Origin of the sequence: Shewanella algicola, from assembly GCF_014648035.1 — a bacterium.
In the GTDB taxonomy this organism is placed as follows: Bacteria; Pseudomonadota; Gammaproteobacteria; order Enterobacterales; family Shewanellaceae; genus Shewanella; species Shewanella algicola.
Genome location: NZ_BMQI01000004.1, coordinates 1 through 57,671, shown reverse-complemented (window position 1 = coordinate 57,671; position 57,671 = coordinate 1). Strand labels below are relative to the sequence as shown.

Here is a 57,671-nt window from a genome sequence, read left to right as displayed (position 1 = left end):
ATAAGTTAAACTGTACACCAATTAACACAATAATAAAGGCGGCAATTGCGGCCCTATGTTGTTCAAGAAGGGCATTTTCTTTGTTCAACAGCACCGAGATATAACCTAAGACCTGTTCTTGTTGGTTGTTATAAATGGGCTTAATGAGGTGCTGATTAGTGGGCTGTGCGCCTGTATCTTTTGTGCGTTCGAGGCTACTCAGTAACGATGCTTCATAACCGGTATGTGAAATAATAGGCACTCTAATGACCATGGTATCACCAATGGTTTCGTGCTCAGCGCCAATCAATTGAGTCAGAGGCTGTTTATAACGCATGGTTTCAAAATCTTTATGATAATGCGAGGTGACAAACAGTTGGTTTTCGGCATCAAATACGGCAATAGAGTGGATGAGTGATGCGTTGTTTATTTGCGAGGCGGCCAACAAACGTTTGGTTGATTCTCGGTCTTGATTAATGATGCCGAATTCGCTAGCGATGGCCAAAGGCTCAACAATATTGCTGCCTTTGACGATTAAGGTATCTTCCAATTCATAAAAGCGGTTTATCGTGAAATAACTTCCAAGTAGAATACCCACTACAATTGTGGGCGCTAACGCCAATACCAGAACCCAAGAACGTAGGCTGTATTTGGTCATATTGTTGGCACTTTTCATGGCAGTTAGGTGTGTTCCTGATGCTAAATCGCTACTATGTGCGTCTAGACTGCCAGAAATAGCGCACTCTTGACTAGTTTTTTATTCGACATCTGAGGCCGAAATGGCACAATTTTTCAAAGAAAAACCGAACAAATCTAAACAATTATCTGCCAAGCTTTCATTAGACATTACCCAATTAGATCATTTAGGTGCCGGAATTGCCCAGCATCAAGGTAAAGTTGTGTTTGTCGCCGGGGCGTTGCCAGGCGAGCGTGCGACGGTACAGCTCGTTGAGCAAAAGAAAAGTTATGCCAAAGCTAAACTCATCAAGATTGATAGTCCAGCCTCTAGCCGTATTAAAGCCCATTGCCCGCATTATGTGCAATGTGGAGGGTGCGATTTACAACATATGGACACACAGGCGCAACGCGAACATAAACAAACTGCATTAGTTGACCTTATTACGAAGTTATCCAGTGCTGAGCCTGTCGCTGAAAACCTTGTAGCCACTCCCATTGTTGATGATGCCTGGCATTATCGGCGTAGAGCTAGGTTGGCAACCGTTTTTGACAAAAATACCCAACGTTTACAATTGGGTTTTCGCGCCGCAAACAGCAATAAAATTGTTGAAATTAACCAATGTCCAGTGCTTGCTGCGCCGTTGTCAGAGCTTATTACGCCGCTGGCGGTTAATTTAAATCAACTAAAAGCAAAAGCCAGTTTAGGGCATGTTGAATTAACCCAAGCTGACAATGGCCACTTTGCCGTATTAAGGGTCACTAAAACCTTACCTAATTCTGATTTACGTTGGTTAAGTGGTTTTGCCGAAAAGCATCAACTTAATTTATTGTTGCAAGATGAAGCCGGCCAACTAACTCAGATTTATCCCGCTCTGTCATCTGATGAAGATAAAGTGACATTACCGTTCTACCTTTTAGCGGATAATAGCGTTCGTTGCTCATTCACGCCGGGTAATTTTGTTCAGGTGAATGGCGTGATAAATCAAGCTATGGTTGAACAAGCGATTGACTGGCTCGAGCCTCAAGCCGGCGAGCGGATCCTTGATTTGTTTTGCGGCGTCGGTAATTTTAGTTTGCCGTTAGCCAAAAAAGCGGCGCAAGTGATTGCCGTTGAAGGTGTAGCAGAAATGGTTGAGCAGGCCAAACAGAATGCACTCGATAATCAATTAACTAATGTGAGCTTTTACCATGCTGACTTAAGTGCCGATTTATCTGAGCAAACCTGGCTGGGTAAAATTGATAAATTGTTACTTGACCCTGCTAGAGCCGGCGCCTATGAAAGTCTGCAATGGTTACAAAAAATGCAACCTAAAAAGGTGGTTTATGTGTCGTGTAATCCGGCAAGTTTAGCCCGCGACAGTAGTGTATTATTAGCCAATGGTTATCGAATTGCTAAAGTAGGTTTAGTTGATATGTTTCCTCAAACGCATCATATTGAGGCGATGGTCTTATTTGAACTAGGTAAATAAGTGTCAACTTTTTCAGTATTATCAACTGGTATGCTATAAAATTGTTCAACTAACCATGTTTGAATTGACAAACGGGCTTAGGGCTTCAAGATAACGTATTCAGTTGTAGTTTTTACCTCATTTCACCTTGAATCAGTGAAGTGGAGGTGGGTATCAGTCGGTCATGCGGCTAAGGAAGGGTTCATGGTATCTGTTCGCGAAGCACATTTTAATACGCAAGCATTCCAATTAGATGAGTGGGTCGCCCGTTATATTGACGACAAAGACGACGCTCAAATATTATTATCGTTGATCCAGCAAGTTGAGGCCTTACCGGTCAAAAACAAACTGGCGCACACCGAGTTGCTTGCGCGTGCTCGTGAAATGATCGAAATTTTAGCGCCACTGAACATGGACATTGAAACCCTGCAAGCGGCTGTGCTGTTTTTAATGCATGAAGCTGGCGTGTTAAGTGATGAGCAATTAGCTGAAAAGTACGGCGACAATTTAGCAAAGTTGGTGGCCAGCGTGGTCACCATGAATGCCATTGGCGCACTTAAAGTCAGCGATAACTCACGTGATGCCGAACCACAAATCGACAATATTCGTAAAATGTTATTGGCGATGGTTGAAGACGTGCGTGCGGTAGTGATTAAACTTGCCGAGCGCGTGTGTTTACTTCGTGCGGTGAAAAATGCCGACGAAGAAACGCGGGTATTATTGGCCCGTGAAATTGCCGACATATACGCCCCCTTAGCTAACCGTTTAGGTATTGGTCAGCTCAAATGGGAGCTTGAAGATATTTCGTTCCGTTACTTACACCCAACGGTATATAAAGACATCGCGAAACAGCTTGATGGCAAACGTGTTGATCGTGAAGTGTTTATCGACAAGTTTGTTACCCAGTTGCAGCAACGGTTAGACAACGATGATATCCGCGCCAAAGTCTATGGCCGCCCCAAACATATTTACAGCATTTGGCGTAAAATGAAGGGAAAAGATCTTAAGTTTGATGAATTATTTGACGTAAGAGCTGTGCGCATCGTGACTGAACGCTTACAAGATTGTTATGGCGCGTTAGGCGTTGTGCATGATTTATGGCACCACATTCCGCGCGAGTTTGACGATTACGTCGCCAACCCTAAACCGAACGGTTATCAATCCATTCATACCGTCGTAGTGGGCCCTGAAGGCAAAACCGTCGAAATTCAAATTCGTACTGAAGCCATGCATCAAGACTCTGAACTTGGTGTGGCTGCGCATTGGAAGTACAAAGAAGGTGCGGGTAACGCCAAACAAACCGGCTACGAAGAAAAAATTAACTGGCTACGTAAAATTTTACAGTGGCAAGAAGATGTGGCCGAAAGTGGTAATTTGGTGGATGAAGTACGTAGCCAGGTATTTGAAGACCGAGTCTATGTATTTACTCCGAATGGTGAAGTGGTTGACTTACCTTTAGGCTCGACTGTGCTCGATTTCGCTTATTACATTCACTCTCATGTGGGACATAAGTGTATCGGCGCCAAAGTGGATGGTCGTATTGTGCCGTTTACTTACCAGGTTGAAACCGGTGAACGCATTGAAATCATTACGTCAAAAACGCCTAACCCAAAACGTGACTGGTTAAATCCTAACTTGGGATACATTAAGTCGTCTCGTTCTCGCTCTAAAATTCAACATTGGTTTAAACAACAAGATCGCGACAAAAATATTGCCGCCGGTAAAGAAATGCTCGAGTCTGAGTTGTCGCGTGTTGGCTTAAAAATTAAAGATGCAGCTGTGGCGGTTGAACGTTTTAACCTTAATACCATGGACGATATGTTAGCGGCCATTGGTGGTGGAGATTTACGCCTAAACCAAGTGGTCAACTTTACCGAAACCAAAGTCCGAAAAATTGAAGATTCAGACGAAGACTTGGTTGAAGATATTATTAAAAAAGCGTCTAACAAACCGAAAAAATCAAGTAAAGGCCAAGTTGAAGTCAACGGTGTGGGCAACCTAATGAGCCACATTGCGCGTTGTTGTCAGCCAGTACCTGGTGATGAAATCTTTGGGTACATCACCATGGGCCGTGGTATTTCTGTGCATCGCAGTGATTGCGAACAAGTTAAAGAGTTAATGCGCGCACACCCTGAGCGCAGTGTCGATGTGATTTGGGGCGAAAACTACTCTGGCGGCTACCGTATTAGAGTGCGAGTATTATCCCATGACCGCAGTGGCTTATTACGCGACTTAACCACAGTGCTTGCCGCTGAAAAGTCGAACGTAATGGCCATGAGCTCATCATCGGATGTGAAAACCCAAACCGCGACCGTAGAGCTTGAACTTGAGCTCTATAACCTCGATGGTTTATCACGCATCATTGCTAAATTATCGCAAGTTGATGGTGTGATTGAGTCTCGTAGGCTGTAAAACATTAAACAACATACTCTGCGTAAAGGCACCTTAATCTAGGTGCCTTTTCAATTAAAGTACCGTTCAATTTAGAGGACAAACAAGGTGGCAAACATTCAATCGCTATTGGATATTATGACGCAATTACGCGATCCGCAAACGGGCTGCCCGTGGGATCTTGCCCAAGACTTTGCCACCATAGTGCCTTTTACTCTAGAAGAAGCCTATGAGGTGGTCGATACCATAGAGCGTCAAGCATGGCGTGAATTACCCGATGAATTAGGCGATCTGTTGTTTCAAGTGGTGTTTTATTGTCAACTTGGCCAAGAGCAAGGGATGTTTGATTTTGCGACGGTTGTAGAGCGCATTAGCGATAAATTAACTCGGCGTCATCCACATGTGTTTGCTCAGGCTGATGGTCAAATCAGTGGTCCTATTACCAACACCCAAGAGTTAAGCCAAGCCTGGGACACATTAAAAGCCAATGAGCGCCAGCAAAAGCAACTTCATTCCGCATTAGACGATATTCCGCAAGCGTTACCAGCATTATCTCGCGCACGTAAAATTCAACATCGGGTAGCCAAAGTCGGCTTTGACTGGGCGGAACTTGAACCTGTAGTCGCCAAAATACATGAAGAAATTGATGAAGTACTCATTGAGGTAAACAAAAGCCATGACGACCCAGCTTACTCGCAAGAGCATATTCAAGATGAAATGGGGGATTTATTTTTTGCCGTGGTCAATTTAGCCAGGCATTTAAAGGTTGACCCAGAACAAGCATTACGCCACGCCAATAACAAATTTGAGCGCAGATTTAGAGGCGTTGAGCATTATGTAGCCGACAGCGGAAAAGTCATCGAACAGCATACATTAACTGAGTTAGATGGTTACTGGGACAAGGTAAAGCAAGACGAAAAGGCAAATTAAGCTAAAATTAGCGTGTTTAAGTTTGTCGAATCGAAGTGGCTTTGATATACTATCGCCCCGTCCTAGTGCTTTCTTACAAGCACGTTTTTTCCAACACATTTTCTCAGGTTCAGCATGACTACAAGGTATATCTTCGTTACTGGTGGCGTTGTTTCATCACTAGGTAAAGGCATTGCAGCAGCTTCGCTAGCAGCAATTTTAGAGGCGCGTGGCCTCAATGTAACCATTATGAAACTGGACCCATACATTAACGTCGATCCAGGTACGATGAGCCCAACTCAACACGGTGAAGTATTCGTGACTGAAGATGGCGCAGAAACCGACCTCGACTTAGGTCACTATGAACGTTTCATTCGCACTAAAATGAACCGCCGTAATAACTTTACTACAGGCCGTATTTATGAAGAAGTACTTCGTAAAGAGCGTCGTGGTGATTATTTAGGTGCAACCATTCAGGTTATTCCGCATATTACCAATGCGATTAAAGAAAAAGTGCTTGAAGGTGGCGAAGGTCATGACGTAGCAATCGTAGAGATTGGCGGCACGGTAGGTGATATTGAATCATTGCCTTTCCTTGAGTCTATTCGTCAACTCGGTGCTGAGCTAGGACGCGATCGCACATTATTTATGCATTTAACCTTAGTGCCATTTTTGGGTGCCGCAGGTGAAATCAAAACCAAGCCTACGCAGCATTCTGTAAAAGAGTTGCGTTCAATTGGTATCGCGCCAGACGTATTGGTTTGTCGTGGCGACCGTGCAATTCCTGCCAACGAAAAATCTAAAATCTCGTTATTTTGTAACGTGGAAGAGCGCGCAGTTATTTCACTTAAAGACGTCGACAGCATCTACAAAATCCCTGCGTTATTACGCTCACAAGGATTAGATGAATTAGTGATCAAGCGTTTCCATTTAGATTGTAACGAAGCCGACTTATCTGAGTGGGAAAATGTTATTTACCAAGAAGCAAATCCAAACGGTGAGGTCACCATTGGTATGGTCGGTAAATACATTGAACTACCCGATGCTTATAAGTCTGTTAACGAAGCATTAAAACATGCGGGCTTAAAAAACCGTGTGACAGTGAATATCAAGTATATTGATTCACAAACAGTTGAAGCTAAAGGCGAAGAAGTGTTGCAAGGCCTAGACGGTATTTTAGTACCTGGCGGCTTTGGTGAGCGTGGCGTTGAAGGCAAAATTTTTGCCGCACAATTTGCCCGTGAAAACAACTTACCTTACTTTGGTATTTGTTTAGGTATGCAAGTGGCATTGATTGAGTTTGCTCGACATGTGGCCGGCTTAGAAGGTGCACATTCAACCGAGTTTAACCCTGACTCTCCATATCCTGTGGTTGGTTTAATCACAGAGTGGATTAACGAAGAAGGTGATGTTGAAAAACGTCATGAGTCTTCTGATTTAGGTGGCACAATGCGTTTAGGTGCACAATTATGTCACTTAAAAGAAGGCACTAAAGCAGCAACCGCTTATAACTCAACAAGCTGTGTTGAGCGCCATCGTCATCGCTATGAAGTGAACAACAACTTCATTGAACGTCTTGAAAAAGCCGGATTAGTGTTCAGTGGTTTATCTTCAGACCGTAAATTAATTGAAATGATCGAATTGCCAAATCACCCTTGGTTTGTTGCGGGTCAATTCCATCCAGAATTTACCTCAACCCCACGTGATGGTCATCCATTATTTGAAGGGTTTATTGCTGCTTCTTCAGCGTACCAAAAACGCGATATCAGCTAAATTTAAAATAGCCGTTAATGTTGATGCATTAACGGCTTTTTTGTCTATGATGTATGCGTAAGATCAAATAATCATCAATCTGATGCCTTACAGTGGTTAAAACTAAGTTGAAGCTAAATCCAATTCGATTTATCCTAAGCGCAGATAGAATAAAATTACTAAACTGAAAGTTACATACCAATAAATCGACGTTTTAAACAAATCTCGCGGTTATATTGGTATTGGCTTTTAACTTTTATATAAATTTTTTAATTTACTGACACAGTACGAGGAAATTATGGCTAACATTCTTAAAGTGATTGGTCGCGAGATTATGGATTCGCGTGGCAACCCAACCGTTGAAGCAGAAGTGCATTTAGAAGGCGGTTTTGTGGGTATGGCTGCTGCACCATCTGGCGCATCAACCGGTAGTCGTGAAGCATTAGAACTACGTGACGGCGACAAAGCACGTTACTTAGGTAAAGGCGTATTAAATGCCGTTGCTGCTGTTAACGGTCCTATTGCTGACGCGATTAAAGGTAAAGATGCATTGGCTCAAGCAGCACTTGACCAAATTATGATTGACTTAGACGGCACAGAAAATAAAGCTAAATTTGGCGCTAACGCCATTCTAGCTGTTTCACTGGCTATTGCTAAGGCGGCTGCAGCTGCGAAGCACGTGCCTTTATATGCACACATTGCTGATCTAAACGGAACTCCTGGCGTGTATTCAATGCCACTTCCGATGATGAATATCATCAATGGTGGTGAGCATGCAGACAACAGTGTTGATATCCAAGAATTTATGATCCAACCCGTTGGCGCTAAGACATTCCGCGAAGGTTTACGTATGGGCGCAGAAGTATTCCACAGCCTTGCAAAAGTGCTTAAAGCTGACGGTCACTCAACTGCGGTAGGTGATGAAGGCGGTTTTGCTCCAAACCTAGCGTCTAATGAAGCCGCTCTAGCCGCAATTAAAGTTGCCGTTGCAAACGCAGGTTATGAGTTAGGTAAAGACATCACTTTAGCGATGGATTGTGCAGCCTCTGAGTTTTACGACAAAGAAGCAAACATTTATGATCTTAAAGGTGAAGGCAAGAAGTTCACCTCTGAAGAGTTTAACTTCTTCTTACAAGGTCTTACTGAACGTTATCCAATTGTTTCTATCGAAGATGGTCTTGACGAGTCTGACTGGGATGGTTTTGCTCATCAGACTAAATTAATGGGTGATAAAATCCAATTAGTAGGTGACGATTTATTCGTTACCAACACTAAAATCCTTAAGCGTGGGATCGACAACGGCATTGCTAACTCTATCTTAATTAAATTCAACCAAATCGGTTCTTTAACTGAAACGTTGGCTGCAATTAAAATGGCGAAAGATGCTGGTTTTACCGTGGTTATTTCTCACCGTAGTGGTGAGACGGAAGATTCAACCATTGCTGATTTAGCTGTCGGTACCGCTGCTGGTCAAATCAAAACCGGTTCATTAAGTCGCAGTGATCGTGTTGCTAAATACAACCAACTACTTCGTATTGAAGAAGCGTTAGGTTCAAAAGCACCGTACAATGGTCTTAAAGAAGTGAAAGGCCAAGCATAAATTTTTGCTTTAGTTTAAAAAGGCCACCACTCGGTGGCCTTTTTTGTTGTACTATATCCAACAAACATTTTAGGGGTTAACACAGCGTAACTTGATATTATGAAACGACTAATATTATTAATGATAGGTTTGTTGGCAATTTTGCAATACCGGCTATGGCTGGGCGATAACAATTTATCAGAGTATGTCGTGCTGCAAGCCCAGATTGAAGCCCAACAACAAAGCAACGAAAAGCTGGTGGCCCGCAATCAAATCCTTAAAGAAGAAATCATCGATCTTCAAAGTGGCACCGAAGCCATTGAAGAGCGTGCGCGTAACGAACTAGGTATGGTCAAAGAAGGTGAAACTTTTTACCGAGTTGTGGGCAGTGAACTGCGCGAACAACAGCCGTTTAACCCATAAATATCATTCGCTTTAACTACGCCATAATAACGATAACAATGGTCTACTATGCAAAACAACTCTGATTCTATTATTGCAATTGTGCCTGCTGCAGGTATCGGTAGTCGTATGGCGGCTGATAAACCTAAGCAATATTTACAACTCGGCCAACAAACCATTTTAGCGCACACTCTCGATGTTTTAATATCGCACCCACTTATCTCCCAAGTGGTTATCGCACTTCATCCCCAAGACCAGTACTTTCAACATTTAGCTCAGGCTCAGCACCCTAAATTGGTCCAAGTTATCGGCGGGGGAGAACGAGCTGATTCAGTCTTAGCAGCCCTAAACATGGCCAAGACCATTAACCCATCTGCCTGGGCTTTGGTTCACGATGCTGCCAGACCCTGTTTGTGCCATAGTGATATTGATAAGCTGCTTAAATCTCAGTCACGCTTTCCTCAAGGGGCGATTTTAGCCGCACCGGTACGTGATACCATGAAGCGAAGTGACGCCAATGGCTTAATCACTGATACAGTTGAAAGAGCATTGTTATGGCATGCGTTAACGCCACAATATTTTCCTATCGACACGTTACAAGCTAACCTTACTAATGCCCTTAAGGCCAAAGTTAATATTACCGATGAAGCCAGTGCAATGGAGTGGGCAGGTGTTATGCCGGGCTTGGTAACAGGCCGTGTTGATAATATTAAAGTCACTCACCCTGATGATTTACAACTTGCTCAACTGTTTATGTCGCAAGCACAATAACCACATTGTAAAGATAACTTCGCCGCAAGGATTAACATGAATATACGTATAGGCCATGGTTTTGATGTACATAAATTTGGTGGCGATAAACCACTTATTTTAGGTGGTGTTATTGTCCCTTATGATACTGGATTAATTGCTCATTCTGATGGCGATGTGGTTTTACATGCTGTGAGCGACGCTATTCTAGGGGCGATGGCATTAGGCGATATTGGCAAACATTTTCCTGACACAGATGCTAATTTTGCAGGGGCTGATAGCCGGGCGCTTTTAAAGCATTGTTATCAATTGGCCGTAGAGAAACAGTTTGTCATTGGTAATCTTGATGTCACTGTGATTGCCCAGGCTCCTAAGATGGCGCCACATATTGAGGCAATACGTCAATGTTTAAGTGACGATTTACAAACCGAACTCGACAATATAAATGTTAAAGCGACCACCACTGAAAAGCTGGGTTTTACCGGACGTAAAGAAGGTATAGCTGTAGAAGCTGTCGTACTGATGGTAAGTCAATCGCGTTAATCACATAGAGAATGCTAGTTAGATGAATGAATTACATTACCTGTTAGGTAAACCTTCAAGCCAAGCCGATTTACGAACTCACAATAGTGATTTTATTGTCAAAGAAATTTTGCCTTTTACCCCTACGGGTGAAGGTGAACATCATATGCTGCATATCCAAAAAAATGGCTCGAACACCGTCTATGTCGCTGAAGTGATTGCCAAGTTTGCTAAAGTGCACCCCAAAGAAGTGACCTATGCAGGGCAAAAAGATAAAAATGCCGTTACTGAACAGTGGTTTGGTGTGCGTATTCCTGGCAAAGAAACGCCCGAGTGGACTCAATTAAATAACGATAAACTCACGGTGCTATCAAGTAGTCGTCACAGCAAAAAACTGCGAATTGGTGCACTGCTTGGTAATCGTTTTGTCCTTACCTTGCGCAATATTACTGATGTTGCTGACGTTGAATCTCGATTGCAGCAGATTGCCGCCGCCGGAGTGCCAAACTATTTTGGCGAACAACGCTTTGGTCATGATGGTAAAAACTTAGTGATGGGACGCCAGATGTTAAATGGTGGCCGTAATGTTAAAGATCGTAACAAGCGCAGCATGTATTTATCTGCTGTGCGCTCAAACATATTTAACCTCGTGGCATCACACCGTTTAGCCACACATCAAACACAAACGGTAGTGGGTGATTGTGTAATGCTTGCGGGCAGTAAAAGCTATTTTACCGTCGATGCCTGGGACGATGTGCTTAATAAACGCTTAGCTGAAAAAGACATCCAATTATCTGCACCACTTTGGGGCCGCGGCAACCCACTGGCAAAAGAGGCTGCTTTTGAGTTAGAAATGGCGCCATTAACAGATTATTCAGAAGATTTATCTGGGCTTGAAAATGCCGGTTTATCACAAGAAAGACGGCCTTTGTTGCTTGAGCCTCAAGGAATGAAATGGCACTTTGACGCAGATGTACTTACGCTTGAGTTTATGTTGCCCGCTGGCAGTTATGCTACCTCGGTACTGCGCGAACTTGCTGACTATCAAGATGTCCAAGAACAACAAAGAAAAATCATGGTCGCAGAGCAGCAAGCACATCGTTTAGCGCAATCTGAATCACCCTCTCAAAAAGAGTCATAAAAAATGATTAATATTTTGGTCAGTAATGACGATGGCGTACATGCTCCAGGCATTATTGCGTTAACTCAAGCATTGAGTGAGTTTGCTCAAGTGCTAACAGTAGCGCCTGACCGAAATTGTTCTGGTGCGAGCAACTCTTTAACCTTGACGAATCCATTAAGAATTAATAACTTAGATAATGGCTATATTTCAGTCAATGGTACACCTACCGATTGTGTCCATTTAGCCATTAGGCAATTATGCCAGCATGAGCCTGATATTGTGGTTTCTGGTATTAATGCGGGGGCAAATATGGGGGATGATACTTTATATTCTGGCACTGTGGCAGCGGCAATGGAAGGGCGCTTTTTAGGCTTACCTGCTATTGCGATTTCGCTAGTTGGTAAATCGTTAACTCATTATGACAGTGCAGCGATTTATGCTGCAAAAATAGTTAAGGGCTTGCTGGCTCACCCCGTTGATAGCGATCAAATTTTAAATGTAAATGTACCTGATTTGCCAGTTGAACAAATTAAAGGTATTAAAGTGACACGTTTAGGGGCAAGACATAAAGCCGAGGGAATGATTAAAACCCAAGACCCTGCTGGCAAAGATATCTACTGGCTTGGGCCGGTGGGTAGTGAGCAAGATGCTGGCGAAGGCACCGATTTTGGTGCTATAACAGCAGGTTATGTCTCAATCACGCCTTTAACCGTAGACTTAACTGCTTATAATCAATTAAACGGATTAGCTGAGTGGATAACAAAAATATGACCCACGTTGCGTCAACATCGGCAATGAATTTGGCAAAAAAGTTATCTGATGCAGGTATCCGCCACCCAGCAGTATTGCATGCGGTGGCCACCACACCGCGTGAGTTATTTCTCGACGGTGCCTTAGCGCATAAAGCCTATGAAAATACTGCATTACCGATAGGGCAAGGGCAAACGATTTCACAACCCTATATCGTAGCGCGTATGACCGAACTTCTATTGCAACACAATCCGCAAAAAGTACTCGAAATTGGTACTGGCTCGGGATACCAAGCAGCAGTACTGGCTTCATTAATTCCTGAGTTGTGTACTATAGAGCGAATTAAAGCGCTGCAAATTCAAGCCCGGCAACGCTTAAAACGCTTAGATTTGCACAATGTTTCGTTTAAATATGGCGACGGCTGGCAGGGCTGGCCTAATCGTGGCCCTTTTGATGGCATAATGGTGACCGCCGCGGCAGCATCCGTGCCTCAAGCTTTGCTTGAACAGTTGGCTGATCATGGCGTATTAATAATCCCAGTAGGTGAGGACACTCAGCAGCTACTAAAGATCACTCGTACGGGGAATGAGTATCACTCAGAAATTGTTGAAGGCGTTAAATTTGTGCCTTTAATCAATGGTGATTTAGCTTAAAATATCTTCATATGTTTTGTTAGGGCTAATTGCTCACGATTAATAAATGAGTTTTTATTATTTTATGCAAAGTAGAATGTGTACCTAGTATTCTAAATGAGCAGGTCATATCCTGATAAAAACAAACGACAAACCGTGCTTGTCGGGTTAGGCTAGAGCATTGCTTATGCCAGTATGAAACGTTTTATTGGATATTGCTTAGTGAGAGGCGTAGCCGCTCACATTTCACCTTATTATTATGTATTTCCTAAAGGACTTTGTTTGATGAAAACCGGTTGGCCAAATTGTTTGGTCTTAGCAATTATGCTGACAGGATGTAGTTTTCAAGCTGATCGTCCTGCGCCGGTTGATAGTTTATCGTCGAGTCATTATGGTCCTCGATACCACAAAGGTTCGTTAAAAAGCCATCAATACCAGGTAAAGAAGGGTGACACCTTGTATTCGATAGCGTGGGGGGCTGGTCGTAATTTTGTTGAGCTCGCACGTGAGAATAATTTGCACACCCCTTACACCATTTATCCAGGGCAAACGCTTAATTTGGTCGCGGTGAATAAAACAGTATCTTCGAACCAAAAATCTTCACAACCTTATGTGCCTTCAGTGCAAACAAATGCTGCAACCGTACCTTATTCTACAGCCCCTATTCGTTCTGAAAATAAAACAATCGTTTCAAACTCTTCGGCAAACTCAAGTGCCGCGCCTGTTTTAAACAGAACGAAAAAAGATCTTGATCACAATTTAAAGCCTGCGTATTCTGTAACAACTACCCAACAAAGTGTTAACCAGAGCGCAAGCGGAGCCACCGCCAACTTGCCAAAACAAGTTCAGCAATGGCACTGGCCAGTTAGAGGTCGAATTATTGGATATTTTTCGGCATCGGAACAAGGCAATCAAGGTATTAAGATTGCTGGTAATCGCGGTGATATTATTAAAGCCGCTGCAGATGGAAGGGTCGTGTACGCGGGTAATGCGTTACGGGGGTATGGCAACTTAGTGATTATTAAACATAATGATGATTATTTAAGTGCTTACGCTCATACAGACACGATAATGGTTAAAGAAAAGCAATATGTTAGCGCTGGGCAAACAGTTGCAAAAATGGGCAGTACCGGGACAAACCAAGTGATGCTTCACTTTGAAGTACGTTATCACGGTAAGTCAGTTAACCCATTACGATATCTACCTAAACAGTAATAGTTTAGCAACATAAATAACGGAGGATAGGCTAGTGCAGTAGATTACATACCACAATATTAGGTTTGGGAGAGCAATTATGAGCCGCAAAAAAAGTACTGCTTCAGCAGAACAACTTGTTGATCTAGCTAAACAACCACAAGAGGTTGCAACCAATAATGGCGATTTGGTGCAGCAACTCGATATCGAAGAAAAGGTCCAAGATGATCTTCAAAAAAACCTCGACGCCACTCAACTATATTTAGGTGAAATTGGTTTTTCTCCACTACTAACAGCTGAAGAAGAAGTCTATTTTTCACGTAAATCCCTCAAAGGCTGCGAAAAATCTCGCAACCGCATGATCGAAAGTAATTTGCGTCTCGTTGTTAAAATTTCTCGAAGATACAACAATCGTGGTTTGGCATTGCTCGATCTTATCGAAGAAGGCAATTTAGGCCTGATCAGAGCGGTAGAAAAATTTGATCCTGAACGCGGCTTTCGTTTTTCGACTTATGCAACCTGGTGGATCAGACAAACCATTGAACGTGCAATCATGAATCAAACTCGCACAATTCGACTTCCAATCCACGTGGTAAAAGAATTAAATGTGTACTTGCGTACAGCAAGACAACTGGCACAAAAACTGGATCACGAACCTACAGCAGAAGAAATCGCTGAAAAACTTGATGTATCAACCGGTGATGTTAGCCGTATGCTTAAACTGAATGAGAAAATCACTTCAGTTGACTCACCGCTTGGCGGCGACAACGAAAAAGCATTATTAGATGTTATTGCCGATGATGACTCTGTAGGGCCAGATCATCGAGTACAAAATGAAGATTTATCAAATTCTATTGTCGGTTGGTTAAACGAGCTCAACACCAAACAGCGTGAAGTATTGGCAAGACGCTTTGGTCTATTAGGTTATGAGCCATCAACACTTGAAAATGTCGGTGCTGAAATTGGTTTAACCCGTGAGCGAGTTCGTCAAATTCAGGTAGAAGCACTTAAACGATTAAAAGATCTACTTGGATCGCAAGGGTTATCAGTGGAAGCATTATTTAGAGATTAGAGATTAGAGACTAGCTAGCAAAAAGTGTGCGGCTAAGCTAAGCCGCACTATGATATGAACACTATAAGGACACATTGGCGTGTCCTTTTTTATTGCTTACAATTTTACGCTTAATTGGCTAGTTTTTTTAGCTCATACAATAAGTCCAATGCCTGCTTAGGTGTAAAATCATCAGGGTTAATTTGTGCCAGCTTATCCATCGCTGGAGAAGGTTCCGGCATCGGCGCAAGTAAATTCATGCTCACCTGACTTGGTGCTTGTTCTGATACCGCAATATCGCGACTTTCGAGTTGATGCAGTTTATGTTTGGCCGCTTTAATGACTTGATTTGGTACACCGGCTAACGCGGCTACTTGTAAACCATAACTCTTACTGGCAGCCCCCTCTTGAACCGCATGCATAAAGGCAATGGTATCGTCATGCTCAATTGCATCTAAGTGAACATTCACTACCGCAGGTAATATTTCAGGTAATTGGGTGAGCTCAAAATAATGGGTCGCAAATAAGGTCAAAGCACTGACTTGTTTGGCAAGATATTCTGCAGCAGACCATGCTAACGATAAACCATCGTAGGTTGAGGTTCCTCGGCCAATTTCATCCATTAACACTAAGCTATTGGCGGTAGCATTATGCAAAATATTGGCGGTTTCGGTCATCTCGACCATAAAGGTTGAGCGACCCGATGCCAAATCGTCAGATGCGCCAATACGAGTAAATATTCGATCGATTTCGCCAATTTGTGCAGCATCAGCAGGCACAAAACAACCAATGTGTGCCATTAAGGTGATAAGTGCTACTTGACGCATGTAAGTCGACTTACCACCCATATTGGGACCGGTCACAATTAACATTTTACGTTGTGGGGTTAGGCTTACAGGGTTGGCAATAAAGGCGGATTGACTGACCTGTTCAACGACAGGGTGACGACCTGCATCGATATGAATTCCGATATCGTTTGTCATCTCTGGGCATTGATAATTGAGCGTTTCTGCACGTTCAGCAAAATTGCTCAAAACATCTAACTGCGCGGCAGCGGTTGCAAAACTTTGTAACTCTTGCAGTTTAGGTAACAGTAAATCAAATAATTGTTCCCATAACTGTTTTTCTAACGCGAGCGCTTTACCTTGGCTCGAAAGCACTTTTTCTTCATACTCTTTAAGCTCTGGAGTGATGTAGCGCTCTGTGCCTTTTAATGTTTGGCGACGTTGGTAGCTTAAAGGCACTTTATCAGCTTGTAAGCGGCTGACTTCAATGTAATAACCATGCACGCGGTTATAGCCCACTTTTAGGGTACTGATACCAGTTTGCTGTTTTTCGCGGGCTTCTAGTTCAACCAAATAATCACTCGCGCCTTCGCTCAACTTACGCCACTCATCTAACTCGGCATGGTAACCGCTTTTAATTACACCGCCATCGCGAATTAACATCGGCGGGTTATCGACAATCGCGCGTTCGAGCAGGTCGTGCTGCTCAGGAAACTCGCCCAACTGAGTCGCTAATGTCATCATTTGTGGCTGTTGGCATTGAGACAATGTTTGCTGGACAGAGGGCAATAATGCTAACGCTTGCTTTAAGCGTGAAAAATCGCGTGGTCTGGCGCTGCGTAGGGCAAGACGAGCCATAATTCGTTCAATATCGCCCAAGCTTTTTAGTTGCTCATGCAGAGTATGGTAAAGGTCGTTTTCAATTAACTCATTGACCGCGCCGTGGCGTAATTGAACAGCTCGGCGGTCGCGAAGTGGTTCGTGGATCCAGCGCTGCAACATGCGGCTGCCCATAGGCGTTGCCGTATTATCGAGTACCCAAGCAAGGGTGTTGTCGCGTCCACCTGATAAATTTTGAGTTAACTCTAAATTACGACGCGTCGCAGCATCTAAAATAATTGATTCAGATTGATTAAAACACACAATTGAATTGATGTGCGGCAAGGCCATTTTTTGGGTGTCTTTAACATACTGCATTAAACAGCCTGCAGCTTGTAATGCTAATCGCGCATCGCTTATGCCAAAGCCATGTAAATCTTTAGTGCCAAATTGGTTGAGCAATAAATTGACGCAGGTGTCGTAATCAAACTCCCATTCAGGGCGGCGGCGAATACCTTTCATGTTATTGATTAGCAACATGTCAGTAAAATCTTCGCTGTAGAGTAACTCAGCCGGGTGGGTGCGTTGCAACTCGGCTTCTAATGCTTCGCGTGTCGGCAGCTCGGCAATGACAAAACGTCCAGATGAGATATCCAGTGTGGCATAGCCAAAACCACTTTTACCTTGATAAAGCGCGGCAAGTAGGTTGTCTTGTTTTTCTTGTAATAGTGCTTCATCAGTTAATGTGCCAGGGGTAACAATGCGCACAACTTGACGCTCAACCGGGCCTTTTGAAGTCGCTGGATCGCCAATTTGTTCACAAATAGCCACAGACTGACCGATTTGAACCAATTTAGCTAAATAGCCTTCAACGGCATGGTAAGGAATACCGGCCATTGGGATTGGGTCGCCACCACTTTTGCCTCGAGCGGTTAATGAAATGCCCAGCAGTTCAGAGGCTTTTTTGGCATCATCATAAAATAACTCGTAAAAATCACCCATTCGATAGAACAGCAACATCTCAGCATGAGCGGCTTTTAAGCTCAAATATTGTCGCATCATCGGGGTATGTTTTTCTAAATCGCTGGTATCAATTACAGTCATTATGGACTCTTCACTCTATCAATCTTGGGGCACGAAACTTTATGGCGCTAATCTTAACAATTTTTATCTTCAGGGTATAAATCAATTCATAATAAAAATTGCCGGTTGGGTAAAATGTTGATGTCAAAAGGCAAATTAACTTGAAATAAAAAAAATTACCATCAGCACTTGATACTGTATGACTATACAGTATACTGATGAACATATTGAGATGAGTTACAACATTTCACCTAAATACAAAACGCATTTTACTAAACGTATTGAATGCCTTAAGAGGGTTTTACAATGAAGGTTGATCCAAACAAAGAGAAAGCACTAGCCGCCGTTTTAGGCCAGATTGAAAAGCAATTTGGTAAAGGCTCAATTATGAAATTGGGCGAAGACCGCACAATGGATGTTGAAACTATCTCTACCGGTTCACTTTCATTAGACGTCGCGTTGGGTGCAGGTGGTTTACCAATGGGCCGTATCGTTGAAATTTACGGACCAGAATCGTCAGGTAAAACCACATTAACGCTTGAGGTTATTGCTGCGGCACAAAGAGCATGCACTAGACCCTATCTACGCTAAAAAACTTGGCGTTGATATTGATAACTTACTTTGTTCTCAGCCAGATACGGGTGAGCAAGCGCTTGAAATTTGTGATGCACTAACACGCTCAGGCGCGGTTGACGTCATCATTGTTGACTCGGTAGCAGCATTAACACCTAAAGCTGAAATCGAAGGTGAAATTGGTGATTCTCATATGGGCTTAATCAGTTCGTTTAGATATTCGCCGTACCGGTGCTGTGAAAGACGGTGATGAAGTGGTGGGTAACGAAACTCGCGTTAAAGTGGTTAAAAACAAAATTGCAGCACCATTTAAGCAAGCTGAATTCCAAATTCTTTATGGTCAAGGGATTAACCGCACCGGTGAATTAGTTGATTTAGGTGTACAGCACAAAATAGTGGATAAAGCTGGCGCATGGTACAGCTATAAAGGTGACAAAATTGGTCAAGGCCGTGCTAACGCCGGTAAATATCTAATTGAAAATCCAGCAATCGCTAATGAAATTGACACCACACTGCGCTCGCTATTATTAGCAAGTGGCAACAGTTTAGCAAATGCTGATGATGGTGATGAAAATATTGATTTAGAAACAGGCGAGGTTTTTTAATCTAGGCTTGCCTAGTATATAAACCCATCAGTTGAAAAGTCGTGGTTGCGTTTGTTACGCGCCGCGACTTTTTTGTTTTGAAACCAGGCAAAAGTTACATCATTTTGATGAGCAAGAGATAGAGCAAGCCCAGTTCTGGCAAAGCACACTGCTATTAAAACGACTAACATTATGCCGTTAGATTGACTAATAATCACATCAATAAAGGCCATGGGATTGCGCGAACCTAGCAAGCTTTGGCTCAAAGAGGTTTGGCCAAAGAGACAATTGAAACCGCCATTAATAACGCGATTGTGATTGGTTTGAGCTGTGTATATCAAAAGCCACGAAAAATACGGCCTATTAACTGTAGATAATAACAAAGAAAAATCCCTTGGTATTCGTCTTCTCATTGGGCAAAGTGTTAGTTTGAACATCTTGCTTATGTCTTTAGCTATGATCCCTACACGTTAGATTTAAAGCGCTAACGCCTTAAGATGACTCAAGTCATGTCCAATAATCCTTCTTAACACCATGGTCGATGCTAATAACCGCGTTATTGCGGCATTTATGCGATAAAACTATTGAGTAATTATCGTTTTTTGCTCAGATGATAATCGGTTTACTCGTCTCGCTTATTCCCTTAAATTCAGTATATAATGCCTTCATTTACTGGCTTGCGTGTCAAGCTGGGTATTTTTGTATTCTTCTATTTCAGGGCGATTTCATGTTTCAGACTACAGCAGAGTTAAGAAGTGCTTTTTTAAAGTATTTTGAAGATAACGGACATCAGGTTGTTGATAGCAGCTCACTCGTTCCCACTAACGACCCAACACTGTTATTTACCAATGCGGGTATGAACCAGTTTAAAGATGTGTTCCTAGGAATGGACAAGCGTAATTACACACGCGCAACCACATCTCAGCGTTGTGTACGTGCAGGTGGTAAGCACAATGACTTAGATAACGTGGGCTATACTGCACGTCACCACACTTTTTTTGAAATGCTAGGTAATTTCAGTTTTGGTGATTACTTTAAAGAAGACGCCATTCGTTTTGCATGGACCTTTTTAACTGAAACTCTAAAACTGCCAAAAGAGCGTCTATGCGTCACTATCTATGAAACAGACGATGAAGCGTATGATATCTGGACTCAAAAAATTGGTATTGCTCCTGAGAACATGATCCGAATTGGTGACAATAAAGGTGCTGCTTACGCATCAGATAACTTCTGGCAGATGGGTGATACCGGTCCTTGTGGTCCATGTAGTGAAATTTTCTATGATCATGGCGATCACATTTGGGGAGGCCGCCCTGGTACTCCTGAAGAAGATGGCGATCGTTTTATTGAAATTTGGAACATCGTATTTATGCAATATAACCGTCAAGCTGACGGAGAAATGTTGCCTTTACCTAAGCCTTCTGTGGATACCGGTATGGGGATTGAGCGTATTGCTGCCATTATGCAAGGTGTACATTCAAACTACGAGATCGATATCTTTAAGCAATTAATTGCTAAAGCTGCAGAGATTATTGGCGTATCTGATTTAGAAAATAAATCACTACGCGTTATTGCTGACCATATTCGTTCATGTGCTTTTTTGGTTGCAGATGGTGTTATGCCATCAAATGAAGGTCGCGGATATGTACTACGTCGTATTATTCGCCGCGCAGTACGTCATGGTAATAAGTTAGGTGCTAACGATGCATTTTTCTATAAGTTAGTGCCGACGCTCATTAGTGTGATGGGCGATGCTGCTAACGGCTTAAAAGCCATGCAAGCTATCGTTGAAAAAGCATTAAAAGCCGAAGAGGAGCAATTTGCCCGCACCCTTGAGCGTGGTTTGGTTATTCTAGATGGCGCGTTAAACGGTCTTAAAGGCGACACCTTAGACGGTGAAACCGTCTTTAAACTGTATGACACTTATGGTTTCCCTGTTGATTTAACCGCTGATGTTTGTCGTGAACGTGACATTAATGTTGATGAAGCAGGTTTTGAAGCCGCAATGGCCGAACAAAGAAGCCGTGCACAAGCTGCTGGTAACTTTGGTGCAGATTACAACAGCAATTTAATCATTGATGCTGAAACCCAATTTTGTGGATATAGCGAGTTAACAGGTGAGTCGACTGTGACTGGGTTATATGTTGATGGCAACGCGGTAGAAAGCGTCGACGCGGGTCAAAAAGCCATTGTTGTGTTAGCCAATACCCCATTTTATGCTGAGTCAGGCGGGCAGGTTGGTGACAAAGGTGTGTTAAGCACACAAGGTATTGAATTTACTGTTAACGACACTCAAAAATTTGGTCAAGCTACCGGTCATCAAGGCGAATTAGCTCAAGGAAAATTAGTTGTCGGCCAAAGCTTATCTGCGCAAGTGGATAAAAAATTACGTCACCGCACTCAATTAAACCATTCTGTGACTCACTTATTGCACGCTGCACTGCGTCAGGTATTAGGCTCTCACGTGACGCAAAAGGGCTCATTAGTGAATCCAGAGCGTTTACGATTTGACTTTTCACACTTTGAAGCCGTTAAGCCATCTGAGCTAAAAACGATTGAAGATCTTGTTAATACTCAAATTCGTCGTAACCATCAGTTGAAAACGGCTGAAATGGCCATTGATGAAGCCAAAGAAAAGGGTGCAATGGCGCTATTTGGTGAAAAGTACGATGATCAAGTCCGCGTAGTCACAATGGGCGATTTCTCTATCGAGCTGTGTGGTGGTACTCATGTTGGCCGCACAGGTGATATTGGATTATTTAAAATCACATCAGAAGGCGGTATTGCTGCCGGCGTTCGCCGTATTGAAGCGGTTACCGGTGCTGCGGCAATGAGTTATGTTGCCGAGCAACAAGCTATGCTAGATGAAGCTGCGCAGTTACTCAAATCTGACAACGCATCAGTGGTGGTTAAGTTAAAGGCTCAGCTTGATAAAGTGAAACAGCTTGAGAAAGACTTATCGCAACTTAAAGATAAGTTAGCCGCTGCAGCAAGTGCAGATATGGCCGGTGATGCTATTGATGTGAATGGCGTGAAAGTGCTAGTTAAAATGATGGAAGGTGTAGACCCTGGTTCACTTCGCGGTTTACAAGATGAGTTAAAGCAAAAGCTTAAATCAGCCATTATTGTGCTTGGCACCGCGAGAGACGGTAAAGTAAACCTGATTGCAGGTGTGAGCAATGACTTAACTAAGCAAGTTAAAGCGGGTGAGTTAGTTGCAATGGTTGCTCAGCAGGTGGGTGGTAAAGGTGGTGGACGTCCTGATATGGCGCAAGCTGGCGGTACTCAACCTGAAAATCTAGCCGCTGCATTAGCATCTGTTGAACCATGGGTTTCTGAGCGCTTGAGCTAATTTATTCATGATTTCATGATTTAGTCGACACTTAAGTTATAAAGTCTATGATATTCAACTTTATAACTTGAGTGCGAACAGTAGATTTGGCATAGTGAAGTGACTAGCTAGCGGTAGAAGAGTTTGTTGAGCTTTGCATTAGTGTTAATTTAGCGTCTTTAGACTCCAGTGTTATATCGGATGTTTTGCGTTTGATTTTACTGTTTAGATTGATTTAACGACGTGATGATAAATGCGGCCTATTTTAAGTCGTCATGTATGAATAAATGGTTTATCGCCAAGATTTTAAGTTTTCCGAATAGATAATGCCTTATAAACCGACGTATTTTGAAATAGATACTATGATTTTATTAAGTGCAGACATTATAATGAACGCATATTACGGACAAAGCGTGTTATGCAGATTGAACTAAAGGAGCAACCGAATGCTAATTTTGACTCGTCGTGTAGGCGAAACATTAATGATTGGTGATGAAGTCACCGTTACGGTTTTAGGTGTTAAAGGTAACCAGGTACGTATTGGTGTTAATGCACCAAAAGAAGTGTCTGTTCACCGTGAAGAGATCTACCAACGTATTCAGTCTGAGAAGTCAGGTTCACCTTCTGAAGGTGGAAACTACTAATTTCGGCATATTTGTCCGATATAAACTAAGTCAGCATTTGCTGGCTTTTTTGTTTTTGGGTAAAAGGCCGTTTTTAAAAAGTCTTTCAAAATCATTTTTTAAAATAATATTCGCGAAAAAGAATACAGTTTTCATGAGTATTTGAAGCTATTATCTCCAATGTGATTAAAAACAGTCCAAATGAAGTTAGGTTTCCTAAAAAGGGTTTGACTTATTTTCGTCAAACAGTAATATGTGCGCCAAGAAAACGGAGAGGTGGCCGAGTGGCCGAAGGCGCTCCCCTGCTAAGGGAGTATGGGCTTTAAATCCCATCGAGGGTTCGAATCCCTCCTTCTCCGCCATTTCTTACAATAGTTAAACGATGCGGATGTAGCTCAGCTGGATAGAGTACCTGGCTACGAACCAGGCGGTCGGAGGTTCGAATCCTCCCATCCGCACCATTTACTATTGATGTGATAAATATGAACGCGCGTGTAGCTCAGCTGGATAGAGTACCTGGCTACGAACCAGGCGGTCGGAGGTTCGAATCCTCCCACGCGCACCATTCATATTGCACCAAAACCCAAATTTCGCGCGTGTAGCTCAGCTGGATAGAGTACCTGGCTACGAACCAGGCGGTCGGAGGTTCGAATCCTCCCACGCGCACCAATTTTGCGGAGAGGTGGCCGAGTGGCCGAAGGCGCTCCCCTGCTAAGGGAGTATGGGCTTTAAATCCCATCGAGGGTTCGAATCCCTCCTTCTCCGCCATTCATTATTTTATTTATTAGCTATAATGGTTAACAATAAATATTGAATGGCATGTTGTACCGATTTTGCGCGTGTAGCTCAGCTGGATAGAGTACCTGGCTACGAACCAGGCGGTCGGAGGTTCGAATCCTCCCACGCGCACCATAATAAAAACGCCCTGTATGATAACAGGGCGTTTTTTTATGGACAAAATGTAGAACCGCATTAATTAATCTACAGCTGTTAACCCACTGTCGTAGCCTCACAGTCTTTGATTTACTTCCATTAATTCGCAAACGTTAATCCACAGACGCTAACTCACAGACTTTAATCCACAGACTTTAACCCACTGTCGTAGCCTCACAGCCTTTGATTTACTTTCATTAACCCTCTGTCGTTAACTCAGAACCGCAGCGCGGATATTAATATTCGCTATATTCCTCGCTATCAGTAGACCTAGCACCGTCAACGTGGTTAATTCTGCGTTAGCCATTAGCTGCATCTACTTAGCCACTTTAAACGTCTACAAGTTCAGCTGCTATTTGTCATGGCTTTTAGCCTGGCTGGTAAGCTTAATGGTCGATCATGGTAATTTTTATCACTAGAAAGTTAAAGAGTGAGATTGGTTATCGATATCTATGTCTAAAAAGGGGCAATATATGATTGGGGGTGTATTTATATTCATATAAAGTGAGTAAATAAACGTATTTTGTTTAGGGCGATGATTTATTTGCACTATTTTATCATGTTGCTTAATCGTTAATTTTAACGATTTTATTATATATCGTTAAAAAACGGCTTAAATATTATTGAATCTTCATTTTTTAGATGCTTATTTTGAACTTTACTAACTCGTGCTGAGGTTGAGCATTTTATTTGGTAAGACCAATTTACAAAGGGATAGTATTGTAACCATTTTTTGTTTATATTTTGTGACAAGATTTTGAGTTTAACGTGTTTAAATAAGCCGTTTTACACAGATAAACCACGATGTTGAATGACGTTTGATATGAATATTTATGCTTGCTTAATTAGCTTGCCGTTAATGTTTGAGTCAATGTGAGATTGCTTTTTGAGATTGAACTGTGGGGTAAGTCTCTATAGGGTATTGATTTTAAATATATTAATCAAATCAGCTGATTTTAATTGTTTGATAAAAAGTGAGGAAACATGACATCGATATCTGAGCAATTATCGGATGCGCTGGGCATCATGGTAATGGGCATGGGCTTAGTGTTTACTTTTTTAAGTATCTTAATCGTAGGTATTGGCATTGTCGCAAAGCTTTTTCCTGCACCGGTGGCGGATATTCCCGCACCGCAAGCACCTTCTAATACAGCGGAAGCTACTCGCTTAGATCCTAAGTTAGTTGCTGCAATCACCTCTGCGATACATCAATACCGCGCAAAATAATTTTGGAGTCATTATGAGCAAGCCATTAGCATTAACCGATGTCGTACTGCGTGACGCCCATCAATCATTACTCGCAACACGTTTACGTATTGACGATATGTTGCCGATTGCCCCTTTGTTAGACAAAGTGGGTTTCTGGTCTCTAGAGTCTTGGGGCGGAGCGACCTTTGACTCTTGTATTCGTTATCTTGGTGAAGATCCTTGGGATCGCATTCGTGAATTAAAGAAAGCCATGCCTAATACCCCACAGCAAATGTTATTGCGTGGGCAAAATCTTTTAGGTTACCGTCATTACGCTGATGATGTCGTGACTCGCTTTGTTGAGCGCGCTCATACCAATGGTGTGGACGTCTTCCGTATTTTTGATGCAATGAACGATGTGCGTAACCTTGAAACCGCTGTAAAAGCCGTTAAGGACGTTGGCGGCCATGCCCAAGGCACCATTTCATTTACCACAAGCCCCGTGCACACCATTGATACCTGGGTGGATATGGCTAAACGTTTAGAAGACATGGGCGCAGATTCTTTATGCATTAAAGACATGGCTGGCTTACTCAAGCCGATGCAAGCTTTTGAACTGATTAGCCGCCTTAAATCACAAACAGACTTAATGGTCTCAATGCATTGCCATGCTACAACAGGCTTAAGCACTGCAACCTATCAAAAAGCCATTGAGGCAGGAGTCGATGTTTTAGATACCGCGATATCATCAATGAGCCAAACCTATGGTCACAGCGCCACTGAAACGCTTGTTGCTATGGTTGAAGATACCGACAGAGCGACTGGCTATGACATGGTGTTGCTTGAAGAGATAGCCGCTTATTTCCGTGATGTTCGTAAAAAGTACGTGCGTTTTGAAGGGGCGTTAAAAGGGATTGATTCACGTATTTTACGTGCTCAAGTGCCTGGCGGCATGTTAACTAACATGGAAAACCAATTAAAAGAGCAGGGCGCTGCAGACAAAATGGATGCCGTGCTAGAAGAAATTCCACGGGTGCGTGAAGATCTCGGGTTCTTACCTTTAGTCACCCCAACATCACAAATTGTTGGCTCTCAGTCAGTGATTAACGTGTTAATGGGCGAGCGCTACAAGTCGATGACCAAAGAGACCGAAGGGGTATTAAAAGGTGAGTATGGCGCTACGCCAGCGCCTGTTAATGCCGAACTACAAGCCCGAGTATTAAAAGGCGAAGCGCCTATTACCTGTCGCCCAGCTGATTTAATTGCTCCTGAGCTTGATAAATTACGCACAGAATTAGCTGGAAAAGCCAATGAACAAGGTTTTACGTTAGCAAGCGAATCTGATGACGACGTCATGACCTACGCACTGTTTAACCAAATTGGTTTACAGTTCTTGAAAAATCGCGGTAATCCAGATGCATTTGAACCTGTGCCAAGTGCCGATGATCTCCAAGTAAAAGTGAGCGCCGACAAAGGGCCACAAACTTATACGGTCAATGTTGAAGGCCAAAGCTTTGTTGTTGAAGTCAGCGAAGGCGGCAATATCAGCCAAATTACTCCAGCCGCAGCACCTGTATCGGCAAGCCCAGCCCCGGTTTCAGCGGCTCCCTCTGCACCTACGGGTGAAGTTAAATGCACTATGGCTGCGCCTCTGTCGGGTAACATCTTTAAGGTGCTGGTTAACAATGGTCAAGCGGTTAAAGCCGGTGAAGTGTTGATGATTCTTGAAGCAATGAAAATGGAAACCGAAATTCGTGCTCAGCAAGACGGTGTTGTCGCAAACCTTGCCGTTAAGCAAGGTGACAGTGTCACTGTGGGTTCAGCATTACTTGCATTAGCATAAGAGGTCGAAATGGAAGGATTAATGGCCTTTTGGTCTGAAACTGGGGTTGCCAACTTTACTGGCGGCCAATTATTAATGATGGGCGTGGGCTGTTTATTGCTGTTTTTAGCCATTGCTAAAGGCTTTGAACCACTATTATTACTGCCAATCGGCTTTGGTGCTATTTTAGCTAACATTCCGAACGCGGGTTTTACTGACGAGGGCGGCTTACTCTATTACGCCTATCATGTGGGGATTGAAACCGGTATTTTCCCACTGCTTATCTTTATGGGCGTGGGTGCCTTAACCGATTTTGGAGCCCTGATCGCTAACCCTAAAACATTATTGTTAGGTGCAGCGGCGCAGTTTGGTATTTTTGCAACCTTACTGGGTGCCATTGGGCTTAACTTAGTGCCTGGGTTTGAGTTTAGTATGCAAGATGCTGCTGCAATTGCCATCATTGGTGGTGCAGATGGGCCAACCGCGATTTTCTTAGCCTCTAAGCTGGCGCCTGAGTTGCTGGGTGCCATTGCGGTTGCTGCTTATTCATACATGGCATTGGTGCCGTTAATTCAGCCGCCAATAATGAAACTACTGACTACCAAAGCTGAACGTGAAATTAAAATGGAGCAGCTGCGTGAAGTTAGCAAAACAGAGAAAATCATTTTCCCATTGATGGTATTGGGTATGACCATTCTGTTTTTACCTGCAGCCACACCGTTAGTGGGCATGTTTTGTCTCGGTAACTTAATGCGTGAGTCTGGTGTAGTTGATCGTTTGTCTAAAACGGCACAAAACGAATTAATCAACATTGTGACGATTTTCCTCGGGCTAGCTGTTGGCTCTAAATTATCTGCAGAGCAGTTTTTGCGTATCGAAACCCTCGGTATTCTAGTTTTGGGTGCTGTGGCATTTAGTATTGGTACTGCTACAGGTGTATTAATGGCTAAGCTAATGTGTAAGCTATCGGGTGGCAAGGTGAATCCATTGATTGGTGCTGCTGGTGTATCTGCAGTGCCAATGGCTGCAAGGGTGGTGAATAAAGTGGGTTTAGAGTCTAACGACCAAAACTTTTTACTGATGCATGCCATGGGGCCAAACGTTGCTGGTGTGCTCGGAAGTGCGGTTGCTGCTGGGGTATTGTTGGCTGTTTTAGGCTAATGTTTATCTTGTCGATACAGCCATAAATTGGTTGTATCAACATTATCAACGGAGTTAAAAGCCAACGTAATAGCGTTGGCTTTTTGTTTTTATCTTACCAGTGAAGTCGATATAGCTATCTGATTCATATTGCTGTTTTTGATTCTATAATCAAGAGTGTTTGTGACATTATCGCGGTGGCTATATTGTTTTATATTATTAGAATGAGTTTTATTGAATAGTATTAAAGGTACTAACAAAACTTGTATGCTTTATTCGTTATATTGATGTTCAATCGCATGAAAATTGATTTTTGAATTTGCTTGTTGGTTTAAAATTAAAAATTAACTTCGTTATTAAAATGTTAACCATGATGTGGTCTAATAAAATATTGAACCAGTGTAAAATATGCCAATAATTTGCTTGAATTATTGGTTTTATAGCTTATTTTTATGTCTATTATATGTAATGTTGTTAACCGAAAGATGACGTCTTCCGAAATCAGTTTTTTATAAATTACTCGCCAATATACCTCTTTGTAGGTATGTAAGTTGCCGTTTTTGTTGATAGTTTTATGGCGGTGTAATATCCCCCTAGATTTTGAGCCGTTCGAAAAGGCACTCATTTAAACGGTCAAAGTCGCATATTTTTAATTGTCTCCTCTATTTGGACGAACAAGTATATAAAATGCAAGATATGTCACGGAAACTGGACGATTAAGCCATTAAGGTGACGGTTAGTTAACGCGCTAAACATATATTTTACGTATTTTTAGCAGATTGATAACTTACCTTAAAATAATATTAGGAACGTGAGATGAATAATAAATTGCTTGCTAGTCAAGTTACGGATAAGGCTTGTCTAAATTCTGCTGTGACCAAAAAATGGGCTCTATCAGCATTAACTTGTTCGTTATTATTAACCATGGGCAGTGCTAATGCCGCAGACACAAATGTTAATTCAGTTGCAGATGCTATTACTCAGGGTACTGCACAAGTAAACTTAAATTTACGTTATGAATCTGTCGATCAAGATAATGCGTTAAAAGATGCTGATGCGTTGACTTTACGCACTCGCTTAACGTTTGCTACGGCAGAGTATTATGGATTAAGCGCGCTGGTTGAGTTTGAAGATTCTCGCAGTGTAGCAGGTGTAAATGATTACAATGATGCTATTGGTAATAATGCTGCTTACTCTGTGATTGCCGATCCGGAAACCACTGAGTTAGACCAAGCTTTCTTACAATATAAGCGCGATGGTTTTAAAGCTAAAGTCGGTCGTCAAGTTTTGGCTCTTGATAATATGCGCTTCATTGGGCATGTGGGCTGGCGTCAAGACCGTCAAACTTTTGATGCTGTAACCATGCAGTATGCTATTAACGATTTCACTGTTGATTATGGTTACATTTACAAACGTAACCGTATTTTTGCAGAAGTAAAAGACATTGATTCAAAAGATCACGTATTTAATGCATCTTACAATTTAGGATTAGGTAAACTTAGCGCATATGGCTATTTACTTGAAGAAGATACCAACGTAGAAAATGGTATTGACACTTATGGTATTCGCTTTGCAGGTGCTAAAGATTTTGATAACGTAAAACTACTTTATACAGTAGATTACGCCACACAAGATACTGATACTGCAACCACATCTTATTCTACAGATTATATGCTTGGCGAAGTGGGCGTAGGCTTTAGTGGTTTAACGGTTAAGCTTGGTTATGAACTATTGGGTTCTGACGATGGCGAATATGGATTTTCAACGCCATTAGCGACTTTGCATGCGTTTAATGGTTGGGCAGACCAATTCTTGGCAACACCAGCACAAGGCTTGGCAGATACTTATGTATCAATTGGCGGTAAAGTTGCTGGCGGTAAATGGGCGCTGGTTTACCATGATTTTGAAGCGGATGATTCAAGTGCTACTGTTAGCGATTTAGGTGACGAAATAGACGCGGTATTTAGTTTACCAATCGATAAGCATTACACCGTTGGCGTTAAATATGCTTCTTATTCTGCAGGCGATGCCGGTGCCGGTAAAGTTGATGCAGATAAAGTATGGTTATGGGCAAACGCTAAGTTCTAATTATTAGTGTGCTATAACAAAAAAAGCGAGCATCAATTGATGCTCGCTTTTCGTTTAAATTAGCAGATGATAAATGCTTTGAATAATAACCTTAATAAGTATTTATACTATTTTTCAATGAAATAGACTGTAATAACTAAGGTAATACTGGCTGTTTCGGCGTATCATTGGCGTAAAACTTGTCTACATCTAACTGACCTTCGCTTTTGCCAATCACTACGGCGGTCATCATGTCACCTGTGACGTTAGTGGCTGTGCGGATCATATCGATAATACGGTCAATAGCTGCAATAAAAGCAATACCTTCAAGCGGTAAACCAATCACACCTAATGTGACAGTTAACATGACCATTGCGCTACCAGGCACACCTGCAGTACCCACCGAAGCCACCGTTGCGGTGACCGCAATTAGCATGTAATCGGTCATATCTAATGGAATACCGTAAATTTGCGCAATAAATATTGCGGCAATAGCAGGGTAAATACCACCACAACCATCCATGTTCATGGTTGCGCCTAAAGGCAGTACAAACGCGCTGTAGCGTTTAGACACCCCCATCGCTTCAGTGCAGCGTGTGCTGGCTGGTAAAGTACCAAAACTGGATGCAGTACTAAATGCCACGACTTGCGCTGGCATGGCTTTGCGGAAAAACTGTAATGGGCTTAACCCCGCAGCAAATTTCACTAAGCCACCGTAAACAACAATAATATGAATAAGCGCAGCGATATAAATCGCCATAATAAACTTACCTAACGGTAAAAGTGTGCTTAAGCCATACTCGCCGACGACCCAAGCCATTAACCCAAATACACCGATAGGGGTTAATTTAAGCACCATACGCGTTAACTGGAACATGACTTCCGCGCCCGCTTCAATGGTATTTTTTAATGGCACGGCTTTTTCGCCTACAGCATTAATCGCAATGCCCACCAACGCAGCAAATACAATAATTTGCAGTACATTACCCTCAGCCAGTGAGGCAAATGGATTCACCGGGATCATGTTTAATAACACCTGTGCAAAGCCTGGGATATCGCGTTCGCGCACCTCAGATGTGGCCAGCGCAAGGTTACCGCCCATGTCGATAAGGCTGCCAATAGTTAAGCCAATAAATGATGCAACAGTCCCGGTAAACATAAACATGGCGAGGGTTTTAAAGCTCAGTCTTTTTAAATTTGATTGCGAACCTAAAGACGTAATACTGACCACAATGGCACAAAATACTAAAGGCGCGACCAGCATTTTTATGGCACTAATAAACAAATCGCCAAGCGGTTTTAATATTATGGCTGATTCACCCAGACCTATGCCAGTTAAGGTGCCTAAAACAAAACCCGCAATGACTTTTTGCCAAAACGGAATACGATTGAGCGTTTGCAGTATCATGTCAATTCCAAGTGTAAACCCACGGTGCAATGCCAAGTGGATGGCATGTTAATGGGCTAAATAGCGGGGCGTGGCGTTGTAAAACGTCCTGTACCCTACCTATAGGTTAATAAATATTAATCGCATTGTATGAACTGAACTCATAGCAGACAACGTTATTTTGTTATAACTTATAAGAATAAGTGGGTTTGTTATTATAACTTTAATTTTTTTACTGTTTTTTAACCTATTTCAATAACAAAACCGACTTTTGTTGGTCGAAGCTATAGCTCGTTAACTCAACCTTTATTACGAGACAATAAGATAAGTCATGACAAGTTTGTGGATGATGTTCTCCGGCGCCTTTTTAGCGGCAACTTTATTACCGGGCGGCTCAGAAGTGTTGCTGGTGGCGTTACTCAATGATGCTCCTTCTATGTGGTGGCAGCTGTTATTAATGGCCACGTTAGGTAATACCTTAGGCGCTATGACCAGTTATGGTTTAGGCCGTGCTGGTCGGCTGGCTAAAAATCCACAAGACATTCAAAGCAAATCTCATCAAACGGCCTTAGTGTGGGTTGAACGTTATGGTATTTGGGCGTTGTTATTATCCTGGTTGCCACTTATCGGTGATGTACTATGCCTACTTGCTGGCTGGTTAAAGTGGCCATTGATGGCATCAACATTACTGATATTTATCGGAAAAATATTACGTTACAGTGTGATTGTTTTCATCTTTATGTCGGTATGACAAGATAAAATGAATCTAGAATTAATCGGTTAGTGCATAACAAGTCTGTAGTGCGCTAGCCGCCTTGTTAACAGGAAGGACTCGATTTTGAAATTACATTTAAAAAAATGGTTGTTGGCCAGTGCCATCAGTGCTGCACTGATAGGCTGTGCCCACGAAGTACAGCCAGTTTCTACATTGCCTCAAGGTGTTAGCCTAATTGAAGCCGTCGCCCAAGCAGAAAATCAAGTCAGTATCCCCTATAAAAAGTATCAACTTGCTAATGGCCTGACGGTGATTTTACATCAAGATAAATCAGATCCATTAGTACATGTTGATGTGACCTACCATGTTGGCTCTGCCCGTGAACTTGCCGGACGCAGTGGTTTTGCGCATTTATTTGAACACATGATGTTCCAAGGCTCACAACATGTCGCAGACGAACAACACTTTAAAGTGATTACAGAGGCTGGTGGCACCTTAAACGGCACCACAAATACTGACCGCACCAATTACTTTGAAACCGTACCGAGCAATCAGCTAGAAAAAATGCTCTGGTTAGAGTCCGATCGCATGGGCTTTTTACTGCCTGCATTAACCGACAAAAAGTTTGAAGTGCAACGTGAAACCGTAAAAAACGAACGTGCACAGCGCATTGATAATCGCCCATATGGCCGTTTAAATGAACGTTTCAACCAAGCACTGTACCCAGCAGGACACCCTTATTCATGGCCGGTTATTGGCTGGCCAGAAGATTTAGACCGTGCAACCTCAAGCGATGTTAAACATTTTTTCCAACGCTGGTACGGACCAAACAATGCCACCTTGACCATTGGTGGTGACTTTGACGAAGTGCAAACGCTAGCATGGGTGAATAAGTACTTTGGCGAAATTCCGCGCGGCCCTGAAGTGAAGCCCGATGCTAAAACGGCAGTCACGTTAGACAAAACTCGTTATATTTCGATGGAAGACAAAGTCCATTTACCACTGCTTTATATCGGTTTTCCGACCGTATACGCACAACATAAAGATGAAGCCGCGCTCGACTTATTGGCTAATATCTTAGGCGGCGGTAAAACATCGCTTATTTATAAAAATCTAGTCAAAGAAGGTTTTGCAGTGCAAGCAGGTGTGAGTCATCCATGTCAGGAGCTTGCATGCCAAATGTCTTTGTATGCTGTTGCTAATCCGGCAAAAGGCGGCAACCTTGCTGACATTGAAACCAAAGTGAATCAAACCATTGCCGAGTTTGAGCAGCGCGGCGTGACTAATGATGATTTACAAAAAGTGAAAGTACAGTTTGAGGCAGATACCATTTTTGGCATGCAAAGTGTGCAAGGCAAAGTGTCGACTTTAGCTGCCAACCAAACCTTTTTTGGCCAACCAGATATGGTGGGCTCAGATCTTGCGCGTTATGCCAATGTTACCAAAGCTGACGTTATGCGGGTATTTAACACCTACATTAAAAACAAACCTATGGTGGTCATGAGTGTGGTACCTGAAGGGCAAACACAGTTAATTGCTCATCAAGACAACTTTACACCAAAGGTGATGCCAATAGCGCAAGAAGCCGTTACCGGATTAACGGGTACAGCATTTGCTAAGTCCTCTTTTGACCGCAGTAAAATGCCAGCATCATCTGCCGCGCCGTTACTTACTGTGCCACAACTGTGGCAAGCCAAGCTTGAAAATGGCATCAGCGTGATGGGCACAGAAAGCAACGAAACACCAACCGTAGAGCTATTAATATACCTTGATGGCGGTCATCGTTTAGCTTCGCTAGATAAAGCCGGTGTTGCCGACTTAACGGCGTCTATGCTTAATGAATCAAGCAGCAAACGCAGTAGTGAAGAGCTTGCGGGTGCATTAGATATGCTAGGTTCAAGTATTTCATTTGGCGCGAGCGGTTCTCAAAGCTACATTAAAGTATCGAGCTTAACTGAAAACCTCAATGCGACATTGGCCTTGGTTGAAGAGCGTTTATTCAGCCCTGGTTTTTTACAGGCAGACTTTGATCGCGTTAAACAACAAGCTATCCAAGGGTTACAACACCAATTATCAGACCCTAACTACATTGCCCGCGCGGGCTTTAAAGCATTGCTTTATGGCAACGATAACCCAATGGGAGTGAGCAGTAATGGTACGGTTAAGTCTTTGTCTGCGCTAACGTTAGATGACGTTAAACAATATTATCAGCAACAATATCGTGCGGGTAATGCGCAAATGGTGGTGGTGTCAGATCTTAATCAACAACAGTTAATGCCAAAGTTGTCGTTATTTTCACAATGGCAAGGAGAAGCGACTCAAGTTGCAGCATTAGGTACATCGCTTACGCACCCTAAAAGCACGGTTTATTTGATTGATAAACCAGGTGCGGCGCAGTCAGTTATTACCCTGGGTAAAACGTCGTTAGCTTATGATGCCACAGGCGATTACTTTAAAGCTTACCTGATGAACTACCCATTAGGTGGTGCATTTAATAGTCGTATTAACCTTAATCTGCGTGAAGACAAAGGCTACACCTACGGTGCGCGAACCATGTTTGTTGGCGCTGAAGACTCAGGGGAATTTATGGCTTACGCTAGCGTGCGTAGTGACGTAACCGCTGATGCTTTAACGGAGTTTGTTAATGAGCTAACCGCTTACCAGGCAAAGGGTATGACAGACGATGAGCTTAACTTTATGCGTAACTCAATTGCCCAAGGTCAAGCGCTTGAGTACGAAACACCTTATCAAAAAGCTGGCTTTTTACGGATGATTCAACGTTATCAACTCGACAATAACTTTACCGCAGAGCAAGATAACATCGTCAATAACATTTCAACTCAAGAGTTGAATCAACTTGCGAGTCAATTATTGAACATTGATGATATGGTTATTCTGGTCGTGGGTGATAAAACCAGCGTTGAACCTAGCATAAAAGCATTAGGGTATCAGGTTGAAACAGTAACACTTGCTGAGTAGTTGAACAATTGATACGCTTTGGTTAACACTGGCACTTGAAAAAGCCCAGTGTTAACCTCATATTGTAACTACTATTGTAAACATAAGTCAGCTCGCTAAGTTAGCTGGCTTTTTTAATGTAATTGACCAAACTGTATCGGTGCTCAATTTATCCTAAATGTGTAAATTGTGGTTAGGTAGTTTAGGCGTTACACAAGCAATTTTAATGACTTAGACCTTATAAACGGTAACCTTAGCGTGTTGCCGTTTTTGTTTTTTAACGTCGTTAGCGCGATGTCTCGCTGACGTAGAGATACATTTTTTGCGAAATTAGTAACAATATCCTTTATTATCAGGTCTAGCTGTTTACTCGCAATGCGAATCCATAAAAGAGAGTAGTAAATTGAAGTCTTTCAATGAAAAAGTCGAACACTTAAACGATACTCAAGGCCGCGAGGCATTATTGGGCATGTTACGTGGTATTGAACGTGAAGCATTGCGTATTGACGATAACGGTCATTTAGCTCAAGACGAACATCCAAAAGCATTAGGCTCAGCCCTGACTAACTCGCGTATTACTACCGATTACAGCGAAGCATTACTCGAATTTATCACCCCAGTAAATCACAATATCGACGATTTACTCGAAGGGTTAACCCAAACTCATGCCTACGCAGTACGCAATCTTAATGGCCAAAAGCTGTGGCCTGTGAGCATGCCGTGCTATGTCGGCGATGTTGCCAATATTCCGGTTGCGCGTTATGGCAATTCTAATACTGGTAAAATGAAAACCCTATACCGCAAAGGGTTAACCCACCGTTACGGCGCATTAATGCAAATTATTGCTGGGGTGCATTTTAACTTTTCGGTTTCAAATGAGTTATGGCAGCGTCTGTATGATGACAAAATTGCTAACGGTAATGGCAATGCTTGCTGTAGCAAAAGTATTAATTTTGAAGACTTTGTCTCTGAATCTTATTTTGGACTTATCCGTAACTATCGCCGTTTAGTGTGGGTGTTACCGTATTTTTTTGGTTCATCACCTGCGTTATGTGGATCGTTTATTAAAGATCAAAAAGTTGATTTCGAGTTTGAAAAGACCGGTAAAGGAACCTTGTATTTACCTTATGCAACCTCATTGCGTATGAGTGATTTAGGCTACACCAATAAAGAACAAGACACCTTAAACATCAGCTATAACTCATTACCTGAATACCTCGAAGGTGTGGGCGCCGCGATTAAAATGCCGTCGAAAAAATTTGCCCAAATTGGTGTGAATGTCGATGGTGACTACCGTCAGCTTAATAGCAATATTTTGCAAATCGAAAATGAGTTTTATGCGCCAATTCGGGCAAAACGAGTGGCAAAATCAGGCGAAAAACCGTCGCAAGCATTGGCTCGCGCAGGCGTGGAGTACATTGAGGTTCGCGCATTAGATGTTAACCCATTTAGCCCTGTGGGTATTGATGCTACTCAGGTGCGCTTCCTCGACTTGTTTTTATTACATTGCTTATTGTCACCGTCAGAAGACACTGACGAAGCCGGCGAAGCTGAAATCGCTGCTAACTTAAAAGCCGTCGTGCTTGAAGGCCGCAAACCGGGTTTAACTTTGCAACGCAATGGTCACGCCATTGGTATAAAAGAGTGGATGCACGAGTTATTTTCTGAGCTATCAACCCTTGCTGTATTACTCGACGGTGAAGACAGTCATGCATATCAAACCGCATTAAACACCTGGGCAGAAGCCATAGATGACCCAGATAAAACCTTGTCAGGGCGTGTTCTTCACGAAGTTGTTGTAAAGGGTACTGACCACAGTATCTGGGTTCATCAGTTGGCAAAGGGTTATCATGAATTTTTGAGCCACTACCCACTGAGCGATGAAACTGAGCAATTCTATGCAGATGAAGCCAAAGCGTCGTTAGCAGAACAGCAAAACATTGAACAACAACCCCAAGACACCTTTAGTGAGTTTTTAAAACAATATTTTAAAGATGTCGTGCCAGCAGGCACTTTTGAGGCTAAGTAAGTATGTCTGGCAGATTATCCTGGCGAGACAAAACGCAAACTACCGCAATGTGTTTGGCATTTGCCATTTTGCATGGTTGCGCGTCTTCGCCTGATGATACTGTCGTTTGTGGCACTGTTTCGAGTTATCTCGAGCCAGATAACAGTGCCCAGCTTTATCGAGTCGTCGTGACTCATCTTGACGGTGTACCGGTTATTTCGCGGCCCAATTACCGCTTAACCCCAGGTAAGCATGAATTTACCGTTGCTGAACTGATTAATGCACCAGAGCTCAAAGTGTCACTGGCAGCACGTAAAGTGAAGGTATTGACTGTCGATGTGAGTGCTGAGCAGCGATACCATATTGCGGCTCAGTTTAATACCGACCGGATTTATATCGGCCGAAACACAGGGTATTGGCAGCCCATTGTGTGGCAAACTGAATCTCATCAATGTGAGATGAAATCGGAACCTTAATTGCATTAGTGGTTCATTGATGTAAAACTCATCGTATCATCATAGGCTTAGGTGGCTAAATTACCTGTCACTTTGTCTCAAATGTTATTTCTGGGTTAGCGACAACCGTTAGCCTCACGTGAAAACCGAGGTGTTATGAAGCGTTTTTTAGCTGTTGTTAGCTCTTTGTTATTACTGCAACTGTCTGGTTGTGCCACCTCTCCTCCGAAAGATCCTGATAATATCTGTGCCATTTTTGAAGAACACAGCGATTGGTATGATGCCGCCGTCGACACGCGTGAAAAGTGGGGCGTGCCAGTTCATGTTCCATTAGCCATGATGTACCAAGAAAGTTCGTTTAAACACGATGCCGCCCCCCCTATGGAATACTTTCTATGGATTATTCCCACTGGGCGAGCCAGCGATGCTTACGGTTATGCACAAGCGAAAACCATGACCTGGGACGATTATGTGCGCGAAACGGGCAACAGTTGGTCAAGCCGCAGCGACTTTGATGATGCCATGGATTTTATGGGCTGGTTTATTTATAAAACCCATAAAATTAATGGCGTGTCTAAATGGGATGCTAAAAACCAATATTTAAATTATCACGAAGGCTGGGGCGGTTATAAGCGCGGCTCTTACAAAGCGAAAAAGTGGCTGACTCCAGTGGCCAATAAGGTCGACCAGCGCGCCAAACGCTACGCAGCCCAATACGGTAAATGTAAAGATGATTTAGACTCATCCTGGTGGTGGTAACCTCTTGCGTAAAGCCGCGGCGTGCGGCTTTATGCAAAGATGGGGTTGTTTGTAGGTTATTGAGTCTTTTTAAAACTTCGCTTAAGAAACTGCTCAACCAATACAGTTTGCGATTCAAGCTTTTCAACTACACCTTGGCTGAGCCCAACCATATCTTTACCTAAGTCACTACTTTCATTAACCAATTGTGAAACATTAACAACGTTTCGGTTAACTTCTGTTGATACTTGAGATTGCTGCTCGACAGCACTTGCGATATGGTGAGTCATGTCGGTCATCATGCCAACAGCACTGCGAATTTCATTTAAGGCACTTCCTGCGCTTTCGGCTTGCTCAACGCAAACTGCTGCAGAGGATAATCCAGATTCCATACTGGATACCGCAGATTTAGTCCCTTGCTGAAGACTATTAATCATAGTGTGGATCTCAGTGGTAGAGACATGTGTTCGTTGTGCTAATGAACGAACTTCATCAGCCACAACGGCAAACCCACGACCTTGCTCTCCAGCTCTTGCAGCCTCAATAGCGGCATTTAATGCAAGTAAATTAGTTTGATCTGCAATTCCTTGAATAACATCTAAAACTGAACCTATGCTGTTACTTTGGTTTTCTAACTCAGCAATTACAGATGAAATTTTATTCAATTGAATAGACATGTCTTGTATGGAACTGACCATTTGTTTAACGATATCGTCACCCAGATTGGTTTGAGATGATGCATTTTCAGCAGCCTGTGCTGCGTCAGTACAATTAGCGGCCATATCAGTTAGCGTAGCGGTCATTTCTTGCATAGCCGTTGCGACCTGTTCAACTTCAGCCATCTGAGACTGACTGTTCTTCTGAATCTCGGTACCTTTAACGGCCGATATTTTGGCGCTATTCGAGGTTTGCTCACTTGAGTCAAGAGTGCGGCCTAACACCGCTTTTAATTCTGAAGCTTGCATTTGTAATGCTAAATCAATTTTAGCAATATCATCATTCTTGCCTGTATAAATAGGTGAGGCAATCGGGTTGTCATATATTTCACTTGCTTTATTTACAAGAGCATTAAAGCGTGCAAACCCTAATTTTAGGCCGATTAAACCACAAACAAAACTAAGTCCAAACAGTCCATATCCAATTGTATTAGCTTGGCTAGCTACAAATAACATAGGTAGCATAGCTAAGATAAAAATACTGTAAATTTTCAGTGGAAGAGTGAGTTTACTAGGTGTTACTGCACGCGTATCCCCAGCATTTAATTTAGCATAAACCTTTTCAGCCCGATTGACTTGCTCTTGAGTTGGTTTTGTTCTAATTGATTGATATTCAATTATCTTTCCTTTGTAAGATATAGGCGTAACAAAAGCATCTACCCAATAAAAATCCCCATTTGCACACCTGTTTTTGACCAGGCCTTTCCAAGGTTCACCTTGTTGAATGTGTTGCCATAAATCTTTAAAAGCATCTGTAGGCATATCTGGATGGCGAACCATATTGTGTGGTTGATTTAATAATGTTTGTTGATCAAACCCAGCAACTTGGCAAAATGAGTTGTTTGCATACTTGATGTGGCTTTGAGGGTCTGTAATAGAAAGTAAAATTGAATCTGCGGGGTAGTCATACTCTTTATCGGTAGTGGGTTGATTATTCTTCATTTATGCTCCAATGTTTGACCACCATCATCCTTGAAACGGTACAGGTTTATTATTTTAATAATGAATAACTATTAATCGTGGATGATTTTAGGTTATAAAAAGGAGGTAACACGTCAACCTGTAAAAGTTGTTAACTAACAATACTTAACTGTAATCAATAACAGAATAAGATAATTAACATCAGGTACTAACCTTATGCTACACCAAATTATTTTTTTGATCAGTTGATTTTTGAATAAGTGAAAAAATATTGTATACCTATGTTTTATAATAACAAAAAGGGGCTTAATGCCCCTTTTGGTTAGTTAAGATAATATATTAAGCAAACTCTGCCAAAATCCAATCTAAAGGAGCCTGGTATTGCTGTGGCATCCAGCTTTTAAGTTGGTTAATGCTGTCATCTAACATGGCTTTATTGTGCACAGACAAGTTTAAGTGACCCACCTTACGGCCGACTCGCACTTCTTTGTTGTACCAAAACAGTTCAGCATTTGGCAGGCTTAACCAACGGTCGTCTTTATCGATACCAATCAAGTTCACCATCACACATTGAAAGTTCACCTGTGGTTGATGCATTGGCAAATTACACAGTGCGCGTAAATGCAGTTCAAACTGATTGATATGACAGCCAGCCTGGGTCCAATGGCCTGAGTTATGCACTCTAGGCGCAAGCTCGTTAACCATAAGATGTTCGCCAACTCTAAAGCACTCCATCGCCATCACACCCACATAATCAAGGCCATTCATGACCTTGCTTAACATGGTTTCAGCTTCCGCTTGTAGCGGTGCTAAACGGCTTAGTGGCGCAATTGATGCCATTAAAATGCCGTCTTGATGTAGGTTGAGTGTTAAAGGGTAAAACAAACAACGGCCATCTTGGGTGCGCACGCCGACTAACGACACTTCTTCGTCAAAGTTAATCGCTTGCTCGGCAATAGCTTCATTGCGCCAATCATCAGGGATCGTGGTTGCTTCGGCTTGCTTTAACCAATGTTGACCTTTACCGTCATAACCGCCTGTGCGGCGCTTTAGCAATACTCGGTCACCATAAGCATTGTGCAGAGTGTCAGTGCTGGTGTTGTCATCGACAAGTTGCCATGGCGAGGTTGCTACCGACAATTCATCTAACAGACTTTTTTGCGTAAAACGGTCTGCTAAACGGCCAAAAACGGGGCCATTAATAAAATGCGGATGCTGGCTTAATTGCAAACTCAGTTGCGATTCTGGCCATTGTTCACGTTCAGCGGTAATGATGTCGTCTGCCAGTAGCGGTAATTGCGCATCAGTTGGGGTCATAATATCAACCGGGCGTACATTAATACCCAGTGGTTGACCAGCATGGCTGAGCATGGCACCTAATTGACCATCGCCTAATACCCAAAGATTTTTTGGCAAAGTCATTAGTCTTCTCTCGGATCGGGATTATCAAGAATAGAGCGTGTTTGCTCATCGCGAAAAGCCTCTAAGCGTGCGGCTAAATCAGCGTCGGTTACGGCCAAAATTTGGCTCGCGAGTAAACCTGCGTTAAATGCGCCAGCAGTGCCAATGGCTAGAGTACCAACGGCAATCCCTTTAGGCATTTGAACAATTGATAATAAGCTGTCCATGCCCGATAACGCCTTACTTTGTATTGGCACACCCAGCACGGGTAAGCGGGTTTTAGAGGCGATCATGCCTGGTAAATGGGCTGCGCCGCCTGCGCCACCAATAATGACTTTATAGCCTTTATCTGCAGCAGAACTTGCAAATTCCATTAGCTTGTCTGGCGTTCTGTGAGCTGAAACAACTTCAACATGATAAGGCACTTGGAGCTTATCCATTATTTCTGCGGCGGCTTCCATTGTCGGCCAATCACTTTTCGAACCCATTACAACAGCAACTAGGGCTTGCATGTTAACTCCTTAACGTACTTATTCTATTAGTATATTTTGTTAATTTATCGGGTAAATATCCCGAGCAATTAACCTCAATATTAAGGCGATAAAAAAGGGGCTAGATAATAGCATAAGCCGTGCGTGATTGGCTGCACTTCAGTGTTTCTTGAGGCTAACACTCAGTTTCTAAAAACGAAAACTCTTTTACTGTGGTTGTAGGAGGGCAATAAATATCATTTAAATAACCCTTTTTATATTTGCGTTCGTTATTAGTCAGTAGCGACATAACAAACAATTAAAAAGGGCACGATTATGAAGGATTATCAGCAAGCATTTAAGCAGCGTCTTTTGGCTGTCATTATCAGTGGCATGATGGTTAGCGGCTGTGCGCAAGAGTCACACGATTCTGTTCAGCCAGAGCTAGCGCAGACTGACGCCACAACGAGTGCACCTGAGCTTATAGCTGCAAAAAAAGACTCACCCGTGAACGACTATCAATTAAAACCCCAACAGGCTGAAATGATGGTTTCAGCTCAGGGACAAGCTCATCGATTGGTTAAACAGCGCCAACAATTGAGTGAAGCGAAAGAGATGGCCAATATCATGCCAATGCATAGCAATATTCACCACCTTGTTTCTGCGCCTATCACTAATGATAAGTTTGCCACCTTAGTGCAAAACGGCAATATGGTAGTGAGTGAAACACCGGTATCGACCTTTTCTATTGATGTTGATACCGGCAGTTACAGCACCACTCGCAGACTAATTAACCAAGGCCAATTACCGGCTAAAAACAGTGTTCGAGTTGAGGAGCTGATTAACTACTTTAGCTACGATTACCCCGCGCCAATCGATGCAGATGTGCCCTTTAATGTCACCACAGAATTGGCGCCATCGCCTTACAATCAAGACACGCAATTATTACGCATTGGTATTAAAGGCTATGATATTGCCGCTGACCAACTCGGTGCCAGTAACCTAGTGTTGTTGTTAGATGTGTCTGGGTCAATGTCATCAAACGATAAACTACCTTTGCTTAAACAGGCGCTGTTGATGCTTAGCCAGCAATTGTCGGCGCAAGATAAGGTCTCGATAGTGGTTTATGCCGGTGCCAGTGGAGTGGTACTTGATGGGGTTGCAGGTAATGACTTTACTACCATCAGCCGTGCGCTTAATCAGCTCAACGCGCAAGGCGGCACTAATGGCAGTCAGGGCATCCAGTTAGCGTATCAATTAGCACAAAAGCATTTTATTGAAGGTGGCACTAATCGAGTTATTTTAGCCACCGATGGCGATTTCAATCTGGGAATGACCGACCATCAGCACCTGGTGGATTATGTGGCGGCTCACAGTAAAACAGGTATCGGTTTGTCGACATTAGGTTTTGGTTTAGGCAACTATAATGACCATCTATTGGAACAGTTATCAAATAAAGCCAATGGTCAATACTCCTATATTGACACCTTAAATGAGTCGCGAAAAGTGCTGGTAGATCAACTCAGCGCGACGTTATTAACCATTGCCCATGATGTCAAAATACAAATTGAATTTAACCCCGCTGTGGTATCTGAATACCGCTTAATTGGTTACGAAAACCGCTTATTAAACCGCAGCGACTTTAACAACGACGCTGTTGATGCTGGTGAGATTGGTGCGGGTCACAGTGTCACCGCGTTATACGAGTTACGCTATAACGACAGCCAAAACAAGCTGGCTGATCCGCTGCGTTACTCTGCATCAATGGCTACTGATGCTGATGTTTCGATAAATAGCGATGAAGTGGCTTTTTTAAAATTGCGTTATAAAGCCATTGGCGGTCAAGCAAGCCAATTATTAACTTACCCCATCACTAAACAGCAGCAATTAAGCCATTTGCACCAAGCCAGTGATGATTTACGCTTTGCCGCAGCGGTGGCCGGTTTTGGTCAATTGCTGAACCATAATAATTATGTCCACGACATTGATTATGCTAAGTTAATTACACTTGCCGAATCTGCAATGGGCCAAGACCGTTTTGGCTATCGCCATGAATTTGTACAGCTATTAAAAACCGCCAAGGTGCTGTCGATGCAGTCAGCAGAGGCGATGCCGCCAAGTCAGGTTGCTAAGCGGGTTAACCCACATTAAGGATAAAATGGTGCCAACACTCACTCAGTCAAAAGATGCACAGCCAAAGGATGACACTTTAGTGCCTCAAGTCGGTAGTGACGAGCAGCTTATGCTCGATTACCAGGCTGGCGATATCAGTGCATTCGAAACCCTATATCGCAAACACAAAGGCCCTTTGTATCGCTATTTTGTCCGCCAACTACATGATCAACAATTGGCCGAAGACTTATATCAAGACACCTGGAGCAAGGTGATGAATGCGGCGGCGCAATATCAAGTTAAAGCCAAATTTACTACCTGGTTGTATAAAATTGCCCATAACTTGCTGATTGATCATGTGCGAGTGGTTAAGCCACTCGATAACATCAGTCCACTTGCCGATGAGCAGCAAATGGATAGTCTTGAGGCTGACAATCTCAATGCGCCTGAGCCGCAATTACAGCAACAGCAGCAACTCAATATGATGAAAGCCTGCATTGCCCATTTGCCCGCAGTGCAAAAAGAAGCGTTTTTGCTCAACATTGAAATGGGCATGACCGCGGCGATGATCAGCGACATTGCCGATGTAACATTAGAAGCGACTAAAAGTCGGATTCGTTATGCTTATCAGAGTATTAAGCAATGTATTGCTCTTAAATTGCAGGAGACAAGGTAATGAGTCAGCAACAAGATGATGCAGAGTTCACTGCATTACAAACTGAAATCAAACAAGCCTATCATCAGCAATCGATGGAACAACCTTCAGCTGAGTTAGACGAGGCTATCCTGGCAAAAGCTAGAGCGGCGCGTCATGTGGTCGCTAAACAAAGCGGCGTGACTAAATCATTGTGGCAACGCAATGCTTGGTTATTTTCAACAGCGGCATCTGTGATATTGGTGGCAGGGTTGTTTATTTTAAACCCGAGTTTACAACAACAGGTTGGCATAAACCTTGAGCAAGGATTGCCTGAACAGCAAATGGACGCTCAACAGTTTGATGTTGAAAACGTGATGAGTAAATCATCAAGTGAAACGATTCGTAATGCAGCCGTTGAACAATCAATTGTCGTTGAAGGTATGTCAATGCGCACAGCGTCACCAAAGCTAGAGCAGGCTAGTCCAGCTTCTGTAAGTGATGAGGCTTTAATCGACAATACGCTCACGGGCAAAATGCAGATGCAAGAGGCTTCCCAGCAAGCGTTAGTGGAATCGCAAAAACAAGCCAAAGCGGCTAAACAGGCTACCGCCGCTGAAGCTGCGCAGCTTAAAGCCGCAGCGCTGCCCATACGCCAGCAAGAAAAAGAGTTTAAACTGATGAAGCAACAACTTGAAAGTAATCCAAAAGGTCATATTGAGCTTGATACCGCCGAAGTCGCGTTTGCGCGATTACAGGCGTTAATGGCAGACAATAAAATCAAGCAAGCTGAAGGTTATATGATAACCATGGAGCAGCGCTTTCCTGAGCTATTGAGTCCTGTTCATCCACTTTATGAGCAATATCAAAAGATTAAAGCACAGCTCACCTCGCAATAATGGATAAACTTCAGTGAACAAAAGCCAACGGCTAAGCAATAATTGCTTAGCCGTTTTTAGTTACATTTTTGTACTGCAAAAAATGACATAACTCTGATAACGTGAACAAATAATGAAAAGGCCATAGACCGATATAAAGGAAATACTTCACCATGAAACTTCGCCGATCTGTAACGCATTGTATGTTAGCTTTAGGCACATTAGCCTGCTCATCAATGATATTCGCCAATGCCTCTAATCAAGGCTATTACCGCGCGCCTGCGCTGCATGATCAAACGCTAGTCTTTACTGCAGAAGGCGACTTGTGGACCACACAACTTAATCAAACTAAAGCCAGTCGCTTAACTAGCCTTACAGCCGAAGAGCTCGATGCCACGATTTCTAAAGACGGCAAATGGGTGGCTTATACCGCCAATTATGAAGGCGCAAACGAAGTGTATGTGATGCCTATTACGGGCGGTGTGGCAAAACGCGTGAGCTTTGAAAACAGCCGAGTGCGCCTGCAAGGATGGACTGCTACAGGTGAGGTGTTGTATTCCACAGATAACGCTTTTGGCCCCGCTAACTTTTGGGTGCTCAAAACCGTTAACCCGCAAACATTAACTGTTACCGACCTACCATTAGCCGACGCTGTTGAAGGCGCCATCGATGATAAAGGCGAGTATGTATACTTTACTCAGTTTGGTTTACAGGTGAGTGGCGACAACGCCAAAGTGTATCGCGGCGGCGCCAAAGGTGAAATTTGGCGTTATAAAATGGGCAGCAAACAAGAAGCGCAACAGTTAACCACAGCTCATGAAGGCTCAGTAAAACAGCCGATGGTATGGCAACAACGAGTGTATTTTGTCAGCGACCAATCAGGTAATGATAATATTTGGTCAATGAGTATTGATGGGACAGACATCAAACAGCATACCCAATACACCCAATGGCAAGTGCGTGATGCCCAACTTGATAATGGTCGCATTGTATTTCAACAAGGCGCCGACATTAAGTTACTCAATTTAGACGACATGGCCGAAAGCATCCTGGATATTGAGCTCACCAGTGACTTTGCTCATCGCCGTGAACAATGGGTTAATGACCCAATGGATTACGCCACCTCGACCGTGTTTGCTCAGCAAGGTGATAATGTGGTGATTACCGCGCGCAGTCACGTAGCGGTTGCTAGCAACGACGGTCGCCGTTTGGTGCAAATAGACTCACCCGCAAATAGCCGTGTGCGCGATGCGCTTTTAAGCAGCGATGGCAAATGGGTTTATGGTATTAGTGATGCGTCTGGTGAGCAAGAAATTTGGCAATACCCAGCAGACGGCTCTGCAGGGGCAAAACAGCTGACTAAAGATGGCAATACCCTGCGCACCAGTTTAACGTTATCGCCCAATGGCCGTTATTTAGCGCACGACGATTACATGGGCAATGTGTGGTTATTGGATTTAACTCGCAGTAACAACCAAAAAATTATCGAAAATGGTGAAGGCCTTGGCCCTTATCAAGACATTAAATGGTCTGGCGACAGCCAATTTATTGCGTTAACCAAATTAGAAATCGGCAAGCAACGACCGCAAATTGTGTTGTATTCTGTTAATGAGTCTAAAGCCCAAACCTTAACCACAGATAAATATGAGTCGTTTTCGCCTAGTTTTAGCCATGACGGAAAATGGTTGTACTTTTTGTCTAACCGCGAATTTAAAGCCAATCCAGGCTCGCCTTGGGGCGACCGTAACATGGGGCCCATTTTTGACAAGCGTACCCAAATATTTGCCTTAGCGTTAGATGCTAAAGCGACGTTCCCATTTGCAAAACCCACTGAGCTTACCGTTAACAACGGCGCAAAAAAAGCCGATAAAGCCGGTCAAGATAGTCCAGCGAAAACAAAAGTCGACTGGGACGGATTAAATCAGCGTTTATGGCAGGTGCCAGTAGATGCCGGCAACTACAGCAGTTTAACGGCAACTAAAGATAAGCTGTATTTATTGGACGGTAGCCAGGATAAAAGCGAATTAAAGCTGGTTAAGTTTGATGCACAACAGCCAAAAGTTGACACCTTTAGCGACGATGTTGGCCAATATGCCTTGGCAAAAGATGGCAGCAAACTCATGCTGCGTAAAAAAACAGATCCTAAAAGCATCATGATTGTCGATGCGGGCGATAAGTTACCGAGTGACGTATCAAACGCTAAAGTCAGCACCGATCAATGGCAGTTAAGTATTGCACCACAACAAGAGTGGCAACAGATTTTTGAAGATGCCTGGCTTATGCATCGCGACTCGTTTTTTGACCCTAAAATGCGCGGTTTAGATTGGCAGGCTGCCAAAGCTAAATACCAACCACTGGTCGACAGGCTCACCGACCGAAATGAACTTAATGACATCTTTGTGCAAATGATGGGTGAGCTTAATTCACTGCACTCACAAGTGCGTGGTGGCGACATTGACAAAAATACCGATGCGGCCAAAGCCGCAGCGTTAGGCGCAAGGTTAACGCAAACCGATAAAGGGGTGGTGATCAGCCACATTTACCAAACCGACAACGAGTTGCCTTTGTCTGGTTCACCGCTTGCGCGCATTGAAGTCGATGCCCAAGAGGGCGATGTCATTCGTGCTATTAATGGCAAAAAGGTCGACACCGTTGCTGATGTGACTCGATTACTGCGTAATCAAGGCAATAAACAAGTGCTATTAGGGCTTCAACGTGGCAAAACGGCTCTTAATACCGTGGTGACACCACACGATATAGGTACCGATGCCAAGTTACGTTACCTTGATTGGGTTGAGCATAATGGGGTCAAAGTCGCTAAAGCTTCTAAAGGCAATATTGGTTATTTACATTTGTATGCCATGGGCTCAGGTGATATTGAAAGCTTTGCCCGTGAGTTTTATACCAATTACGACAAAGACGGCTTAATCATTGACGTGCGCCGTAATCGTGGCGGTAACATCGACAGCTGGATTATCGAAAAACTGCTGCGTCGTGCCTGGGCATTCTGGCAACCAACCCATGGCAGTACCAATGCAAACATGCAACAAACGTTCAGAGGCCATTTAGTGGTATTGGCCGATCAAATGACCTACTCAGACGGCGAAACCTTCTCAGCCGGTATTCGTGCGCTTAATATTGCCCCTATTATTGGTAAACAAACTGCCGGTGCAGGTGTGTGGCTGTCGGGGCGTAACTCTGTTACCGACAAAGGCATGGCGCGAGTGGCCGAATACCCACAGTATGCAATAGATGGTCGCTGGATTGTTGAAGGCCACGGTGTTGAGCCGGACATTGAAGTTGATAACCTCCCTTACGCGACATTTAGTGGCAAAGATGCTCAGCTTGAGGCGGCAATCAGTTATTTAAAAGATGAGTTGGTACAACAACCTATTGCGCCGTTACAAGGGGGGCCTATGCCAAAAGCAGGTAAAGCTGACGATATAAAAACCAAATAGGGTTAGTGTTAGCCATGCTTGCAAGCAAAGGGTAAGCACAGTTTGTAAGTACTAGTTTGTAAGTAACCTTATCCGCGAGTTCAGGTTAAGTAAAAATGTCCCTGCCAAATCCAATTTGGTAGGGGCATTTTTATCTATGATGAAACATGAGCTTGGTATTAAACCTAACGCGGGTTAATGCGTTGTTTAGTTGGTTTTAATCTCAACTTCACAGGCAACTGAGTTAGCAATAAAGCAGTTTGCATGTGCTTTTTCATGTATTTTATCTAAGGTTTCTTGGGTGACTTCAACACCTTCAGCAAAGGTCACGGTTGGCTCAAGTGTCATTTTAACCACCGCAATCTTACCTGCTTCATTTTTGCCTAAATCGGCAGTGGCATGGTCAACATAGCTCAACACGGGCAGTCGCTTTAAATGTGCTATCGCTAAAAAAGTCAGCATATGACAAGATGATAATGCAGCTAATAAGCTTTCTTCCGGGTTCACTTTGTCGCCATTGCCTTTATATTCAGGCGCCGATGATGCGTCGATGGTTTGTCCTGTGCCAAATTTGACCTGATGGTCGCGATTAAACTCACCTTCCTCACTGGGTGAAGACTGCCAATTTACCGTTGTTTTAAAACCCATTCTGTACTCCCAAAGCCACTAAAATAGTGGTTGTTTATAACGACTCAATGTACCGTTTAATATCAGAGCGAAGGTGAGTGAAACGATAACTTATCAGGCTAGATTCAACACCAAGTGCTAATGAAAGTCTTTGATGCTGATCGAAAAAAACACTTTTAATCCGCTGTTCGTCATTAGGCATAGGCTAATTTGAGTTATGCCGCGTCAGTAGTGAGCTTAGTGATTAACTCAGCAATTGTAGCGGGTTCTTGTGCGCCAGAGACTAGATACTGCTGATTAAACACGATGGCCGGCACAGCTTGAATACCGCGACTAATCCATAATTGCTCTTCTTCTTTGACCGCTTTTTCATAACGTTTGTCGGTCAATAGCGCTCGTGCTTCAATTGCATCTAAGCCTACGCGGTTGGCGGCTTCAACTAGCACTTCAATGTCATCTGGGTTCTTCTGCTCGGTAAAGTAACTGGTGAACAACGCCAGTTTTAGCTCTGTTTGTTTACCAGATTCAGCAGCCCAATACAGCAGCTGGTGGGCGAGTAGGGTGTTATAGATACGTGATGAGTCTGAAAAGTTAAATTCAAAACCTAAATCCGCCCCCATTTGAGTGAGCCGTTGTCTGTTTTGTTCACTCTGCTCCGGTGTTGAACCGTATTTTTCTGCAATGTGTTCACCTAAATGTTGACCCTCTGGCCCCATCGCTGGATTAAGTTCAAATGGGTGCCATTGCAGTGTCACATCAAGATCGTCAAATTGGCTTAAAGCTTGTTCAAGACGGCGATAACCGACAATGCACCACGGGCACATTACGTCTGAAACGATGTCAATTTGGAGTGATTTTGTTGCCATGGTAGTTCCTATTAATGATTAATTCGACTTAATTTAGCTAAACCTAAAAAAATAAAATTGTTATATTTGCTTATAAATTAACTGCTTTTAGCGGTTAATTGATGGGTTTATCACCATTTGCATAAACAACACAAAAGTTGCAACCAATGGGGCTAAAAATGTGTCTATACTTAAACAGTAATCTGATGTTTAATCAATGCAAGGGTTAGGTCTATTTGATATAGCCCATGCGAGTTGGTTTTAATCATATTGGTCTTGATGCTCGCGTCACATGATCAAATTAACCACTTGTGATATTGCCCACATGCCCCATATCTAATTATGTATGCATGCATTTGTACAACGATGTTATTTATGTCAGCATGCAATAGAACCACGCGATATATTTGGCAAGTAAAATTCTGTTAAGGACAATCTATGAAAATAAATCTTTCTGGTCACCATGTTGATGTTACTGATACTGTCAAACAACACGTAGAAGAAAAATTCGCAAAAATAGCTAGCCATTTCCCAACGCTTATTTCGCTAGATATCATCATCGCTAAAGAGCATGGCGAATATGATGTTGAAATTCGAACCAACTATGAAGGAACTCGAATTGCTGCAAAAGGTAACAACGCAGTAATGTATCCAGCCATTACTAGCGCTGCTAAAAAATTAGATGCCGCACTGAAACACCGTAAAGGCCAACTTAAAGCAGATTTACATGAAAAGCCGGACGTCACGGCGCCTGAAATTGCTTATGAGAAAGTACAAGAGATGGACTTACGTTAATCCACTGGCTCACTAACAAAAAACGCAGCTCAAGGGCTGCGTTTTTTATTTCAAAAATAATAGTTATTCTTCGTCGCTAAACTCTGCATTGTGGTAAACGTTTTGTACGTCGTCACAATCATCAAGAGCGGCTAAGAATTTTTCAAAGCTTTCCACATCTTCGCCAGTTAGCTCAGTCATCGTTTGTGGTACAAATGCTAAGTTTTCAACCTTAAAGTCAATTTCAGGGAAGGCTTCCGTTAAGGCTGTACGGGCATTGTTAAACTCAGATACAGGGGCAAAAACACTGATGATGCCATCTTCTAACTCTACGTCGGTAACATCAACATCAGCCATCATGAGTAATTCAAGAATCGCTTCATCGTCTTCGCCTTCAAACACAAATACAGCCTGGTGTTCAAACATATGGCCAACAGTACCAGGGCTACCTAATTTGGCGTCGTTTTTAACGAAGGCCTGACGAACCTGAGTAAAAGTGCGATTACCGTTGTCGGTTAGACAGTCAACAATCACCATACAGCCGCCAGGGCCAAAACCTTCATAACGGGCGGTATCATAATCTTCACCACCACCACCGCGTGCTTTTTCAATGGCTCGTTCAATGACGTGTGCTGGTACTTGATCTTTTTTCGCTCGGGCAATTAAGCTACGCAATGCTAGGTTGCCATCGGGGTCAACCCCTCCTTTAGCGCAAATGTAAATCTCTTTGCCGTAACGTGAGTAAATACGTGTCTTTTGGCCAGCGGTTTTCGCCATGGACTCTTTTCTATTTTGATATGCTCTGCCCATCTTAATCTCGTTTTATAAATGTTTAAGGCTAAAAATTGTCATCGATTCTAGCAGGAATATTGGGTGCTGTTTAGGTACAGGTTCTAAATTTTGCATAATATAGGCTTGATAATACGATAATTAACATTACTAAGGCCGTCGCGAAGAGTGTGAGCAATCTAGAAATACTCATCTTCACACATCTGATGTGTTAAGTTTATGTATCAAGTGAACGGATTCGATTATACAATTTACAGATGTGTTATCAATGATAACCAAGAACAACATAAAAGGAGAAAGGACTTCTCTGTGAGAGATACTCAAACTTTGATACCTGAGGATCGCTCCTTATTTTACCTTGAAATGTATTGATTATTTGCAACTATCAATATCATTTCTACACTTAGCATATAATGCTGGAAATGAGAGTCCTATTATGAAATCCGAATCTGCTGAAGCAGTTCAAGTACAAAATGCGACAGTCACCGTGTTATTTTACGATGCTCCTGCAGGTCTTGAAATGTACAACGCTGTATTGACTGATCTGCAAGTCAGTCAATCTGGGCGAGTCATGATCCCTGAGTCATTTCGTCGAGGTAAGTCAATTATTGCTGTACTCGAAGGTGAGTGCACAATATTGAATTCGTTAGGTGAGCGTGTTTATTCGCAGCGCACTGTTGGTTAATCACTCAACATGATTAATAATAAAAAAGACACGCAAGTGTCTTTTTTATTGTCTGATTAAATCCGCTAACAGTTTGTCTGCTAAGGGTTGTAATACTTCTACATCAGGTTGGGTGTTCGCTACCGTTCGTAATCCGTAAATCCCCATCACTAAATACTGAGCTAAAAACTGGCTATCGCTCTTTTGCGGGATAAGTTGTTGTGCTTTTGCAGTATCAAATACTTGCGCTATTGATTGATGCCATGACTGTAGAAATTGACAAGTGATTTGTTTAATCTGCTCATCTTGCTCACCCATTTCACTTAACGATTTAGTCAATAAACAGGCTTTGGTTGCATCACCACTTAAACACTCTTGTAATATTTGCGCGAGATAATCACTTAAGTTATCTACTGTAGAGTGGTCATTGGCAAACAGTTGCTTAAATTGATCAGTCCGATCTTGTTGATATTGTTCTATTGCGGCAATGAATAAACCTTTTTTATTGTCAAAGGCACAGTAAATCGACCCAGGATGTAATCCTGTTGCTTTAGTGAGATCTTGCATGCTGGTTTTCGTGTACCCATTCACCATAAAGGTACACATTGCCGCACGTAATACTCGTTCTCTATCAAATTCAGCGTGTCTCATATTCTGCCACTTAAAGTTAATAACAAAGTGCAATAGCTCATATTTTCTGAGTCTATCCAAATTTGACCGACTATTCAAAAAATACTTGAATGTATATTCAAATATCATTATTCTTGAATGTGTATTCAATTAAGGAGATCGTCACATGACGGCAAGTTTATTTACACCATATAAACTCAATGACACCCTAACATTATCGAACAAGATTCTAATGGCGCCATTAACCCGTTGTATGGCAGATGATGACTTGGTCCCTACGCAGCAGATTGCCGATTATTATGCGCGTCGTGCTGAAGCCGGGTTAATTATCAGTGAAGCGACCATTATTCGCGCCGATGGCCAGGGTTATCCAAATACTCCAGGTTTATTTACCCCTGCACAAATTGATGGCTGGCGTGTCGTAACAGACGCTGTGCACAAAAATGGCGGTAAAATATTTGCCCAGCTATGGCACACTGGCCGCGTGGCTCACCCACACTTTTTTGGCGACGGTGACGTATTATCATCTTCTGCTCAAGCGGTTGAAGGCACAGTGCCAAGAATGCGCGAATTGGTTTACCAAACACCAAAGGCTGCGACGTTAGAAGACATTAAGCAACTCGTTAGTGATTATGCACAAGCGGCAGCCAATGCCATTGATGCAGGGTTTGACGGCGTTGAAATTCACGGCGCGAATGGCTATTTAATTGACCAGTTTTTACATCACGACAATAACCGTCGTGAAGATGAATACGGCCAAACTCCTGAAAACATGTCACGCTTTGCGTTAGAAGTGGTCGATGCTGTTATTGCGCGTATCGGCGCAGATCGCACAGCATTACGTTTGTCTCCAGGTGCTTATTTTAATATGGCTGGTGACTCTCGTGATCGTGCAGTTTTTGATTATTTATTACCTGAGGTGGCTAAGCGCAATTTAGCGTTTTTACACGGCGGTATTTTTGACGACTCAATGGAGTTTGATTACCTAGGTGGCAGTATCTCGGCTTACCTTCGTAGCGTTTACACTGGCACATTAGTGGGCGTGGGCTGTTACAGCGCAGAAACAGGCAGTGCTGCAATTGAAGCGAATAAGTTTGATTTATTAGCTATTGGTCGCCCGTTTATTGCTAACCCAGACTATGTGGCAAAGGTGCGTGACGATGATGAGTTAGTGGCTTATGCCGACACCATGTTAACTGAATTGATTTAAGTTTTTGTTGTTTGCGTGGCTAATCCTTACGGATTATATAAGCGTATTTTTGTAGGAATCCACTTGTTGTCATGCTAATGCCAATGAGTGGCGCTAAATTATCAACCCCAATTTGTGTTTTTAGCGTCCGTCTTGGCCACAGCCTTTGCTGTGGTCTTTTTTTTGCCTTAAATTTGTCTCCCTGAGAGCAGTCTATTACTATGTCGACATTTTTCGGTACAGAGAAGCGTTATGCATACATTACAACAACTCAATGATGGTTTATTACAAGGTGCTCAACGGGTCAAAATTGCCCAGGGGTTGCGTGAGTTCCCAACTAAACTATTTGAGTTAGCTGATACGCTTGAAGTGCTCGATTTAACTGATAATCAATTGTCGTCGCTACCTGACAACTTTGCCGATCTACATCAATTAAAAATCCTGTTTTTGTCGAATAACCTGTTCGAACATTTACCTGATGTACTGGGCCAATGCCCCAATTTAGAAATGATTGGTTTTAAAGCCAACCAAATTCGAACGGTTTCAGACGCATCAATCCCAAAACAAACCCGCTGGTTAATTTTAACCGACAACCAGATAGAGCAATTGCCTCACAGTTTGGGCCAGTGTTATCGCCTTGAAAAACTGGCATTAGCCGGTAATCGTTTAACTTCATTGCCGGCCAGTATGGCAAATTGTCATCGATTGGCTTTACTCAGGTTGTCTGCCAATCAACTTGATGCGTTACCCCAATGGTTATTTGAACTACCAAAATTGGCCTGGTTGGCTTTTTCTGGTAATCGTTTTAGTCATGTTGAGCACTGTGATAACACGCGAGTCCCTACAGTACCGTTACAGCAATTTCAGTTAGGTCAATTGCTCGGGCAGGGCGCTTCTGGATTAATTTATCAAGCATCACATATGGCTTTGCAGCACGGAACGGCTGCATTTAGTTATGATGATGAGGTCGCTATAAAACTGTTCAAAGGCATGATCACCAGCGACGGATACCCTGCAGACGAGCTTGATTGCTGCTTAACCGCAGGGGAGCATCCTAATTTGATCAATGTACTGGCGCAAATTAACCAGGCCGATCAATTAGGCTTAGTGATGCAACTGATCCCGCCAAGTTACGCCAATTTAGGCTTACCGCCATCATTGCAAACCTGTAGCCGCGATACTTTTGAGCCAAACACCCGCTTTAGTGAGTCTCGTATTATTAACATAGCGACCCAAATGGCCGATATTTTGGCGCATTTACATCAAAATGGAATTAGCCATGGCGATATTTATGCCCACAACACCATGATAAACCCGCAAGACAATGTGTTATTTGGCGACTTTGGCGCCGCCTCCAACTTAAACCAGTTCAGTTTCGAGCGTCGTGTGTTAATGCAAGCTATTGAGGTGAGGGCGTTTGGGTACATGATTGAAGACATGCTCAATCTGATTGAGCCCCCTCACAGCACCAAGGCGCAAGCGCTACACCAATTGGTGCAAGATTGCTTAAAGCCTAATTTAAACGCCAGACCGAGTTTTATTGAGCTTAAACAACAATTAGCTAACATGGTTTAAGCTACCACTATGATTGTGCTTAGCAATGTGACTCGTACAGCTACGCGGCATGCTGAGTCCCCTTGAATATCCACTGTGAAATATGGCCTTTAACTTAACACTGCATTATAATCAAATTATCATGTTGTAATTAAAGGTCATCACCAGTGGAAAACAAAACTGCCCGTTTTACTGTACTAATGGACCCGCTAAAAAAGCAGGCATTTGAGCAATTGTGTGCGGCACAAGATCTCACTCCATCACAAGTTACCCGTCAGCTTATTCGTGAATACCTTGAAAAACACGATGTCAGTTTTGGTGACAATCAAAGCCGACCGAACCCGCAAGTTAAAAGCTAATCTATCGTTTTTACGGTGGAGTGTGAGCTGAGCCTAACGGCTTAGGCTAGTCAATTTGTGATAATAGCATTATAATGCGATTACAATTTAAGGTGAGGTGGTTTTAGTGGCTATCTCATGCCAATCGATAACGCTTTTTGAACAATGCCTTAGTGCCTTTATCTTGTTCGATATAAGCTAAAATACAGAGAGTGAATTTATGAGTGATGTCATCCCGCCATGCCCAAAGTGTGAATCTCCTTACGCTTATTCAGACGGTACATTATTAATTTGCCCAGAATGCGCAAATGAGTGGAACCCAAATGAAGAAGTGGTTGATCCAGACGCCATCATTTTAAAAGATGCCGTGGGTAACCTATTGGCAGAAGGCGACAAAGTGACTTTAATCAAAGATCTTAAAGTTAAAGGTTCATCACTTGTGCTGAAAGTTGGCACAAAAGCCGTGATCAACCGTTTTGTTGACGGCGACCACGACATCGATTGTAAAGTTGATGGCAACGGCCAAATGATGTTGAAATCAAAGTTTGTTAAAAAACAAAGTTAATTGATTGACTCAGTCGCTTTAGGTTACCCACGAGTGAGCTAAAGCCTGATGTATAAAAATCCCCGCTGATAGTAATATCAACGGGGATTTTTTATGGACGCCAGTTCAAGTCCCGCCGCCACTAACGTCGTGGTGCTTCGCCCACACCAGAGCAAAGGGGTAAAGCGCTTGTACCCCTTTGCAAACCCTCAGCGTTCCGGCAACATTTTCGCTTTTTAACCAAACAACGGCAGCGAAAAAATTGCGACGGAAAATTATCGAGCTTTTAACTTCGTCTGAGGTTCTTCGGCCTAATTCGAAAATGCTAACGCTTCAGATGGGGCGTCCCTTCCCCTCCAAAGCTAGCTGGCCGTCCATGGCCACCTCACGTCATTTTCTTCAACGGCCTCAAGTTCAGAGTAGAATTTAAGCATTTGAAAGCCATGGTTAACTCGTTTTTGGGCTGAGATACGTTTGAGAGACAAGTTTGAACTGATTTTATAAAAGTTTACTCTGACCCCACTAAATGAATACACAGCTAATCCAACAATACTCTTTAATAGCGTTGAGTCCTCATAGGCAAGAGTATCATATCAATTTCTTAACAAGTCACGCCCTTTCAACGGTTAGGTTGAAATGACGAATCCATCACATAAGAAAATGTATGCTAAATAGAGATAAATAAAACATGGATGATTAAATGCACTGACAAGGAGCGGCGTTTTTCAAGGTAGTTGTCGCCTAAGCTGTTAAGCTGCTTCTTTTTTGTTCTCTGGGTT

The 57,671-nt window shown here is 42.9% G+C and carries 45 protein-coding genes, 6 tRNA genes and 1 pseudogene (1 of these 52 running past the window's edge); 41 read left to right on the top strand and 11 right to left on the bottom strand.

Annotated features, from left to right (window positions below):
- Positions 1–637: the beginning of a two-component sensor histidine kinase BarA gene (gene barA, locus IEY42_RS02970; RefSeq protein ID WP_444544467.1), read on the bottom strand. Its footprint begins 2,198 nt before the window's first position; 637 of the gene's 2,835 nt are visible here — the first part of the coding sequence; it begins with the start codon at positions 635–637; its stop codon lies beyond the left edge, outside the window.
- A 121-nt stretch (positions 638–758) separates the two neighbouring features.
- Here barA and rlmD point away from each other — a divergent pair, with 121 nt between their 5' ends.
- The 13 genes from rlmD (at position 759) to rpoS (ending at position 15,181) form a co-directional block, all read left to right on the top strand.
- Positions 759–2,126: a 23S rRNA (uracil(1939)-C(5))-methyltransferase RlmD gene (gene rlmD, locus IEY42_RS02965; RefSeq protein WP_188923870.1), complete on the top strand. Its 1,368-nt coding sequence runs from the start codon at positions 759–761 to the stop codon at positions 2,124–2,126.
- 183 nt (positions 2,127–2,309) lie between these two features.
- Entirely contained in the window at positions 2,310–4,517 is a 2,208-nt protein-coding gene (gene relA / locus IEY42_RS02960) for a GTP diphosphokinase (protein WP_188923869.1), read from the top strand.
- Between the two features lie 87 nt (positions 4,518–4,604).
- Positions 4,605–5,426, top strand: coding sequence for a nucleoside triphosphate pyrophosphohydrolase (mazG, locus tag IEY42_RS02955; RefSeq protein WP_188923868.1), 822 nt, complete (start codon positions 4,605–4,607; stop codon positions 5,424–5,426).
- Between the two features lie 114 nt (positions 5,427–5,540).
- The gene (pyrG, locus tag IEY42_RS02950) at positions 5,541–7,178 is read left to right on the top strand and encodes a CTP synthase (protein ID WP_188923867.1); all 1,638 of its coding nucleotides are present in this window, start codon (positions 5,541–5,543) and stop codon (positions 7,176–7,178) included.
- Positions 7,179–7,455: 277 nt separating this feature from the next.
- Positions 7,456–8,757, top strand: coding sequence for a phosphopyruvate hydratase (eno, locus tag IEY42_RS02945; RefSeq protein WP_188923866.1), 1,302 nt, complete (start codon positions 7,456–7,458; stop codon positions 8,755–8,757).
- Positions 8,758–8,856: 99 nt separating this feature from the next.
- Positions 8,857–9,159: a cell division protein FtsB gene (ftsB, locus tag IEY42_RS02940; RefSeq protein WP_188923865.1), complete on the top strand. Its 303-nt coding sequence runs from the start codon at positions 8,857–8,859 to the stop codon at positions 9,157–9,159.
- 48 nt (positions 9,160–9,207) lie between these two features.
- Positions 9,208–9,909: a 2-C-methyl-D-erythritol 4-phosphate cytidylyltransferase gene (gene ispD / locus IEY42_RS02935; protein WP_188923864.1), complete on the top strand. Its 702-nt coding sequence runs from the start codon at positions 9,208–9,210 to the stop codon at positions 9,907–9,909.
- Positions 9,910–9,945: 36 nt separating this feature from the next.
- Positions 9,946–10,431: a 2-C-methyl-D-erythritol 2,4-cyclodiphosphate synthase gene (gene ispF / locus IEY42_RS02930; protein WP_188923863.1), complete on the top strand. Its 486-nt coding sequence runs from the start codon at positions 9,946–9,948 to the stop codon at positions 10,429–10,431.
- A gap of 22 nt (positions 10,432–10,453) precedes the next feature.
- On the top strand, positions 10,454–11,551 hold the full coding sequence (gene truD / locus IEY42_RS02925; protein WP_188923862.1) for a tRNA pseudouridine(13) synthase TruD: 1,098 nt from the start codon (positions 10,454–10,456) through the stop codon (positions 11,549–11,551).
- Between the two features lie 3 nt (positions 11,552–11,554).
- Positions 11,555–12,304 (top strand): 5'/3'-nucleotidase SurE, encoded by a 750-nt coding sequence (gene surE / locus IEY42_RS02920; protein WP_188923861.1) that lies wholly within the window; start codon positions 11,555–11,557, stop codon positions 12,302–12,304.
- Entirely contained in the window at positions 12,301–12,936 is a 636-nt protein-coding gene (locus IEY42_RS02915; RefSeq protein ID WP_188923926.1) for a protein-L-isoaspartate(D-aspartate) O-methyltransferase, read from the top strand. Before surE ends, IEY42_RS02915 begins: the two co-directional genes overlap by 4 nt.
- 261 nt (positions 12,937–13,197) lie before the next feature.
- Entirely contained in the window at positions 13,198–14,130 is a 933-nt protein-coding gene (locus tag IEY42_RS02910) for a peptidoglycan DD-metalloendopeptidase family protein (protein ID WP_373292776.1), read from the top strand.
- 79 nt (positions 14,131–14,209) lie between these two features.
- The gene (gene rpoS, locus IEY42_RS02905; RefSeq protein ID WP_188923859.1) at positions 14,210–15,181 is read left to right on the top strand and encodes an RNA polymerase sigma factor RpoS; all 972 of its coding nucleotides are present in this window, start codon (positions 14,210–14,212) and stop codon (positions 15,179–15,181) included.
- Positions 15,182–15,291: 110 nt separating this feature from the next.
- On the opposite strand, the gene mutS is transcribed toward rpoS, so the two are convergent.
- Positions 15,292–17,868, bottom strand: coding sequence for a DNA mismatch repair protein MutS (mutS, locus tag IEY42_RS02900; RefSeq protein ID WP_188923858.1), 2,577 nt, complete (start codon positions 17,866–17,868; stop codon positions 15,292–15,294).
- 285 nt (positions 17,869–18,153) lie between these two features.
- Here mutS and IEY42_RS02895 point away from each other — a divergent pair.
- Positions 18,154–19,025 (top strand): annotated as a pseudogene (locus tag IEY42_RS02895) (recombinase RecA).
- An 11-nt stretch (positions 19,026–19,036) separates the two neighbouring features.
- On the opposite strand, the gene IEY42_RS02890 reads toward IEY42_RS02895, so the two are convergent.
- A complete protein-coding gene (locus IEY42_RS02890; RefSeq protein ID WP_188923857.1) occupies positions 19,037–19,387 on the bottom strand; it encodes a hypothetical protein in 351 nt (116 codons plus the stop codon).
- A gap of 344 nt (positions 19,388–19,731) precedes the next feature.
- On the opposite strand from IEY42_RS02890, the gene alaS reads away from it, so the two are divergent.
- The 12 genes from alaS (at position 19,732) to IEY42_RS02830 (ending at position 30,129) form a co-directional block, all read left to right on the top strand.
- Positions 19,732–22,356 carry an alanine--tRNA ligase gene (alaS, locus tag IEY42_RS02885; protein WP_188923856.1) on the top strand — a complete coding sequence of 875 codons (2,625 nt, stop codon included), beginning with the start codon at positions 19,732–19,734 and terminating at the stop codon, positions 22,354–22,356.
- A 425-nt stretch (positions 22,357–22,781) separates the two neighbouring features.
- On the top strand, positions 22,782–22,979 hold the full coding sequence (gene csrA, locus IEY42_RS02880) for a carbon storage regulator CsrA (RefSeq protein WP_188917397.1): 198 nt from the start codon (positions 22,782–22,784) through the stop codon (positions 22,977–22,979).
- A gap of 249 nt (positions 22,980–23,228) precedes the next feature.
- Positions 23,229–23,320 (top strand) — tRNA-Ser (locus tag IEY42_RS02875).
- Between the two features lie 22 nt (positions 23,321–23,342).
- A tRNA-Arg gene (locus IEY42_RS02870) sits at positions 23,343–23,419 on the top strand.
- A gap of 27 nt (positions 23,420–23,446) precedes the next feature.
- Positions 23,447–23,523, top strand: a tRNA-Arg gene (locus IEY42_RS02865).
- A 27-nt stretch (positions 23,524–23,550) separates the two neighbouring features.
- Positions 23,551–23,627 (top strand) — tRNA-Arg (locus IEY42_RS02860).
- 7 nt (positions 23,628–23,634) lie between these two features.
- Positions 23,635–23,726: transfer RNA gene (locus IEY42_RS02855), tRNA-Ser, on the top strand.
- Positions 23,727–23,793: 67 nt separating this feature from the next.
- A tRNA-Arg gene (locus IEY42_RS02850) sits at positions 23,794–23,870 on the top strand.
- A 1,005-nt stretch (positions 23,871–24,875) separates the two neighbouring features.
- On the top strand, positions 24,876–25,118 hold the full coding sequence (locus tag IEY42_RS02845; protein WP_188923855.1) for an OadG family protein: 243 nt from the start codon (positions 24,876–24,878) through the stop codon (positions 25,116–25,118).
- 13 nt (positions 25,119–25,131) lie between these two features.
- Positions 25,132–26,922 (top strand): sodium-extruding oxaloacetate decarboxylase subunit alpha, encoded by a 1,791-nt coding sequence (gene oadA / locus IEY42_RS02840; protein WP_188923854.1) that lies wholly within the window; start codon positions 25,132–25,134, stop codon positions 26,920–26,922.
- Between the two features lie 9 nt (positions 26,923–26,931).
- Complete coding sequence (locus IEY42_RS02835; protein WP_188923853.1) at positions 26,932–28,062, top strand: sodium ion-translocating decarboxylase subunit beta; 1,131 nt, start codon at positions 26,932–26,934, stop codon at positions 28,060–28,062.
- Positions 28,063–28,965: 903 nt separating this feature from the next.
- A complete protein-coding gene (locus IEY42_RS02830) occupies positions 28,966–30,129 on the top strand; it encodes an alginate export family protein (protein ID WP_373292779.1) in 1,164 nt (387 codons plus the stop codon).
- A 136-nt stretch (positions 30,130–30,265) separates the two neighbouring features.
- Here the strand turns inward: IEY42_RS02830 and IEY42_RS02825 are convergent, their stop codons facing one another.
- Entirely contained in the window at positions 30,266–31,516 is a 1,251-nt protein-coding gene (locus tag IEY42_RS02825) for a dicarboxylate/amino acid:cation symporter (protein WP_188923851.1), read from the bottom strand.
- A gap of 310 nt (positions 31,517–31,826) precedes the next feature.
- Here IEY42_RS02825 and IEY42_RS02820 point away from each other — a divergent pair, with 310 nt between their 5' ends.
- The 5 genes from IEY42_RS02820 to IEY42_RS02800 all read left to right on the top strand — a co-directional run bounded on the left by IEY42_RS02820 (position 31,827) and on the right by IEY42_RS02800 (position 38,390).
- Complete coding sequence (locus IEY42_RS02820) at positions 31,827–32,246, top strand: YqaA family protein (protein WP_188923850.1); 420 nt, start codon at positions 31,827–31,829, stop codon at positions 32,244–32,246.
- Positions 32,247–32,333: 87 nt separating this feature from the next.
- Positions 32,334–35,189: a M16 family metallopeptidase gene (locus IEY42_RS02815; RefSeq protein WP_275974525.1), complete on the top strand. Its 2,856-nt coding sequence runs from the start codon at positions 32,334–32,336 to the stop codon at positions 35,187–35,189.
- A 382-nt stretch (positions 35,190–35,571) separates the two neighbouring features.
- On the top strand, positions 35,572–37,197 hold the full coding sequence (gene gshA, locus IEY42_RS02810) for a glutamate--cysteine ligase (protein ID WP_188923849.1): 1,626 nt from the start codon (positions 35,572–35,574) through the stop codon (positions 37,195–37,197).
- 2 nt (positions 37,198–37,199) lie between these two features.
- Complete coding sequence (locus IEY42_RS02805) at positions 37,200–37,652, top strand: hypothetical protein (RefSeq protein WP_229779888.1); 453 nt, start codon at positions 37,200–37,202, stop codon at positions 37,650–37,652.
- Positions 37,653–37,787: 135 nt separating this feature from the next.
- Positions 37,788–38,390, top strand: coding sequence for a transglycosylase SLT domain-containing protein (locus tag IEY42_RS02800; protein ID WP_188923848.1), 603 nt, complete (start codon positions 37,788–37,790; stop codon positions 38,388–38,390).
- A gap of 56 nt (positions 38,391–38,446) precedes the next feature.
- Here the strand turns inward: IEY42_RS02800 and IEY42_RS02795 are convergent, their stop codons facing one another.
- The 3 genes from IEY42_RS02795 to purE all read right to left on the bottom strand — a co-directional run bounded on the left by IEY42_RS02795 (position 38,447) and on the right by purE (position 41,919).
- A complete protein-coding gene (locus IEY42_RS02795) occupies positions 38,447–40,027 on the bottom strand; it encodes a methyl-accepting chemotaxis protein (RefSeq protein ID WP_188923847.1) in 1,581 nt (526 codons plus the stop codon).
- A gap of 318 nt (positions 40,028–40,345) precedes the next feature.
- Positions 40,346–41,428: a 5-(carboxyamino)imidazole ribonucleotide synthase gene (purK, locus tag IEY42_RS02790; RefSeq protein WP_188923846.1), complete on the bottom strand. Its 1,083-nt coding sequence runs from the start codon at positions 41,426–41,428 to the stop codon at positions 40,346–40,348.
- On the bottom strand, positions 41,428–41,919 hold the full coding sequence (gene purE / locus IEY42_RS02785; protein ID WP_188923845.1) for a 5-(carboxyamino)imidazole ribonucleotide mutase: 492 nt from the start codon (positions 41,917–41,919) through the stop codon (positions 41,428–41,430). The genes purK and purE overlap by 1 nt, the downstream gene beginning before the upstream one ends.
- A 294-nt stretch (positions 41,920–42,213) precedes the next feature.
- Here purE and IEY42_RS02780 point away from each other — a divergent pair, with 294 nt between their 5' ends.
- From IEY42_RS02780 to IEY42_RS02765, 4 genes are all read left to right on the top strand, one after another.
- Entirely contained in the window at positions 42,214–44,028 is a 1,815-nt protein-coding gene (locus IEY42_RS02780; protein WP_188923844.1) for a vWA domain-containing protein, read from the top strand.
- A gap of 91 nt (positions 44,029–44,119) precedes the next feature.
- A complete protein-coding gene (locus IEY42_RS02775; RefSeq protein WP_229779893.1) occupies positions 44,120–44,665 on the top strand; it encodes a sigma-70 family RNA polymerase sigma factor in 546 nt (181 codons plus the stop codon).
- Positions 44,665–45,522 (top strand): hypothetical protein, encoded by an 858-nt coding sequence (locus IEY42_RS02770; protein WP_188923842.1) that lies wholly within the window; start codon positions 44,665–44,667, stop codon positions 45,520–45,522. The genes IEY42_RS02775 and IEY42_RS02770 overlap by 1 nt, the downstream gene beginning before the upstream one ends.
- A 152-nt stretch (positions 45,523–45,674) precedes the next feature.
- A complete protein-coding gene (locus IEY42_RS02765; protein ID WP_188923841.1) occupies positions 45,675–48,959 on the top strand; it encodes a S41 family peptidase in 3,285 nt (1,094 codons plus the stop codon).
- Between the two features lie 186 nt (positions 48,960–49,145).
- Here the strand turns inward: IEY42_RS02765 and IEY42_RS02760 are convergent, their stop codons facing one another.
- On the bottom strand, positions 49,146–49,586 hold the full coding sequence (locus IEY42_RS02760; RefSeq protein WP_188923840.1) for an OsmC family protein: 441 nt from the start codon (positions 49,584–49,586) through the stop codon (positions 49,146–49,148).
- A 194-nt stretch (positions 49,587–49,780) separates the two neighbouring features.
- Positions 49,781–50,431: a DsbA family oxidoreductase gene (locus IEY42_RS02755; protein ID WP_188923839.1), complete on the bottom strand. Its 651-nt coding sequence runs from the start codon at positions 50,429–50,431 to the stop codon at positions 49,781–49,783.
- Positions 50,432–50,848: 417 nt separating this feature from the next.
- Between IEY42_RS02755 and hpf the strand changes: the two genes are divergently transcribed.
- Positions 50,849–51,205: a ribosome hibernation-promoting factor, HPF/YfiA family gene (gene hpf / locus IEY42_RS02750; protein ID WP_188923838.1), complete on the top strand. Its 357-nt coding sequence runs from the start codon at positions 50,849–50,851 to the stop codon at positions 51,203–51,205.
- A 63-nt stretch (positions 51,206–51,268) separates the two neighbouring features.
- Here the strand turns inward: hpf and IEY42_RS02745 are convergent, their stop codons facing one another.
- The gene (locus tag IEY42_RS02745) at positions 51,269–51,994 is read right to left on the bottom strand and encodes a YebC/PmpR family DNA-binding transcriptional regulator (protein ID WP_188923837.1); all 726 of its coding nucleotides are present in this window, start codon (positions 51,992–51,994) and stop codon (positions 51,269–51,271) included.
- 415 nt (positions 51,995–52,409) lie between these two features.
- Between IEY42_RS02745 and IEY42_RS02740 the strand changes: the two genes are divergently transcribed.
- Complete coding sequence (locus tag IEY42_RS02740) at positions 52,410–52,658, top strand: TIGR02922 family protein (protein ID WP_188923836.1); 249 nt, start codon at positions 52,410–52,412, stop codon at positions 52,656–52,658.
- 45 nt (positions 52,659–52,703) lie between these two features.
- Here IEY42_RS02740 and IEY42_RS02735 read toward each other — a convergent pair whose 3' ends face one another.
- The gene (locus tag IEY42_RS02735) at positions 52,704–53,288 is read right to left on the bottom strand and encodes a TetR/AcrR family transcriptional regulator (RefSeq protein ID WP_188923835.1); all 585 of its coding nucleotides are present in this window, start codon (positions 53,286–53,288) and stop codon (positions 52,704–52,706) included.
- 145 nt (positions 53,289–53,433) lie between these two features.
- Here IEY42_RS02735 and IEY42_RS02730 point away from each other — a divergent pair, with 145 nt between their 5' ends.
- The 4 genes from IEY42_RS02730 to IEY42_RS02715 all read left to right on the top strand — a co-directional run bounded on the left by IEY42_RS02730 (position 53,434) and on the right by IEY42_RS02715 (position 56,913).
- Positions 53,434–54,477: an alkene reductase gene (locus IEY42_RS02730; RefSeq protein ID WP_188923834.1), complete on the top strand. Its 1,044-nt coding sequence runs from the start codon at positions 53,434–53,436 to the stop codon at positions 54,475–54,477.
- Positions 54,478–54,708: 231 nt separating this feature from the next.
- On the top strand, positions 54,709–56,031 hold the full coding sequence (locus IEY42_RS02725; RefSeq protein ID WP_188923833.1) for a leucine-rich repeat-containing protein kinase family protein: 1,323 nt from the start codon (positions 54,709–54,711) through the stop codon (positions 56,029–56,031).
- A 146-nt stretch (positions 56,032–56,177) separates the two neighbouring features.
- The gene (locus IEY42_RS02720) at positions 56,178–56,369 is read left to right on the top strand and encodes a ribbon-helix-helix protein (protein ID WP_011636565.1); all 192 of its coding nucleotides are present in this window, start codon (positions 56,178–56,180) and stop codon (positions 56,367–56,369) included.
- Positions 56,370–56,568: 199 nt separating this feature from the next.
- A complete protein-coding gene (locus IEY42_RS02715) occupies positions 56,569–56,913 on the top strand; it encodes a zinc ribbon domain-containing protein YjdM (protein WP_188917732.1) in 345 nt (114 codons plus the stop codon).
- Positions 56,914–57,671: the final 758 nt, after the last annotated feature.

Bases quoted from the DNA above. Each gene is read 5' to 3' on its own strand.
- rlmD (WP_188923870.1), top strand. From the start codon at position 759: ATGGCACAATTTTTCAAAGAAAAACCGAACAAATCTAAACAATTATCT.
- relA (WP_188923869.1), top strand. From the start codon at position 2,310: ATGGTATCTGTTCGCGAAGCACATTTTAATACGCAAGCATTCCAATTA.
- pyrG (WP_188923867.1), top strand. From the start codon at position 5,541: ATGACTACAAGGTATATCTTCGTTACTGGTGGCGTTGTTTCATCACTA.
- eno (WP_188923866.1), top strand. From the start codon at position 7,456: ATGGCTAACATTCTTAAAGTGATTGGTCGCGAGATTATGGATTCGCGT.
- ftsB (WP_188923865.1), top strand. From the start codon at position 8,857: ATGAAACGACTAATATTATTAATGATAGGTTTGTTGGCAATTTTGCAA.
- ispD (WP_188923864.1), top strand. From the start codon at position 9,208: ATGCAAAACAACTCTGATTCTATTATTGCAATTGTGCCTGCTGCAGGT.
- ispF (WP_188923863.1), top strand. From the start codon at position 9,946: ATGAATATACGTATAGGCCATGGTTTTGATGTACATAAATTTGGTGGC.
- truD (WP_188923862.1), top strand. From the start codon at position 10,454: ATGAATGAATTACATTACCTGTTAGGTAAACCTTCAAGCCAAGCCGAT.
- surE (WP_188923861.1), top strand. From the start codon at position 11,555: ATGATTAATATTTTGGTCAGTAATGACGATGGCGTACATGCTCCAGGC.
- IEY42_RS02915 (WP_188923926.1), top strand. From the start codon at position 12,301: ATGACCCACGTTGCGTCAACATCGGCAATGAATTTGGCAAAAAAGTTA.
- rpoS (WP_188923859.1), top strand. From the start codon at position 14,210: ATGAGCCGCAAAAAAAGTACTGCTTCAGCAGAACAACTTGTTGATCTA.
- mutS (WP_188923858.1), bottom strand. From the start codon at position 17,868: ATGACTGTAATTGATACCAGCGATTTAGAAAAACATACCCCGATGATG.
- alaS (WP_188923856.1), top strand. From the start codon at position 19,732: ATGTTTCAGACTACAGCAGAGTTAAGAAGTGCTTTTTTAAAGTATTTT.
- csrA (WP_188917397.1), top strand. From the start codon at position 22,782: ATGCTAATTTTGACTCGTCGTGTAGGCGAAACATTAATGATTGGTGAT.
- IEY42_RS02845 (WP_188923855.1), top strand. From the start codon at position 24,876: ATGACATCGATATCTGAGCAATTATCGGATGCGCTGGGCATCATGGTA.
- oadA (WP_188923854.1), top strand. From the start codon at position 25,132: ATGAGCAAGCCATTAGCATTAACCGATGTCGTACTGCGTGACGCCCAT.
- IEY42_RS02835 (WP_188923853.1), top strand. From the start codon at position 26,932: ATGGAAGGATTAATGGCCTTTTGGTCTGAAACTGGGGTTGCCAACTTT.
- IEY42_RS02830 (WP_373292779.1), top strand. From the start codon at position 28,966: ATGGGCAGTGCTAATGCCGCAGACACAAATGTTAATTCAGTTGCAGAT.
- IEY42_RS02825 (WP_188923851.1), bottom strand. From the start codon at position 31,516: ATGATACTGCAAACGCTCAATCGTATTCCGTTTTGGCAAAAAGTCATT.
- IEY42_RS02820 (WP_188923850.1), top strand. From the start codon at position 31,827: ATGACAAGTTTGTGGATGATGTTCTCCGGCGCCTTTTTAGCGGCAACT.
- IEY42_RS02805 (WP_229779888.1), top strand. From the start codon at position 37,200: ATGTCTGGCAGATTATCCTGGCGAGACAAAACGCAAACTACCGCAATG.
- IEY42_RS02800 (WP_188923848.1), top strand. From the start codon at position 37,788: ATGAAGCGTTTTTTAGCTGTTGTTAGCTCTTTGTTATTACTGCAACTG.
- IEY42_RS02795 (WP_188923847.1), bottom strand. From the start codon at position 40,027: ATGAAGAATAATCAACCCACTACCGATAAAGAGTATGACTACCCCGCA.
- purK (WP_188923846.1), bottom strand. From the start codon at position 41,428: ATGACTTTGCCAAAAAATCTTTGGGTATTAGGCGATGGTCAATTAGGT.
- purE (WP_188923845.1), bottom strand. From the start codon at position 41,919: ATGCAAGCCCTAGTTGCTGTTGTAATGGGTTCGAAAAGTGATTGGCCG.
- IEY42_RS02780 (WP_188923844.1), top strand. From the start codon at position 42,214: ATGAAGGATTATCAGCAAGCATTTAAGCAGCGTCTTTTGGCTGTCATT.
- IEY42_RS02775 (WP_229779893.1), top strand. From the start codon at position 44,120: ATGCTCGATTACCAGGCTGGCGATATCAGTGCATTCGAAACCCTATAT.
- IEY42_RS02770 (WP_188923842.1), top strand. From the start codon at position 44,665: ATGAGTCAGCAACAAGATGATGCAGAGTTCACTGCATTACAAACTGAA.
- IEY42_RS02765 (WP_188923841.1), top strand. From the start codon at position 45,675: ATGAAACTTCGCCGATCTGTAACGCATTGTATGTTAGCTTTAGGCACA.
- IEY42_RS02760 (WP_188923840.1), bottom strand. From the start codon at position 49,586: ATGGGTTTTAAAACAACGGTAAATTGGCAGTCTTCACCCAGTGAGGAA.
- IEY42_RS02755 (WP_188923839.1), bottom strand. From the start codon at position 50,431: ATGGCAACAAAATCACTCCAAATTGACATCGTTTCAGACGTAATGTGC.
- hpf (WP_188923838.1), top strand. From the start codon at position 50,849: ATGAAAATAAATCTTTCTGGTCACCATGTTGATGTTACTGATACTGTC.
- IEY42_RS02745 (WP_188923837.1), bottom strand. From the start codon at position 51,994: ATGGGCAGAGCATATCAAAATAGAAAAGAGTCCATGGCGAAAACCGCT.
- IEY42_RS02740 (WP_188923836.1), top strand. From the start codon at position 52,410: ATGAAATCCGAATCTGCTGAAGCAGTTCAAGTACAAAATGCGACAGTC.
- IEY42_RS02735 (WP_188923835.1), bottom strand. From the start codon at position 53,288: ATGAGACACGCTGAATTTGATAGAGAACGAGTATTACGTGCGGCAATG.
- IEY42_RS02730 (WP_188923834.1), top strand. From the start codon at position 53,434: ATGACGGCAAGTTTATTTACACCATATAAACTCAATGACACCCTAACA.
- IEY42_RS02725 (WP_188923833.1), top strand. From the start codon at position 54,709: ATGCATACATTACAACAACTCAATGATGGTTTATTACAAGGTGCTCAA.
- IEY42_RS02715 (WP_188917732.1), top strand. From the start codon at position 56,569: ATGAGTGATGTCATCCCGCCATGCCCAAAGTGTGAATCTCCTTACGCT.